The organism is Rodentibacter sp. Ppn85, from assembly GCF_001999335.1.
In the GTDB taxonomy this organism is placed as follows: Bacteria; Pseudomonadota; Gammaproteobacteria; order Enterobacterales; family Pasteurellaceae; genus Rodentibacter.
Genome location: NZ_MLHS01000062.1, coordinates 1 through 50,772, shown reverse-complemented (window position 1 = coordinate 50,772; position 50,772 = coordinate 1). Strand labels below are relative to the sequence as shown.

Here is a 50,772-nt window from a genome sequence, read left to right as displayed (position 1 = left end):
AGGCGGTGTTGAATGTAATATACCTTTTCCGGTTCTGAAAGGTAATTGAGTGTTAAAAGTTTCATAATGACGGGCTCAGGATCCAGTTTATCCGCGGTTTTGCCGTAAAATAGGGTGGCAAGCGATAAAAATCCGATGGTGTCTGTTTCATAAAAACGATATTTCAAGCCCATTTTGTAGTGGTATTGCACGACATTTTCGATCTCTTGAAGACTGTAGGTGTCCGTTAGGTAAGGGGCGTTTGTGATTAAATCTTCTATTAACCGGGCAAGTAGTTTTTTATCTTTTTTGGCAATCATTTCCTTCATTTCAAACTTATCAAACTGCTTTTTCGCCGGTTCGATTTTTGAAAAATCCACATTCGGCACATAGCTCACCGCATTTTGTTGTTTTGGCAAAATAAAGCTGTCAATCAAGCCGTTACCCCAAAAGGTCGAGAGTTTTCGTGGATAGTGTTGCAGAAAATCGAAATAATCTTCGAGCACGATCGGATCATAAAAGCGGAAATAAAGCAGGCGATCGTCATAGGTATTCATATAAATGAATTTTCTAAAATGATGTAATAAGGTGTCAAAATCTGCCGAAGAGCGGAAGAAAAAACCAAAGTTTTTATGCCAATGCTGTTCTCCGTCTTCTTGAGGTTTAACCGGTACACTACATAATTGCTCGACAAGCGAGTGATTTTCGGGCAGATGTAATAAATAGGGCGCGACCTTCTTACGCTTTTCGCCTTCTTCACCTTTGAATAAACATTCGAAACGAATGCCTTCACCCTGAAAGTGTCGAGGAAACCAAAAACTGACTGCGGCATTGATAACGGCATAACATTGGCTTTCACTATTTCCTTGCCATAAATGTAACTTTATTGAACGTGGAATAGGCTGAAACAAGAAAGAGGAATGTTCATCTTCTTCCCGCAGTAAAAATTCTTCTTTGATTAAACAAGGCGTAGGGCTTTTTTCGCTTGCTTGGTATTGGTTGGGATTAAAAATGAGCAGTGGGTTATTTTCTGAAAGCGTGGCGGAAAGTTCGGTTAAAGGAGAAATAAAATCGGAATTGGCGTGGCGTTGTAAATATAGATCAAAAGGCAGGGGAAGAAGTTGGTGTGTTAGTCTCAGCCGATGCTGTTGAGCATAAATCCGAATATGATTTTCAGCAATTTCTGCATTGTGGGCGTAAATAAGCAATACCACATTTTCTTGTTCGTTTTCGTGAATGATTGTGCCGTCTACGGCATAAGGGTGAAGAGTATGTTGCATAGAGAATCCTTTTTTTATTTTGTAGGCATTATAAAAAAACTTCATGCAAAATGAAATACAACAAATTGTTCACAATACAGCCTTGTATCGGTGATATAGTAAACGCACAAAATAAAAAATTGATACGAAACGGAGGGGCGCATTGTGTGCGCCTTAGTCGAATTAGTGTCGGACAGATGCAGTGTGTCTCTACGCTCGGATTAAAATGTCAGTTGTGTGCAACAGTGAGAAAATACCTTATTTTTAAACCGCACTTTTGCAGACTATTCTTTATTCTCTTTTGCTAAACCTACACCAACGTAACCACGTTCGCGCATGATCACTTCTTTGGATTTTCGGATCATGCTTTCAATAGTCGTACCTTGTATGAGGATAGAGAAAGTTACTACGGCATAGGTCATTCCCAAAATGAGATCACGCACATCCATATTTAATCCTTCAATGTAGGATTGTCCCATAGGAATAGAAAGTGCCATTGCCAATGCCAATCCGCCGCGTAAGGCTCCCCAAGTCAGCACTCGTAGGGTATAAGGATTATATTTGCGATAGCGTTTCATCACTTGGAAAGGAAGCCATACACTGATGTAACGGCAAACCAAGCAAATCGGAATTGCAAGAGCAATCAGAATTAAACCCTGCCATGAAACATGAATAAGTAGAATGGCTAAGCCGATTAAAATAAATAAAAGTGAATTTAGGAAGTGATCGATCATTTCCCAAAAATGATTGAAATAATGCCGACTTTGTTTTGAAAATCCGGTGTAGCGTGTCCAGTTACCGATTAAAATTCCGGAAACAACCATAGCAAGCGCTCCGGAAACATGGAGTAAATTAGCTAACATAAAACCGGCAGTCGGGATAGTCAGGGTTAATAAAATTTCTAACGAACCGTCATCGGTTGCAGAAATTAAGTAATGAGCAAGTAAGCCGATGACAAAACCAAAAACAATGCCGCCTAATGCTTCTTTGAAAAAGAGCTGCAATACACCGCCGGTAGTAGGCTCTTGCCCGCCGAAGGCAACGGCAAAAACTGTGGTAAAAATCACTAATCCGATCCCGTCATTAAATAAAGATTCTCCTTCGACTTGCATAGCTAAACGCTTTGGCGCTTTTAAGTTTTTAATAATGGCGAGTACGGCGATAGGGTCGTCGGGGGAGATTAATGCACCGAATAGAATGCAGTAGATTAAATCGATGTGCCAACCGAATAATTGACTGATACCATAAAGCATAAAACCGATAAAAAAGGTAGAAGAAAAGGTAGAAAATAGCGCAAAGGTGGTAATTTCCCATTTCTGATTTTTTAATACCGGCAGTTTAATGCCTAATGCACCGGCAAAAAGTAAGAAACCCAGAATACCGTTTAGTAAGAAATCTTTAAAATCAATTCTTTCAACGACTTTTATTGCAATTTGATCTAAATTAAACCAATTTAAATACCCTAATAAAACCAATATTAAAGAACCCAACATGGAGGTGGCGGTAATTGCAATGGTATATTGGATATTGTCATTGATTTTTTGTGTGATAAAACTGATTAGAATCGCAATAGTAGCAAGAAAGCAGAGGTAGGTGTAAATATTCATGGTTTAGTCCCAAACTAAGAAATAGTAGGCATAATTAAATTAAACGTTGTCTAGTATAAGCAAACTGCTATCATTTATAAAGTTCATATTTATTGAAATATATCAAATAATGAAAACGATTAATAAAATTTTTGCATTTTTACTCGTGCTGGGTATTGCAGTCGGAATTTATATTTTTAGCCAGTTTCGTATTTTTGAAACAATTCAAATTGATTTAAAAACGACCTCTCAATTCTCTTTTGAACCTACAAATACATTTTGTTTTTCCCGTGAGGCATCTATCCCTACCCTAGAGAAGAAACACCTTCGATTATTAAGTTGGAATATTCATAAAGGCTCGGATCAAGGTTGGCGGCAAGATTTGGCGCGTTTTTCACAGGATCAAGATTTTGTACTCTTACAAGAAGCCACCGTGGAACAAAATTTGTCTTCATTTTCGAGCGCACTTTTTATTTCAAGTTTTTCTTATAAAGCGCGACAATCCGGCGTGAAAACTTTCAGCCGTTCTGTGCCGAAAAGTTATTGCGGTATTGCTCATCCCGAACCTTGGATTCGTATTCCGAAAGTTGCCGGCGTAATGACATTCCCGTTGAATAATGGTGAGGAATTACTCGTCATTAATGCCCATTTAATCAATTTTGAGTGGGAACCCAGTGCTTACCGTGCGCAGTTGGAACGTATTTTTTCTGTTATTCCTTCTTATCAAAGTGCGGTCATTTTAGCGGGCGATTTTAATGCGTGGAATGCGGAACGAAAACAAATCCTCGATGAATTTATCGGCAAAAAGGGGTTAAATGAGGTTTCGTTTTCTCAAGATGAACGGGTACGATTTTTTGATTATCCACTGGATTATGTATTTGTAAGGGGAGTGAAAGTCCTAACTGCAACATCGAAAAAAGTTGTCTCTTCCGATCATTCTCCGATTTGGCTGGAGTTTGTTTTAGAGTAAGTGAAAGCAACTATTGAGAATATCGTTAGCGAAAAATGTTGTGAAAATCAACCGCACTTTTTTGTTTTGCTTTGTGATCCCTATCACAATATATTGTAAAAACAGTTAAAAAAATATATCTCATTTTAACTGAAAAATGATACAGTTAACGCCATCTGACTTTTTGTCATTTATCGGAAGAATGAACTTGAATTCATTCAATAAAATCATCAACCCAATCATCAAACAGAGGGAAACAGTATGTTAATTGGTGTACCAAAAGAACTGCTTGATAATGAAGCACGTGTGGCGGCAACGCCAAAAACGGTTCAACAAATCCTGAAATTGGGCTTTGAGGTTATCGTGGAACACGATGCGGGCTTTAAAGCAAGTTTTGAGGATCAGGCATTTTTAGACGCAGGTGCAAAAATTGGTGCAGCGGCTGAAATTTGGCAATCGGATATCATTTTTAAAGTGAATCCGCCGACAAATGAAGAAATCGCTCAAATGAAAGAAGGGGCAACGCTGGTCAGTTTCATTTGGCGTGCGCAAAATCCTGAGTTAATGCAAAAATTAACAGCGAAAAAAATCAATGTGCTTGCAATGGATGCCGTGCCGCGTATTTCGCGTGCGCAAGCCTTGGACGCATTAAGTTCAATGGCGAATATTTCCGGTTATCGTGCGGTGATTGAGGCGGCACACGAGTTTGGCAGTTTTTTCACCGGACAAATTACGGCCGCAGGTAAAGTTCCGCCAGCAAAAGTGTTGGTGATTGGTGCGGGGGTGGCAGGTTTAGCTGCGATTGGTGCGGCAAATAGCCTTGGTGCGATTGTACGTGCGTTTGATTCCCGTCCAGAAGTAAAAGAACAAGTTCAAAGTATGGGTGCAAGCTTCTTAGAAATTGATTTTAAAGAAGAAGGCGGCAGCGGTGATGGTTATGCGAAAGTGATGTCGGAAGAGTTTAACCGCCGAGCAATGGAACTTTACGCAGAGCAAGCCAAAGAGGTGGACATTATCATTACAACGGCTGCGATTCCGGGTAAACCTGCGCCACGTTTGATCACCAAAGAAATGGTGGATTCCATGAAAGCGGGTTCGGTGATTGTGGATTTGGCAGCGGCAACAGGCGGTAACTGCGAATATACCCAAGCGGGTAAAGTCGTGACGACTGAAAACCAAGTGAAAGTGATCGGCTATACGGATTTCCCAAGCCGCTTACCGACACAATCTTCCCAACTTTACGGCACAAACTTAGTCAATTTATTGAAACTCTTGTGTAAAGAGAAAGACGGCAACATTAACATTGATTTTGAGGATGTAGTATTACGCGGTGTGACTGTTGTGCGTGACGGGGAAGAAATTCCTCCGGCACAAATTCAAGTATCGGCTCAACCAAAACAAGATGTAAAAGCCACACCTGTGGCAGAGAAAAAAGAAGCCAAACCGACCAATCCGCGTGTGAAATACGGTGTGATGGCAGGTGTCGGCGTATTATTCCTATGGCTTGCTTCCGTTGCACCGGCTGCATTTTTATCACATTTTACGGTGTTTGTATTAGCCTGTGTGGTGGGTTATTACGTGGTTTGGAATGTTAGTCATGCACTTCACACACCATTAATGGCGGTGACGAATGCCATTTCAGGTATCATTATTGTAGGGGCGTTACTGCAAATTCGTCAGCCGTCGGGCAACCTCTTTATTGATGCGTTAGCCTTTGTGGCAATTTTGGTGGCAAGCATCAATATTTTTGGTGGATTCCGTGTAACACAACGTATGTTGGCAATGTTTAGAAAAGGTTAAGGAGAACGTAATGTCTGAAGGTTTAGTACAGGCTGCGTATATTGTTGCAGCATTACTTTTCATTATGAGCTTGGCGGGACTTTCTAAACACGAAACTGCCAAAGCGGGTTGTTGGTTTGGTATTGTCGGGATGACTATTGCGCTTGTAGCGACTATTTTCGGCCCGCATTCCGAAGGGACGTTTTGGATCATCATTGCGATGACCGCCGGCGGTGTAATCGGTATTCAACGCGCATTAAAAGTAGAAATGACGGAAATGCCGGAGCTTGTGGCAATTCTCCACAGCTTTGTGGGTTTAGCGGCCGTGCTTGTCGGTTTTAACAGCTATGGTTTACACGATATTCCAACTATGCCGAACGGTTTGGATGATGTGCAACAGGCACAATTCCTTGCTGAACAGGCAACTCTGGCGACCATTCACAATGTTGAAGTATTCCTCGGGATCTTTATCGGTGCGGTAACTTTTACGGGTTCGGTAGTGGCGTTCGGTAAGTTAAGCGGAAAAATTAACTCAAAAGCATTAATGCTACCGCACCGTCATAAATTAAACTTAGCGGCGATTGTAGTTTCTGTATTATTGATGGTGGCATTCTTAAACAACCCTGAGAATATTTTCCCTGTGTTATTAATGACCGCAATCGCACTTGCATTCGGCTGGCATTTAGTGGCATCTATCGGTGGTGCGGATATGCCGGTAGTGGTTTCTATGCTTAACTCTTACTCCGGTTGGGCTGCGGCGGCTGCAGGTTTTATGCTGAGCAATGACCTATTAATCGTAACCGGTGCATTGGTCGGTTCTTCCGGTGCGATTCTTTCTTACATTATGTGTAAAGCGATGAACCGCTCGTTTATCAGCGTGATTGCCGGTGGCTTTGGCAATGATGTGCAAGTCTCTTCCGATGAAGAGCAAGGCGAGCATCGTGAAACCACAGCGGAAGAAGTCGCGGAGTTACTGAAAAATGCAAGTTCTGTCATTATCACTCCGGGATATGGTATGGCGGTGGCACAAGCGCAATATCCGGTGGCGGATATTACTGCAAAATTACGTGAACGTGGCGTAAACGTACGTTTTGGTATTCATCCTGTTGCAGGTCGTTTACCGGGGCATATGAACGTGCTGTTAGCGGAAGCCAAAGTACCTTATGATGTTGTGCTTGAAATGGATGAAATCAATGAAGATTTCGCAGATACCGATGTAGTATTGGTTATCGGTGCAAACGATACTGTAAACCCTGCGGCAATGGAAGATCCAAACAGCCCGATTGCAGGAATGCCGGTATTGGAAGTATGGAAAGCGCAAAATGTGATCGTATTCAAACGCTCTATGGCAGTAGGTTATGCCGGTGTGCAAAATCCGTTATTCTTCAAAGAGAATACCCAAATGCTCTTTGGTGATGCGAAAGATCGCGTTGAAGATATTCTAAAAGCTCTTTAAACAAGCTGAAAATAAACCGCACTTTGGGAAACTGAAGTGCGGTATTTTTTTGCGTTAAATTTATAACCTCACAAACCTTACCCCACTATGTTGTAACAGTAGTTTTATCGGATCTTCATCATTTGAGACGATTTTTTCTTTGAGTTCGATTAATTTCATCCGCAAGTGTGCCAATTCGTGAATACGTTTAGCTGTATCTTTAATATGACGATCCAATAATTTATTCATTTCTTCAGTGCGTTGCTCGGTTTGGTTTTCAAGGGAAATTAAGGTTTTAATTTCATTGAGAGATAAATCTAAACTTCGGCAATTGCAAATAAAAGACAGACGTTTCAGATGATCTTCATTATATTGGCGAAAATTTCCATTCGAGCGTAGGGGAGAGGGGAGTAGCCCCTGTTTTTCGTAAAAACGAATGGTTTCTACGGTGCAATTTAACGCTTTGGCAAGCTGACCTATTTTCATGATTTTCCTCAAAATTTCGCTTGACTCTAAAGTTACTTCATATTCTATCATTGCTCCCGCTTTTTTAATAATAAGGAAACCAATAAATGCAATTCAAAAAAATAACAATGGGATTAGCCGCACTTTTCACACTGTCTGTGGCAAACGCGCATAATGTATGGCTTGAACCGGCTTCATCACAAGATGAATATGTGATGAAATTTGGTCATACGGAAACGGAATCTTACCCACAACACAAAATTAAATCCTTACAAATTCTAAATTCTCAAGGAAAATTGACCGCACTTGACTATCAATTTAAAAATGGCGAAGCCTACCTGATACCCAAATCCGATATGGTATTTATGACATTTGATAATGGTATATGGTCAAAATTACCAAGTGGTAAATATGTGGAAAAAACCAAACGTGAAGAACCTTCTGCGGAATTTAGCACCAATCCATTGAAATTAGGTAAAGCGATTTTGAAATGGGATGAGCAATCCTTTAAAGCCCATGATGTAGCCTATGAATTGATCCCGCAGATGAAAGCCGAGGCGGGAAAACCTCTTGCTATTCTTGTTTTACACAATGGAAAACCGATTCAAGGTACTAAGGTAGGAGTGGGGGAAGATGCTCCGTTTAATTTAACCGATGAAAAGGGCATTGCCGAATTTACGCCCGTGAGAGGTTATAACAAAGTATGGGCGGAGTTTGAAGAGAATGTGGCGGATAATCCTGATTATGATCGTAAAACCGTTGAATATATGCTGACCTTTGATGCACAATAAATAGGCGATGCCAGAATGAAAATATTGTCTTTTTTTACCGCACTTTTTCTTGCATTGTATTTACCGAATGTACAAGCTCATGCACTTCACGTATTTGCTCAATATGACGGGCAAATCCTTTCCGGTAAATCTTACTATTCCGATATGACACCGGCGGCGGAAACCTATTTAGAAGTGTTTCGCTCGGGAGCGAAAGAACCAATTTTAAATTCCAAAACAAATATGAAAGGCGAATTTCGCCTTGCTGTGCCGAATGTGGCGGGGTCGGTGTTAAAAGTCGTGGTAGAAGGCGAAGAAGGTCATCGTGCCTCTATTGTGGCGGATCGTACATCGCCTTCAAATAATCAAACGGCGGATCTGATGTTGCTACGAGCGGATATTGCCGAGTTAAAAGATAAAATTTATTGGCATGATATTTTAGGCGGAATTGGCTACATTGTCGGCGTTGCCGGACTGATTGCTTGGCGTAATTTACGAAAAACCAAATAAGGATACTAAAATGCATTTATCCGAAGGTGTTTTGCATACGCCGATTTTATTAACCGGAGCAGTTCTCGCCGTGATAGGAATTACGATCGGAATACGCCGTTTAGAGGTTGAAAATTTACCGCTCGCAGCACTTTTTGCCGCCGCTTTCTTTGTCGCCGGTACGATCCATATACCGGTCGGCATCGGCAGTGTGCATTTGATTTTAAACGGTATGGCGGGGCTTTTTCTGGGCTGGGCAGTTTTTCCCGCCTTTCTCATCGCTTTATTGTTACAAGTGTTGTTTTTCTCCTTTGGCGGCTTTGCGGTCTTGGGGGTAAACCTTTGTTTGATGGCAACGCCGGCACTTATCGCTCACTATCTTTTCCGTTCATTTTTGATGCCCCAAATGCCATTAAAAAGTCGTTTATTTGTTGGTATCGGCGCGGGGATTATCGGCGTAGGCGGTGCAGCCGCATTAGCCTCTTTGGCATTGGTGCTTGACGGGGGGAAAAGTTATAGCAGTCTGGTTGGGTTATTGCTCATTTCCCATATTCCGGTATTAGTGTTAGACAGCCTAATCAGTGTTGGTGTGATTTCACTTCTTTGTAAAATGTATCCTGAAGCATTGAATCGTACGGCAATCGTTTCATGAAAATTCATGCTTTAATTCAACCGCACTTTCGTTTGATCGGGCTTTTTCTCTGGGGACTCATAATTAGCGGTTTAAGTGATTTTTCTTGGCTTATTACACTTAATATCAGTGTTGCGACTGTTTTTATCTTGTTGGTTTTAATTCATTCCAAGCCTTTATTTCCTTATGTTAAACGTTGGTTAGGTCTATTAATTTTTATCTTTTTAATCTGGGTGACACTGGTTTGGAAGGTAGGGGAAAAAGGCATTGAAGTTAATATACAAGGAATACGACTTGCCGAAATACTTAGCCTAAGAATGAATCTAGTATTGTTTTCTCTCTGGCTTTTTTTATGGAATATCAACGATGCCATATTGATTCAAGCACTTGGCAAATTACCCTTACCGGAAAAACTCATACAATTATTTGTTTTGACGATACGTTACATTGCATTGCTTGGCGAGCTACGACAAAAGATGGATATTGCAATGCGCGCCCGTGGATATCAAGCGGCATTTAATCGTCGAACCTTTTATGTGACGGCACAAGCGGTGACATTATTATTGATTCATGCCTTATTGAAAGCGGAAACGGCACAAATAGCATTGAAATGCCGAAGTTTTCAATTTGGTAACAGGAAAGAAGATGCTGAACGTTAAAGATATTTGCATTGAACGTAGTGGCAAACCGATTATTCAAAATTTAACTTTTCACCTTGAAGAGAAAAAACGCTTATTTATTCAAGGGGAAATTGGTGCGGGTAAAACCACTTTATTACTTGCCTTACTTGGGTTTGTTCCTATTTCAAAAGGGGAAATCCGATTATTTGGAAAAAACTGTCGAAAAGAGAAAGATTTTGCCCCTTTTCGTGGTGTGGTGGGAATTTGCTTTCAGAATGCCGATGATCAACTTTTTGGCCCGACCGTGCTGGATGATGTCGCCTTTGGCCCACTTAACCAAGGCCACTCTCAAGCATACGCTTATCAACTTGCGGAACAACAACTTGACCGTCTGAGGATTAGCCATTTAAAGGATCGCACGGTGCATACGCTTTCAGGCGGCGAAAAGAATTTTACCGCTCTTGCCGGTGTGCTTGCCATGCAACCCAAAATTTTATTGTTGGACGAACCAACGAACGGATTAGATCGCAAAAATACACAAAAACTGACCGCTCTTTTGCGTGAACTTGGGTTGCCTATGCTAATTTCTTCACATTATCAGGGATTTATTGATGAATTGGCGGATGAAATTATCAATTTGTGATCTTGATAAAAATTTAAAGAACCCACCTATTTGGGAATGTACCCTAACCTAAGCTATCAGAAACAAATTCCGTTTTAGATATTTTTGAATTTACCGAATAATTACGGTATTACGTAGCAGTTGCACAAACTTGGATTTTATCTCATATGTAGGGACGCCACGCTGGCATCCGCTAAATCATTTAATTTTTTACGGACGCCAGTGTGGCGTCCCTACCTTTTCTTTATACTACATAATGACGAATAATTAGCAAAAATTGACCGCACTTTTTATTATTACAACAAAGTGCGGTCAATTTTGTTTTATTTTACTTGATTAATCAGAAATTGTGTGAGTAGCGAAACCGGGCGACCGGTTGCACCTTTATTCGCACCTTGTAACCATGCCGTGCCGGCGATATCCAAATGCGCCCAGCGGTATTTTTTTGTGAAGTTAGACAAAAACGCAGCGGCCGTGCTTGCACCGCCCCAGCGCCCGCCGATATTGGCAAGATCGGCAAATGGGGATTTCAACTGTTCTTGGTATTCTTCGCTTAACGGTAAACGCCAAGCTTTGTCCGTAGTTTGTTGAGCCGCGTTGAGTAATTCGTTTGCAAGGTTTTCATCTTCCGACATTAGTCCGCTATTGTGCTGTCCCAACGCGACAACGCATGCGCCGGTTAGGGTCGCCACATCAATGACAAGTTCAGGTTCAAAACGTTCTACATAGGTAAGTGCGTCGCAAAGTACAAGGCGACCTTCTGCATCCGTGTTTAGCACTTCTACGCTTAATCCGTTCATGGTGGTGAGAATATCGCCCGGACGATAGGCATTGCCATCCGGTAGGTTTTCACAACCTGCAAGCACGCCAATCACATTTAGCGGTAAATTAAGTTCCGCGATGGCTTTCATTGTTCCGAATACGGAAGCCGCCCCGCCCATGTCATATTTCATTTCGTCCATATCGGCTGCGGGTTTCAAGGAAATACCGCCGGCATCAAAAGTTAAGCCTTTGCCCACAAGCACAATCGGTTTGGTATTTTTATCCACTGCGTTGTTAAAATGAAGAAGAGACATATAAGCCGGGTTTGATGAACCGCGGGAAACCGCAAGATAAGCATTCATACCTAACTCGGCCATCATTTTTTCATCAATTACGTCAAGGGAAAGTGCGGTGGATTTTTCCGCTAAATTTCTCGCTTGTTCGGCAAGATAAGCCGGGTTGCACACATTAGGCGGCATATTGGCAATATCCCGTGCCGCTTTTACACCGCTTGCAATAGCTTGGGCGTGATCGATAGCGAGTTGTGCCTGTTGGCAATCAGTATTGAAAGTGAGCGTTTCTAGGCTGATTGGTTCCGCTTTTTTAGATTTGAATTGATCGAATTGATAGTTGGTATGCTCAATGGTTTCAATGGCAAAACGGATGTTCCAGTAAAGATCACGGTTGTTGATTTCAACTTCTGTCAAATAATAAACCGCTTCACGAATATTGGTATCTTTTAACGCTTTTAACATATTTTGAATAAGCTGCTTATATTGGCGTTCGCTGAGTTCGCCTTTTTTACCGCAACCAATAATTAAAACTCGTTTTGCGCTAATGCCATTGAGGTCGCGTAACAATAAAGTTTGTCCTAATTTTCCGGTGAGTTCGCCTGATTGTATTAAACTGTTGAGGTAGCCTTGAGTGGTAAGGTCGATTTCATTGAAACTTTTTGAAAATTCATTGTTCTCATACACACCTATTACAATACATTCGGTAGCTTGTGAAAGTGCGGTTAATTTTGCTTGATATTTCATTTGATTTCCTTATTTTGATTGTTTAAATCAGCGAAAATAAGGTATCATACGCGGTCGATTTTATCTAGTTTTCCCCTCAATTTTAACGATAAACAATAACGATATAAGATGATTTTAACGCGATATTTAACGAAAGAAGTCTTTAAGAGCCAAGTGGCGATTTTGTTCATTTTGCTGTTAATTTTTTTCTGCCAGCAACTTGTGCGTGTGCTTGGTTCTGCGGCAAATGGTAATGTGCCGGCGGATTTGGTTTTTTCTTTACTTGGACTGGGAATGCCGACCATGGCGCAATTAATGTTGCCGTTGTGTTTGTTTATTGCCATTTTGTTGACATTTGGGCGGTTGTATGCGGAAAGTGAAATTACCGTGATGCATGCTTGCGGTGTCGGTCAGCGGATTTTAGTGCGTGTGGCGCTCGTACTGTCTTTGTTCACTACGGGCTTAGCGGCATATAATGCGCTATGGCTTTCTCCGTGGGCGATTCAAAAGCAAAGCACTATTGTGGAAGAGGCGAAAGCGAATCCAACGATGGGAGCACTTTCTTCCGGGCAGTTTATCTCCGGTAATAATAATTTTGTGTTGTTTATTGATAATATCAAAGGCAATCGCATCAATGAGGTTTACCTATTCCAAACCGCACCAAAAGGACAAACCAAACCTTCCGTCATTACTGCGGAAAAAGGGGAATTAAAAGTCTTGCCAAACGGTGATCAAATACTGAATTTGCAAAATACACAACGGGTGGAAGGCACCGCAGCGTTGCCGGATTTCCGTATTACACATTTTGATAATTATCAAGCTTATCTGGGATTTCAAGCTACGGATAACAAATCTGATGAAGCCGCCGCACTTTCTTCCGAAGAGTTGGTGAAACAAAATAGCGAGGCGGCAAAAGCCGAATTACATTGGCGGGTTACCCTCATTTTAGCAGTGCCGTTAATGGCATTAATTGCTGTGCCGCTAAGTAGAGTGAATCCAAGAGAAGGACGTTTTGCGAAAATTCTGCCTGCATTATTGCTTTATCTTATTTATTTCTTATTACAAAGTTCATTTAAATCTGCCGGTTCGGCAGGAAAATTAGATGCGGCAATTTTTATGCCTACCGTAAATGTTATTTTTTTATTGCTTGGGATTGTATTAAATAGTTGGGATAGTGCAATGATGTATAAATTCCGCCGTCTTTTTAGCCGAAAAGGGTAAGCCAAATGATGAATACCTTAGACCGTTATATTGGTAAAAGCATTTTAGGGGCTATTTTTGCAACTTTGCTCATGCTTGTAGGGTTGTCTGCCATCATTAAATTCGTAGAGCAGTTCCGTAGTGTCGGTAAGGGAACTTATGACGTATTACAAGCGGTTAGTTTTACTTTTTTAACCGTACCAAAAGATGTGGAAACTTTTTTCCCTATGGCGGTGCTATTGGGGGCGTTGATTGCTCTTGGTAATTTGGCTAGTCGTAGTGAATTAGTGGTGATGCAATCGGCAGGTTTTTCGCGTTTTAGAATTGGATTGGCGGTGATGAAAACTGCCTTACCATTAGTGATTTTAACGATGGCGATTGGTGAATGGGGCATTCCGCAAACGGAACAATTTGCCCGTGATATGCGAGCTCGAGCAATTTCAGGCGGTTCAATGCTGTCAATAAAAAATGGCGTCTGGGCGAAAGACGGTCAGCGTTTTGTTTTTGTACGTAGTGTTACCGATAATGTCAAATTAAACGATGTTTATATTTACACCTTTGATGATAAGCAACATTTAACGCAGTTAAAACATGCCAATCAGGCGACCTATTCTTTGGAAGAAAACAAGTGGAAACTGCATCAGGTAAACGATTCGACGATCCAAAAAGAAAGTATTGTGACGACAAATCGTTTAACCGAATCTTGGGAAACCAATTTAACCCCGGATAAATTAGGGGCAGTATCATTGCGCCCGACCTCGTTGTCTATCAGCGGATTATATGAATATATCCACTTTTTAAAAGAAACCGGGCAAGACGCTCGGCGCTTTGAATTAACTTTTTGGCGTAAAGTTTTTCAGCCGATTTCTGTCGGTGTGATGATGATGCTTGCGTTATCCTTTATTTTTGGCTCTTTGCGTAGCGTGACGGCAGGCGCAAGAATTGTAACGGGAATTTGTTTTGGTTTCTTGTTTTATGTGGTCAATGAGATTTTTGGGCAAATGAGCGTTGTTTATAATATGCCGGCAGTGTTTGGCGCATTAATCCCAAGTTTGTTATTTATTGCGATTATCTGGTGGCTATTAAGTCGAAAACGGGATTAATTTTAGCAAGGTAGATAGCATAAAAAGTGTAGTGTGGTTAATTTCAAATGAATTTTAAAACTTACTTGAAGGGAATTTGTTTTGGCTTCTTGTTTTATGTTGTAAACGAGATTTTTGAAGAAATGATCGTCGTTTATAATATGTCGGTAAGATTTGGCGCATTACTTCCAAGTTTGTTATTTACTGCGGTTATCTGGTGGCTGTTAAGTCGAAAACGGGATTAATTTTAGCAAAGTAGATAGCATAGAAAAGTGCGGTCAATTTCAAATGAGTTTTAAAACTCTTATGAAATTGACCGCACTTTTGTTTTGGTTGGTTAGTCCTCTTTAAAGGCAAGCATCATTTCTTCTGCTTTTTTCACCATTTGTTCCGAGCCGACAAATAACGGTATGCGCTCGTGTAATTCTTTCGGTTCAATATCTAAAATTCGACGATAGCCGTCAGTGGCTAATCCCCCGGCTTGTTCAGCCAAAAATGCCATAGGGTTACCCTCGTAAAGTAAGCGTAGTTTCCCTTTTGGATAGTTAGTTGCACTTGGGTAAATGTAAATTCCGCCTTTTAACAAATTGCGGTGAAAATCGGCAACAAGGGAACCGATATAGCGTGAAGCATAAGGACGTTGTGTCGCTTTATCCTCTTCTTGGCAATATTTAATATATTTTTTCACGCCTTGTGGGAATTTGAGATATTGCCCTTCGTTGATGGAATAAATACGCCCGTCTTTTGGCATTTTCATATTCTCATGGGATAAACAGAATGTACCGATAGAGGGATCATACGTGAAACCGTTTACACCGTTTCCTGTGGTGTAAACCAACATGGTAGATGAACCGTACACAATATAGCCTGCCGCAACCTGTCTATTGCCGGGTTGCAGGAAATCTTCCATCGTTACCGGTGTGCCGATAGGAGAGATACGACGATAAATAGAGAAAATTGTCCCCACGGATACGTTGACATCAATATTCGAGGAACCGTCAAGGGGATCGGTTAAAATCACATATTTCGCATTACGTCCGCGTTCCGTATCAAAGGCAATAAAACTTTCTTCTTCTTCGGAGGCAAAGCCCGCGACTTCTTCACGTGCCATAAGGGCGGCTTTCATCGTATTATGAGCAAAGAGATCGAGCTTCATTTGACTTTCACCCTGCACATTTTCAATGCCGGATTGACCTAAAATACTGGTGAGCCCCGCTTTATTGATATCACGATGAATGATCTTAGCTAATAAACGGATGGACGACAAAATCCCACTTAGTTCTCCTTTTGCATTAGGGTATTCCGCTTGACGTTCTACAATAAATTCACTTAATGTTTTCATAACTTTTCCTTCTAACAACGCTTGTGGGAATTATATGTCATTTAAAATTTTCGCAAAAAAGACAATTTTCAATAATGAGATCTGGATCACAAAATTTTATATTTTCAAAGTAGGACAACCTAGTGGTAGTAGAGGCTAAGCCACTGGTTATTGGTTGAGATGTCTTGCTAAATGAATATCTACAATATCCACTAAATGTTTGAGAAAAGTAATATCTTGTCAGTTATGAAAACGTTGCGTATCACGTGAGCGAAAGAGTAACATTGCGCTGGGTTTGTGAGTATCTTTTATGCCAAGTAGGCAGCAAGCCACAGAACCGACGGGCAATTCTTGCGGTAAAAATATTAAAGATTTTTCTTTACCGCTTAATTCACCTAAATAAAATTGACGTAACCCTAAACGTTCCAAGCGAATGATTTCAAAGGCTTTACGATCAACCCAATTATGTGGGGGGATATTTTCTGTTTTTTTCCAACTATCGGTAAATAGAAGAATTTTAGCGCCTTCTAATTCATAAGATTTTGCCCATTGATCTAATTTCTTTTCGATAGAACGAAAATCTTGCGCTTGAAACAATTTCTTTTGGAGTGGCATTAAGGCGAAGAAAATATCGGCGTCATGAATCGCCAGTCGGTGCAATTTTTCAAGTTGTGAGGTGAGTGCGGTAATTTGTTGACGCTGTTGGTTTAATTGGGCATTAATGAGTGAAATCGTCCCTTTTTGTGAATGATGAAAAGTCAGTTTTCTTAAGAGTGAAGAATGTCGGGTAAAGAAATCAGGATGGCTTTCAAGGTAATGAATAATATCTTGTTCGTTCATAATATGTGATTCAAAACAGAAGAAAAAAAGACCGCACTTTTAAGTGCGGTCAAAAAATAAGAAGAAAATTATTCTACAAAGGGATCACGTAAAATCATTGTTTCTACGCGATCAGGGCCTGTTGATAGAATATCTACCGGAACCCCGGTGACTTCTTCAATACGTTTGATATAGTTACGGCAATTTTGCGGTAATTTATTCACATCGGTAACACGGAAAGTATTTTCTTTCCAACCCGGTAAGGTTTCATAAATAGGTTCAATACCTTCCCAATCTTTTGCTGAAAGTGGTGCGTATTCTACAATTTCACCATTTGGCATTTTATACGCTACACAGATTTTAATTTCATCAAAGCCGTCTAACACATCCAATTTCGTCATACAAAAACCGGAAATAGAGTTGAGCTGAACCGCCCGACGAATGGCTACGGCATCAAACCAACCACAGCGGCGCGGACGACCGGTTACCGCACCGAATTCATTTCCTTTACGGGCAATTTCAGCGCCTACATTGTCGAATAATTCGGTGGTGAACGGACCTCCGCCTACGCGGGTACAGTAGGCTTTAATAATACCCAATACATAATCAAGATTACGAGGACCAAAACCGGAACCGGTTGCAACGCCGCCCGCCGTCGTGTTTGAACTGGTTACAAACGGGTAAGTGCCGTGATCGATGTCTAGCATGGTGCCTTGCGCACCTTCAAATAGGATATTGTCCCCATTTTTGCGTGCAGTATCCAAAATTGTTGTAACATCTGCCACCATACCGGTGATAACGTCAGCTACCGCCATTACATCATCTAAGGTTTTTTGATAATCAATCGGCTCAACTTTATAGTAGTTTACTAATTGGAAATTATAATATTCAAGAATATTTTTAAGCTTTTCGGCAAAGGCTTTTTTGTCAAATAAATCGCTTACTCGCAATCCGCGACGAGCGACTTTATCCTCATAAGCAGGTCCAATACCGCGACCGGTTGTACCGATTGCTTTTTTGCCAAGTGCCGCTTCACGGGCATGATCCATGGCAACGTGATAAGGAAGAATCAAAGGGCAAGCCTCGGAAATTAATAAGCGCTCGCGGACATTGATGCCACGGTTTTCAAGCTCGCCCATTTCTTGCATTAATGCCGCAGGCGAAAGCACCACGCCATTTCCGATAAGACAGGTTACATTTTGGCGTAAAATACCGGATGGAATCAAACGCAATACGGTTTTTTCACCATTAATAATAAGCGTATGCCCGGCGTTATGGCCGCCTTGATAGCGCACAACATATTTTACGCGATCGGTTAACAAATCAACGATTTTACCTTTACCTTCGTCACCCCATTGAGCACCCAAGATAACGACACTTTTTCCCATTATTTCCACCTTTTAAATTTGGTTGATTGATAAAATGAATAACCGGATATTTTTTATTCTTTTTGATTACCCTAAAAATTAAATTCTATACTTTAATTGAGGGACGAATATTAATTTCGGAATCACGGCTCGCTATATTAAACTATTCTGCTATGACTTTCTAGTTTTGCTGCGCCTTCAATCTAACGGTGAATCAATAGTTTTTCGTTTACGACGAAATAAAAAAGCAAATAACCCGAGTAATAGGCCGATTCCGGCCCCTATGCCTCCCCAACTGTTTCGTCCTTTTGTTTCCGGCTGCTGTGGATTTTTAGTGAAATGAAATGCGGTAAAATTCTCGTCAAGCGGATTAACGGATTTCATCATATTGAGTTTTCCTTGCCAATCTTGAGGTGCCGCATTATTGCCGTAAGAGATATTACCCAAATTGAGTTCTGCTGCAGTTTTTACTTGAGTAAATAAATTTTTCCATTGGAGAATGAGATCGGCATACATCACTTTTCTTGTGATGCTATTGTTATTATCAAGAAGTGAGGAAAGCAATGCTTGTGATTCTCCCAGTTCACTTAATGTGATGGTAATTTTTCCGGTGTTATGACTAAGCGGTTGGAAATGGGTATTTTTGATTAAATCATTTAATAGTCGGGCATTTTTTACAGTGTTTTCACTGATTTTTTGCTTGTAGTAGGTTGAATTTTCCCAAAAGTCTTTTAGGTTGTTATAAGAAACCAACTGTTCGGTAAAATTTTGATAGACTAATTCGGGAACGTTACTATCCGCATTATTTTTCCCTTGCATGAGTTGGTACATAGAGAGGAGAGAATAATAATTGCCGAGTTCGGATCGGGTGGGATGAGTGATTTCCGCTTCGGTTTTCCATTCGGGATTTAGCCAATAGCTTGAGGCATAGCCGATTGCACCACAAAGTGCGGTTGAAATTACGAGTGTTTTTAGCGTCTTCAAATACGACATATTATATTTCCTATTCGTTTTTTATTGAGGTTTTATTTAAGGTTCCCCTCCTTTCCGCATTATTTACAACTTAGTAAGAATAAAGGGTAACAATATTGAAGTCACATTTTGACTGGTTCAAAAGTGACTTCATTTAGGTAACGGGTATTATTCAAATAACGATTTATGTAACGAACCGACCACCTCATCGGCGTGTTCACTCCGTACTAACATACAAATGTTATTAGTACTGGCGCCGTAGCTGATCATTCGAACATTGTAAGATTCCAGCGTTTCAAAAATACGTTTTGCTATGCCCGTTGCAATATGTAGTTCGTTTCCGATAAGTGCGACAAGAGATAAATCGGTATCTACTTTTACCGTGCAATATTGGCTTAATTCTTCCAATAGTTCGCTCGAAAGTAACTTGCTACCGGACGAGCTTGATCCTATTTTATCAAGAGTTAAGGCAACACTTATTTCCGATGTGGTAATGGTATCCACTGAAATTTTGTGTTTTGCCAAAATGTTGAATACGTTTGCCAAGAAACCTTGGGCATGTAGCATATTCAGGCTGGAAAGGGTCAATAATGTTTGATCTCGGCGCAGTGCGATAGCGCGAAAAGTCGGTCTGGGCTGCGGATTGCGGGTTACCCAAGTTCCTCCTTCTTGTGGAGCTTTACTGGAACCCACATATACAGGAATATTACTTCGAACGGCGGGTAATAATGTTGCCGGGTGAAGTACTTTTGCGCCGAAAGTCGCCATTTCTGCCGCCTCTGCAAAACTCATTGTGTCAATGCGTTGTGCTGCGGGTACAACACGGGGATCCGTGGTGTAAATGCCGGTAACATCAGTCCAAATTAACACATCTTTTGCATTTAATACCTCGGCTAATAATGCAGCGGAGTAGTCGCTGCCACCGCGCCCTAATGTGGTTGTTTTCCCGCTAGGTTCACGACCGATAAAACCTTGAGTAATGATTAATTCACCACGGTTAATCAATGGTTTTAAAATATTGTCGCTATTGTGTTGGGTTTTTTCGTCATCCGGTACGGCTTTGCCAAAATGATTATTGGTTGCCACAATGTTACGCACATCTATCCAGGTCGCACTTGTATTTTGTTCACGCAAAATTTCAATAAAAATTTGTGTTGACATCATTTCGCCGTGGCTGATTAATTCGTCTGTTAATGCGGTTGAAGTGGCGAGGCTTGCCGCTTCGGAAAGATATTCAATATTCTCAATGTAGTTTTCAATGATTGGTCGAACAAGAGAATCATCTTTCAGTTCGTTTAAGATATTCTCTTGAATTTGACGTACTTCACCAACTAATCTTCTACGTTCTTTTGCTTCCACGCCATTAGCGAGTTCCACCAAAAGATTTGTGATACCGGCGGAGGCCGAAAGCACAACAACCCGAGTATTTGGATCATTAATAATGATTTTTGCACAGGCTGTCATTGCTGCGTAGTTTGCAACGGAAGTACCGCCAAATTTAGCGACAGATAAATGAGACATACAGTATTCTCCTGTTAAATGAATGTTCTAAGTATAGTGTTTGCAGGAGTATAGAAATAACGATTTAGTAAAAAATTGTCAAATGGATTTCATAAAAAATTGGTTAGATTTTTCATTCATTATCGGGAAGCGGGAGAGGCTCCGGTTTGCCTAGAAAATAAGGTTGAATACCGATTGCCAAATCGAAGATTGCTTTCACGCGGGCAAAGGTTTCTCGAATACGTGTGCCGAAATAAACATCGGGCTGTTTTGCTGCGAAACAAATCGCATCAATATCATAATGTTTGGCGATAAACAGAGCGCGCTCGCAATGAAATTTTTGGCTAATGATAATATAAGAAGGGACTTGGAAAACTTTATTGGCCCGCACCACGGAATCTAATGTACGGAAACCGGCAAAATCCAGGAAAAGACGATCTCTCGGGATATTCATTTTCCGTAAATCCCTCAACATCGTGCGCGGCTCATTATATTGTAATGTCCGATTATCGCCGCTGAGAAGAAGATAGCTCACTTTTTGATTTTCGATGAGTGTTTTGGCGGCAGTAAGACGATTCGTGTAATAATCGTTGGTTTTGCCGGTGGTTACATATTTTGATGTGCCAAGTACGACGCCGTAGGGGCGGTAGGGCAATTTATCCACATCTTCAAATACGCTATCACGAACATAGAAACTGATAAATTGATCGATTATCAGACAAATTAAAAGAAAAGATACGCTCACGCAGCACATCCGGCGAATCATTTTTTTTAAACGAACACGATGCCAAAGGGAAAGAGCGGTCATTTTGAGAGATATTTTTGGATCAATCATATGATTAAAATAATGAAAACTTGAGGTAAGTTCAAGCTGAATTTTATGTTCACTGTCCGCTATCTTAGTTTAGCCGTTTAGACGGCTAAAATTTCTTGACAAAGATAATAAGCTGTTGATAATTGGAAACATCTTTAATTTCACGCAGTAGGTTTTCAATGTCGTCTGTCCAAAATGTGATGCTTTTTCAAGATAACCCGCTACAACTGATGCTGGGCGGTGAAATTTCGCCGATTAACGTGGCTTATCAAACTTACGGGACATTGAATGCGGATAAAAATAATATCGTGCTAATTTGCCATGCGCTAACGGGGGATGCGCAGCCTTATTTTTCGGATAAAGAAAAAAATGGCTGGTGGCAAAATTTTATGGGCGATGGTCTTGCCTTGGATACTTCCCGTTATTTCTTTATTTGCTCGAATGTATTGGGCGGCTGCAAGGGTACGACAGGACCGGCTTCCGTTAATCCTAAAACGGGCAAGCCTTATGGTAGCCAATTTCCGAATATTACTGTGCAGGATATTGTGCATGTGCAAAAAGCACTATTGGATCATTTAGGCATAACACACTTGAAAGCAGTGATTGGCGGATCTTTCGGTGGAATGCAAGCAACCCAATGGGGAATTGAATATCCGGATTTTGTCGAGAATATCGTTAATCTTTGTTCATCACTTTTTTTTAGTGCGGAAGCTATAGGATTTAATCATGTTATGCGTCAGGCCGTTATTAATGATCCCAATTTTAATGGCGGAGATTATTATGACGGCGCTCCGCCTGATCAAGGTCTATCCATTGCCCGTATGTTAGGAATGCTGACTTATCGCACGGATTTACAGCTTGCTAAAGCATTTGGACGAGCGACTAAATCGGAAGGGGATTTTTGGGGAGATTATTTCCAAGTGGAATCTTATCTGACTTACCAAGGTAAAAAATTTCTTGAACGCTTTGATGCTAACAGTTATTTGCATTTGCTTCGCGCCTTAGATATGTATGATCCGAGCTTGGGCTATTCGGATGTTAAAGCAGCGCTTTCACGCATCAAAGCACACTATACGCTGATTTCCGTAACAACCGATCAACTGTTTAAATCCATTGATTTGCATAAAACCAAACAGCTTTTAGAACAAAGTAATGTTTCCTTGGATTTTTACGAATTTCCATCGGTTTACGGGCATGATGCTTTTTTGGTAGATTACGATGGATTTGATAAGTGGATTAGTGAAGGCTTGGCAGGTAAAAATGAAAAAGTGCGGTAATTTTCACCGCACTTTTTTATAGATAGCTCACAAATTCTTCAATATTTACGTTTCGGGATTCACGTTCAAGTTTTTCCGCTGCCGTACCAAGCATCAATAACGCTACAATTTTATCTTGTTCGCGACAGCCAAGTGCGTGCCGTAATGCATTTCCATTGATCCATTTTCCCGTAATCCAAACATTATCAAAACCTTGCGCATTAGCGGCAAGTTGAATGCCGTAAGCGGCACATCCGGCGGTAAGTAATTGTTCCCAAGTCGGTACTTTCTCCACATCAGGATTAATTTTGGCTATAACCGCAATGACCATAGGCGCGCGATGAGCAAGTTTTTCGGCTTTTTTTAAGCGTTCTTCGCCAAGATTAAGTTCCAGCGCAGCTTCTTTGAGTAAATATTCTAATTTATCTAGTCCTTCATTTTCTATCACAACAAAATGATAAGGCTGCAATTTGCCATGATCCGGCGTGTGAAGCGCGGCCTGAAAAATTTGCTCAAGTTGGGCTTTACTTGGAGCGGGAGAGATAAGTTTTTTGTTTGAGCGTCGTGTTGTTAACAGGGTTAATGTATCCATTTGGTTTCACAGAATAAATAAAAGTGCGGTGGATTATAGCATAGTTTTTAGACTGAGTTTATGTTACGCTAATCACAATTTTTTCAACCTCTTAAAACCTTTATGAACCCAATTTTCCGAGTGATTAAATTTTGTTGGTATGCGCTAAATTTTATTCGTGATTTAGTGATGAATTTTTTCTTTTTAATTTTCATTTTGCTGCTGATCACAATATTCAGTATTACTGCAAATACTAAAAAAAGCGCAGTGAATTTAAATGCGGATAAAGGCGCATTATTGCTAAATTTAGACGGTTATTTGTCCGACAATCGCGATGATGCCTTCGGTTGGCAGCAGATATTGCGAGAACTAAATAGCGGGGAGCGTATCCCGACTAAAATTTCGACCTTTGATGTGGTATATGCCATTAATTTAGCAAAAAAAGATGAGAATATTCGAGGATTAGTGTTGGATCTCAATTATTTTTCAGGTGGTGATTTGCCGGCGATGAATTATATCGGTAAGGCCATTCAAGATTTTAAAACTTCAGAAAAGCCTGTTATTGCCTTTGCTAACAATTATTCTCAAGGACAATATTTCTTAGCCAGCTTTGCCGATCGGATTTATTTAAATCCGATTGGTCAAGTGTCTATTCGAGGGCTGGCGCAAGAAAATCTCTATTATAAAGATTTATTGGATAAGATCGCCGTGACACCGCATATTTTCCGTGTGGGAACTTATAAATCCGCCGTAGAGCCTTTCTTGCGTAATAATATGTCGCCGGAAGCCAAACAAAATATGAATCAATGGCTAAATGGCATGTGGAATAACTATGTGCAAATTGTGAGCGGAAACCGTCATATTTCCGCGGAAACCCTGTTACCGAGTGCCAAACAATATTTGGCGGAATTAAAGGCATTGAAAGGCGATAGTACGGCTTATACAAAACAGCGAAAATTGGTGACGGACATTGCCGACAATCTTGAATTGGATAAAAAATTGACCGCACTTTTCGGTAAAAATTTAGAAGGTGAGGTAAATATGATCGGTTTTTCGGATTATTTATCCGGTTTTGAGGATCGGATGGCTTCATCAACGGATGAAAATAAAATTGCGGTAGTCAATGTTGAAGGTACGATTATTGATGGCGAGAGTACAGAAGACGAAGTAGGCGGTGACAATGTGGTCCGTCTGTTACGTAAAGCCTACGCTGATGATCGGGTAAAAGCGGTCGTTTTGCGTGTGAACTCACCAGGAGGCAGTGCTTTTGCTTCGGAATTAATTCGTCAAGAAGTGGATAATTTACAGAAAATAGGCAAACCTGTGGTTGTGTCTATGGGATCAATGGCTGCCTCGGGCGGTTATTGGATTTCTGCAACTTCCGATTACATTATTGCGGATAAAAATACTATTACCGGTTCTATCGGTATTTTTGCGATGCTACCGACCTTTGAAAATGCAATTAAAAAAATCGGTGTGAATACGGATGGTGTCGCCACGACCGAACTGGCCGAAAGCTCCGTTTTCAGCCCGCTTTCAAAAAATACGCAAGATATTTACCAATTAGAAATTGAACACGGCTATGATAAATTTTTAGATTTAGTGAGTCGTGGTCGTCAAATGTCAAAATCTGCCGTAGATAAGATTGCACAGGGACAAGTATGGTTGGGGACGGATGCCTTTAAACATAATCTTGTGGATGAACTGGGGGATTTTGATCGGGCGGTAGAAAAAGCAGGCGAATTGATGAATCTTCATCGTGAAACCGTGATTGAGAATTTTACGGTGGAATGGATAACAGAAGAAGATAGCAGTATGATCGGCAAATTATTTCGGGATCTTAAATATAACGCCCAACAGTTTATGCTGACTTGGCTTGATTTACCAAAACCGATTCAACAGCTCAAACAGCATTTAAATCAACTGAATAAGTTTAATGATCCGAAAGGGCAGTATTTGTATTGTTTGAATTGTGGCGGAGTAAAATAATTGAATCTAAAGCAATGTTACTTTTTAAGGAAAAAGCAGGGGAGTCCCTGCTTTTTTATAAAGAGCGGTCAATTTAGCGCTTATTTTTGATTTTTCATATTTGAGAAAATATTCGCAAGTATCGGGCCGGATACATTGTGCCAAAAACTGAATAATGCACTGGGTACGGCTGCAATTGGATGAAAATGTGCCGCTGCGAGCGCTGCTCCTAAACCGGAATTTTGCATTCCTACTTCAATAGCAATCGCTTTACTATCCGCAGTATTGAGCTTGAATAGGCTTGCCGCTAAGAAACCGATTAAATAGCCTAAGCAGTTATGTAGAACGACAACGCTGAAAATTAATAAACCGGATTCAACGATTTTATCCTTACTTACCGCAACGACAGCTGCCAGAATTAAAACGATTGAAACAACGGAAATAAGAGGTGTAATTTTGCTTGCCTGTACAATAATATCTTTAAATAAGGCACGAATGACCAAACCTAAGAAAATTGGGAAAAGAACCATTTTTAATACCGACATAAACATTGCGGAGGCGTTAATATCTAACCATTGGCTTGCCAATACGAAGAAAATTGCAGGAGTAAGCAATGGGGAAAGCAATGTTGAGATTGTTGTACAAGCCACGGAAAGTGCGGTATTACCTCTTGCAAGATAAGTCATCACATTAGAAGATGTTCCGCCCGGGCAAGAGCCGACTAAAATGACTCCCACCGCTAAATCCGAAGGCAGATTAAACACTTTGGCAAGTAAGAATGCAATGGCAGGCATGATAATAAATTGCCCTGCAACCCCAATAAATACCGCCTTAGGATGTTTTACGACCTCACTAAAATCATTGAAAGTGAGAGTAATTCCCATACCAAACATAACTAAACCGAGCAAGTAAGGGATGTAGGGCGCAAAAATTTTGAATTCGGTAGGGAATAAGAAAGCAAGAATAGCGAAAACAATTGCCCATAAAGCAAAAGTTTTGCTGACAAATTGAGTGAATTTAAGCAATGTTTGCATGGATTTTCCTTGTTGTCATGTAAATAAAAGAAGGATTGATTCTAAAGATGTTTTTCTTTCAAATCAATCATCCATAGTAGGGCGAACCCATGAGCTTTCATCAAGTAATCTGCCAAAATGACTTTCTACCAAACGTTCTGTTATGGTTGTTTGGGGCTGACAAAATAGCTCCTTAGGTTTACCATACTCAACCATTTTTCCTTCATCCATCACTAATACATTATCTGCAATATGTTTAATCAAGCCTAAATCTTGTCCGACATAAATATAAGCAACCCCGAGGCGAGCTTGAAGATCGAGAGAAAGATTCATTAGTTGGGCGCGAACGGATGAATCAAGGGTACTGAAAGTATCATCTATAATAATAATTTCCGGTTCTAAAATAAACGCTCGGGCCAGCGCTACCCGTTGCTTTTGACTGACGGAGAGATTTTTAATTTTTAAATTAGTGTAATCGGGATAAAGCCCCACCATTTGGAGAGTTTCAAAAATTTTTTGATTGCGGCTTTCTTCATCCCAATCCGTTGTTAAACGAAGAGGTGTGTCTAAAGCTTGTCCGATATTTTGGCGAGGATTAAACGCAGAATTCACATCCTGGAACACCATACGAATGTGTTGGGTGCGATAGTGCGAATCCTCAAAATTAAGCGTGACGCCGTTAAACTTTATTTCACCTGAAGTTGGCTTTATCATACCTGCAATCATTTTGACCAAGGTGGATTTCCCCGAACCGTTTTTACCGATAATTGCGAGAGTTTGTTTTTGTTCAAGATTAAAATTCACTTTTTCTACGGCATTAAACACTCTTGAACCAAACCAATGGGCAGGATCATTAAAAGTTTTAGACAATTCAATTACTTCCAATAATGGCATAAATTATTCCTTACTTTGCTCGGTGGATAACGTTAGCGGTGAATTGGCTAATGTTTCTTTTAAACGTTTTTCCCTAAGATTAACTGGAAAATGGCAGGAAAACTCATGTTGTTTAATTCGATGACGGGTAGGTTTTTGCATACATTCTTTTTGTGAAAACGGACAACGAGGCCCAAAGCGGCAACCCATAGGCATTTGTTCTAAGAGCGGTACTGTACCTTCTAATGTTCCCAATTTTGTTTTAAAACCAAGAGGTTCGGTAAAATCCGGCACAAAATGAATTAATGCTTGAGTATAAGGATGATGAGGGGATTCCAACAATGTTTGAGTCGGTGCCGATTCGGCATTTTGACCACAATACAGCACAGACATTGTGTGGCAAAGATCGCTAATGCTACGAATGTCGTTGCTTGCTAGAAGAATACTTGTTCCCTGATTTTGATTCATACTGGAAAGCAAACGGAAAACTTGATTTGCAGTGATAGATTCTAAAGTATTGGTTGGTTCGTCAGCGATTAATAAGCGTGGTTGATTCGCCACGGCAATCGCGATCATCACCTTTTGCCCTTCACCTTCCGTAAGATCGTTCGGATAGCTTGCCATAATTTCTTGATGATTTTTTATTCCGACACGATGTAATAATTCGATAGCGCGGCGTTTTTTCCAACCGAACCAATTCCACCATTTTCCTCGATATGTCCAGTTTGGAATGGTTTGAATGAGTTGTTTTCCAATTTTTTGGCTGGGATCTAAACAGGTAAGCGGATCTTGAAAAACCATGGAAACTTCTTTTCCAACGAGTTTTCTACGCTGCGCCGGTGATAATTTTAAGAGTTCTACATCATTGAAGCGAAAGCGATCTGCCGTGATAATCCAATCTTCTTTTATTGAATTTGCAATGACTTTTGCAATCAAACTTTTTCCTGAACCTGATTCGCCCACTAACCCCAAAACTTCCCCTGTGTTGAGAGTTAAATTCACCCCGTCAACGATTTTAATTTTGCCGTTTGGCGTTTTAATTTCAATGTTTAGATTACGAATATCCAGTAGTACCATAATTATTGATAATATTGGTTAATGGCTTTACATAAGCCGTGGGTAAACAAAATACTTAATAAAATAGTAATAATAATTGCAAAACCCGGAAGTAATACCGTCCAAGGTGCAAGATGAAGAAGCTCCAGCGAATCTTTAATCATTGCCCCCCATTCGGGCGTTGGGCGTTGCGCGCCGAGGGAAATAAAGCTCAAAGCGGTAATGTCTAAAATGGCAGTGACAAAAGCTCGTGAAATTTCTTGAATGTAAGTCGCGGTAATATTCGGCAAAATAGTGCTGCGCAACAATTCAATCTTGGAAATACCGTCAAGTTTTAGAATAACCACGTATTCTTTTTTTAGCTCTTGTTGAACTGCTTGGTAAATGGTATGAATGAAATAAGGCAGCACCGCCAATATGGTCGATACCATTGCATTCATTAAACTGGGTTCCATAAAGGTAGAAATAATGATAGCAATTAATAAAATAGGGATTGATAGAAAAGCATCAAAAATATGTCCGAGAAAACGCGCTTTAATGCCTCCCGACATTCCGGCTAAAATGCCTAATGTACCGCCGATAATTGCCACGAGACAAACAACAATGAGTGAAGAACCAAGCGTATAACGCGTTCCCATAATAACTCGGCTCAATACGTCGCGGGCAAGATCATCCGTACCGAAAAAAAAGGCGATTTGCCCTTTTTCTACCCAAGAAGGCGGCATGAGTTCTTGCCCGACAAACTCCATACTATCGCTATAAGGAGCGATAAAAGGGGCGAAAAGAGCGGTCAAAATTAATAGAAAAAATAAGTAAAAGCTGAATAAGGCGATACGGTTTTTACGAAACTGTAACCAAATTTGATAAATTGATGTGCTTTCACGAAATTCATCAGATTCTTTATCTTGCATACCAACCTTTCTTATTAAACGGATCGAGAATAAACATCAGAGTTTTTGCCAAAGTATCAAGGCTGATAATACAAATTCCCAATGTAATTACACCGGCCGAAATACTGTTGTAGTCTTGATTGCTTACCGCATCAATAAGCCAACGCCCTATACCCGGCCAACCGAGGACGGTTTCAACCAACATACATTGTGTGATAACCAATGTGAATACGCGCGTAATTTGCGGTACCAATAAGGGAAAAGTATTTCTAAAAACATATTGTTGTAAAATTTTCCATTTTGACCAACCACGAGTTAGAGCGGCTTTTGTATAATTTTGTTGCAGGATATATTCTACACGTTGCTGAATAATGCGGATAATTTCCATAGTGGGCAAAATACATAAAATCAGTGTAGGCAACGCTAAATGTTGTAATACGCTTTGCACAATTTTTATGCGATAGGGCTTATCTACGAACCATACATCAATCACTGGAAAGCCGCTAATCGGTTTAATTTCATAAAGTAAATTATATTGTCCCGTGGCGGAGATTTCCCAGCCGTAAACCGCTGCAACATAAAGTAAAATCGGCGCAAGCCAGAAAACAGGGATAGATAAACCCACATAAGAGAGAGTTTGCAGGCTTTTTGAAAAAATACCCTGATTATTAACCGCACTTAGAATACCAAGAGGAATACTTAAAATTAAAGCAAGCAGAAGTGCGGTGAAGCAAAGTTCCAAGGTGGGCGGCAATACGGTAAAAATCAAGGATTTTAAAGATTGCCCGCCATTATAAGTAATACCAAAATCACCTTGTAACAAAGAGCTAAGATAGTGAAAGTAAGCATTATAAATACTATTTGTGACAAGAGCCGAATTAAGCGGATCACGCATTAAAATAGCAAAGCTGAGTAAGGTTAAAATACATAATAATAAACAAACCCAAAGGAGATGACGTAGCGCTGACCACAACATTATTTCTTATCCTTTGCAAAATAGAGTGTCGAAAAATGCATACTGCCAAAAGGGCTCATTTGCACACCTTTTATATTGCCGTTTGCTACTATAAAGCGTTTCGCACTGGCAATGGGCACAATCGGTAACTCTTTTAATACTAGATCTTGTGCAAGATTATAATTCTTCGCACGTTCTTGTAATTGTGTGCTGGAAAGAGCATTGTCCATAAGTCGATTAAATTTAGGATTGCACCAGTTGGATAAATTCGTGATGTCATCTTTAGTATCACAGCTTAAAATTGGGCGCATAAAACCATCGGGATCTAAATCTCCGGCAAGCCAACCGGTGAGAATCATATCGTAATCTTCCGTTTTTTTAGCAAGCTGATCGAGTAAAAATACTCGTGTAACCGACCGCACTTTTACCTTCACACCGGCTTGAGCTAAGTCCCATTTAATGAGTTCTGCCATTTTTAGAGGGGAGGGATTATACATCTGTTCTTCATTTAATACCCACATATTCAGATGAAGATTTTTGCCCGATAGTCTATTTTTCGCCGATTTGGGGGCGTAATCAAACTCAAATTCAGGCGTATTTACACTGGATGCCCAAGAAACATTAGGAATAATATTATTCGCTACAGTAGCCGTGTTGTGATAAATATTGCGTATGATGCGTGCGCGGTTAATACTTTGAGAAATTGCTTGGCGAATTTGCTCATTTTGCATAAGCGGCTTATTAAAATTAAATGCGAGATAGGAAAGATTCATCCCATCGGTCGATTGTAAATAATAACGTTCGTCATTATCGTGTAACATACCTAATTGACTTACTTCCGGATAAGCCGCAATTTGGCATTCATTATTGAAAAATTTGATCAGCCTAGTGGTTCGCTCGGTAGATAAATCAACCAAAATGTGTTTGATTTTAGCATCCTTGTTCCAATAGTTGTCGTTGCGCAATAGTCTAACGTATTGATTATACACATAGTTTTGTACCTGGTAAGGCCCTGTGCCGACAGGGTGGGTATCCAATTGTGCAAGATTATTGTCCGCATTTAATTGATAAGCATATTCTTGCGAGAAAATAATCGCATATTGGCTGGCAAGATGAGACAAAATAGAGGAGTCCGGCTCAAATAACTCAATTTTTACTTGGTAAGGATTTACCTCAGTAATAGATTTTATTTTTTTGTTTAATTTTATGCTGTCAAAATAGGGAAAGCGTACTTTTTTGGCCTGCTCATGAAATATGCGATATTGCGGATTTTTATCATACTCCAAATTATCTTGATCTAAAATCGGCAAATAGGTGTCATGTCCGAGTACGCGGTTAATGGAAAATACCACATCTTCCGCATTAAAATTACGGGTTGGAGTAAACCATGGTGTATGGTGAAATTTTACTCCTTTACGGAGATTAATTAAAATCTCTTTGCCGTCGGGTGAAACAGAATAAGATACCGCTAAAGAAGGAGTAACGGTTGCACTGTGATTTTTTATTTCAAACAGCTTATTATAAATTTGTTCCGTGACTACGTTCATACTAGTGCCGGCATCCGCAGTTTGCGGATTAAAAGAGAAACCCGATACATTGGTACAATAAATCAAACCGTTTTCCGTTAAACTTTCCGGCACACGCGGTGCGGCTTGAACTTGCGCAAACAAGCCCATATTTAGTAGAAGGCAGAAAAATATTGGATTTCTACGTAACATAATAAGTGCGTTATGGTAAATTATGGCGCAGATTGTAAGATATATTAGTAAAAATGGCTAGGCTATTGAATGTTGAACATATTCTCAAAAGAGCTCAATCAAATAATTAATCGCGGATTTGACCGCTCGTTACGCCTTGCAGTAACAGGGTTGAGTAGGAGTGGCAAAACCACATTTATCACTAGTCTGATCAATCAACTTTTATCCGTTAATCAAGTTTCACAAAACACTTTACCTTTATTTGAGGCTGCCAATGGAGCGATTATTGCGGTAAAGCGTGTGCCGCAACAAAATTTAAACGTCCCTCGTTTTGATTACGAAGCCAATTTAACCGACCTTTATCGAAAACCACCTCAATGGTGTCAATCTACAATAGGTGTGAGTGAAACACGTTTAGCCATTCGTTTTCAGCGTCAGTCAGGATTACTCCGCCACCTGAAAGAGCGTGGAACACTCTATTTGGACATCTTTGATTATCCGGGGGAGTGGCTGTTGGATTTGCCTTTGCTACATTTGGATTTTGCACAATGGTCATTAGAGCAAGCGCAAATTCATCAAGGAATGCGCGCCGAGCTTACTCAACCTTGGCTGGAAGATGTAAAAAAATTAGATTTAAGTGCGGTTGTTAATGAAGATGTTTTAGCAAAACTTGCAAAGGCTTATACGGCGTATCTTCATCAATGTAAAGCACAAGGGATGCAGTTTATTCAGCCGGGCAGATTTGTTTTACCGGGCGAATTGGATGGTGCCCCGGTATTGCAGTTTTTCCCGTTACTTCACCTCACGCAGACGCAATGGAAAACCCTTAAAAAAGAGGCAAAACCAAACAGCTATTTTGCCGTATTGAATAAACGTTATGATTATTACCGCAATAGCGTGGTGAAAGGGTTTTACGAAAATTATTTTTCAACCTTTGATCGCCAAGTTATTTTGGCGGATTGTTTAACGCCGTTGAATCATAGCCGCCAAGCGTTTTTAGATATGCAGACGGGGCTAAATCGGTTATTTCAAAATTTTCATTATGGTAAACGGAATTTTTTGAACCGTTTGTTTTCTCCGCGTATTGATAAATTAATGTTTATTGCTACGAAAGCGGATCATATCACGAGTGAGCAAATACCGAATTTAGTGAGTCTGATGCGACAATTAGTGCAAGAAGGCGGTCGTCATGTGGAGTTTGAAGGCATTGACACGGAATACACGGCAATTGCGGCAATTCGTGCTACGAAGCAAGTCATTGTGAATCAAAACGGTAAACAAATTAGAGCGATTCAAGGCATACGCAGTAAAGATAAGCGGTTAATTACCCTTTATCCCGGCAGTGTGCCGAGCAAATTACCGAACCAAGAATTTTGGCAAAAACAACCGCACTTTGCAGAAAATGCGCCGCATTTTGAATTTGACAGTTTTGACCCGCAACCGCTTGAACAAGGTGAGACAATCCCCCATTTGCGTATGGATGCCGTGTTGCAGTTTTTGTTGGGCGATCGGTTTGATTAAGTTCGCTGAAACGGCTTTGCGATCTCGCTTGTGAGGCTATCCAACATGTCATAACGTTTGCGATACATTGAGCGTTTTTTACTGGCAATGTCTTCTAACGGTTTACGTTCAATATCGAGGGGAAGTTGCCAATAAGGATCTTGATAAATTCCTTGGTTTTCTTGCCAAAATTCATCATAGTTAAATAGGATTTTACTTCGTGCGGATAGGCGATATTTACCTTGAAATTTGTGTGGAATACCGACCAAATCACATTGCCAATGTTTGGCTAGCTCGCGGAATACGTGCATCAACATAAACATCGGACGAACTCCGTGTAAATCTTTCGTTGCTTGTTTGATTAATTCTTGTGTGTTTCCGCGGCTAGGGCCTTGTATGGAGCTAATCAACAATTTATTTGGCGCTAAAAACGTGAATGACGCATCATAAATTCGTTCGTGATTTTGATTACGGATATTGATGGCAAAGTAGCCCTCAAAAGGGTCGATAAAATTTAGACTTAAATTTAGGGAAAGATCATCAGTTAACTGGCTTAATAAAATGACTTGCTCGTTAAGTAATGTTGTACAGAACGGTAACCCCCATTTTTGTTCGGCAATTTGCAGATTTTGTGTTATAGCCGTAAAACGTTGGGAAGCGGAAAAACGTTTATCGCAATAAGTGATTAAAAGCGGATTAAAACGATAATAATCTTGTGTAAAAAGAGCTTGCCATTGAGGAAAATTATTTAAAAAATCAATAAGCTGACGGCATTGTTTTTTGTAAATAAAACTATAGGCATAATAACGACATTTCTCGCGCAACTGTTTTGCTAATGGGCGATCTTTTGAATAAGGGTACATTTGAACATAAGTTGGAAAGGAAATATTAGTTGGTATTGCCATTTTGAACACGATATTAGTTAAAAAGTCACACTTATGTGACGATGGAACGGAAAAAATAGGGCTTATTTTATAATGGAAAAACAAATTTTCAACCAATATGATGAACCGACGGTAGAACGCTTTCAGCCAAAGCAAGAATTTACCAATGTAGAAACTATTTTGGACGAACCTTTAGAAGGGGAATTACTTGATGAACAATTTGATCGGGCAATGAAACCACAATCAAAAGGTTGGAAAACGGTGTTAAAATTTACCGCAGTTTTATTTGGAGTTGCAACCGTGGCGCAATCGGTACAGTGGGTTTTGACAAGTTTTCAAAATCAACAATGGATTTATTTCGCATTTTCTCTTGTCAGTTTGGTTGTTGTGTTGTTTGGTGCGAAAGAGATCGTGGGCGAATGGCGGCGTTTAATCTATCTGAAAAAACGTGAAAAATTACAGCAACAAAGTCGATTACTCCAGCAGAAAAGTGCGGTCAAAAATGCGGATGTTTTTGCAGCTGGTGGTGAGCAAGGGAAAAAACTTTGTTTAGAGATGGCAAAAGGTTTGCAATTAGATGAGCAATCGCCCGCTATTGTTCAATGGCAAAGCCGATTGAATGAGGCTTATTCTGCACAAGAGGTGGCACAATTATTTAGCCAAAATGTGCTTAAATCTTTTGATCTAAAAGCGAAAAAGTTGATTAGTAAAATGGCGGCGGAATCTGCCGTAGTAGTAGCGATTAGTCCGCTTTCTTTAGTGGATATGTTTTTTGTCGCCTGGCGAAATCTTCGATTAATCAACAAAATTGCAGATATTTACGGTATTGAACTTGGCTATTTGACCCGTATTCGTTTATTGCGTATGGTATTAATAAATATCGCATTTGCCGGTGTAACCGAAGTAGTGCAGGAGGTAGGTATGGATTGGCTTTCACAAGATATTACAGCAAAACTTTCCGCCCGTGCGGCACAGGGGGTTGGCGTAGGTTTACTTACCGCCCGTTTAGGGGTTAAGGCAATGGAGCTTTGTCGTCCGCTTGCTTTCCAGCCAAAAGAAAAACCAAAACTTTCACATATTCAAAAAGAACTTTTAGCGACAATTAAAGAAGTAGTATTGAATAAAAAAGTGAAAGAACAGGAATTCGTTTGATAAAGATAAAGGTTAATTAAAAAGCGTTTTACTTGTAAAAAATCCCAACTATGCTTGAGCATAATTGGGATTTTTATATCGTGAGTGGAATTTAACCTACCATTTATAAGTTAAATTCGCACTGAATCGGCGTCCTTCACCGTAGTAACAAGTGCTATAAAAACAACTTGCAACATATTTTTTATCAGTGAGGTTGGATAGGTTTGCTTGTAACTCCCAATTGTGGCTAATGCGATATTTCAACATTAAATCAGCTAAAGTTTTTGCCGGTGCTTTAATATTATCCGCTGTGCCGTTTGATGAGGTGCCGATATAACGAATTGCCGCACCGCCAATTAAATTATCAAGAAATTGATGGGTGACTTGCGCCGAAGCAGTATGACGGGGAATTAATGCCGGACGGATAACATCGCCGGTTTCTCGAATATCTTTTACGCGATTAAACGTATAACCTAATGTCATTGCGGTGTTTTCTGCAATGTTAAAATTTGCCGTAACTTCCACACCGTTACTTCTTAATTCCTTGGTTTGGAAAGCATTACCTGTCGCACTTGGCGTGAAGGCGTTATCCTGTTTCAAATCAAAGTATGCAACGGAGAACGTTCCATCAATAAAACTTGGTAAATATTTTATACCGATTTCATATTGTCTGCTTTCAGTCGGTTTATATTGTGCGGTTTCCGGCACAAAAGATTCGGAATAACTAAAATAAGGCGCAAGCCCGCTATCCGCTACATACATTAACCCGCCGGAATATGAGGTATGGTTAATTTTGTAACGCTTTTCCCCTTCTTCAGCCTTAGCCCGGTCATTGCGTATGCCGCCGGATAAATGCCAGTTACCGATTTTAACTTGATCTTGTAAGTAGAAGCCTAATTGTCGCTGAGTGACATCATAGTTTGGACGGGCGTTATTTGGCACTTGAATGCCATTATAAACGGGCGCAAGACTGTTGAGTGTATAACGTGGCGTATAGCTTGCCGGCACGGAATACGGCATATAGTAGCTGTTGTAGCTTCCTCTTGCCGTTAAATATTGATAATCAATGCCTAAGGTCAAACTGTTTTCTACATTATCGAATGTCCAGTTTTTCGTGAGGCGGTTATCAATAGAGTGGCTACGTGTGATCACCTCGTTAAATACCGCTCCTTGCCCGATGATTGGAAAAACCGTTACGCCGTTTGAGAAAGCGGATTGTTGCTTCACATCCTGCATATTGAATTTGTAATTTTGTGAGAAGGTTAAGCCCTCATCAAACTTATGGCTAAATTCATAACCTAGTGAATATTGTTTACGATTTAAGGTATCCGTTGTGGGATCGCCTAGGTTGGTACGGCGATCAATTTTCCCCAAATTAGTGTAAAGCGTTCCCTGCATTGGGAAAAATCCTGTCGTTGGCACGCCCACGTCTTTTTGTACGCTTGCTAATAAGGTGAGGGAAGTGCGGTTAGAAATATCCCAAGTCAGACTTGGCGCAAAATAATAGTTTTCTAACCACGTGCCGCGTAGTTCACCTTGTTTTTTGTTGTAATCGGCCACAAGGCGATAGCGCACATTTTCCGTCGCTTTATCGCTGATATCTGCGCTAATGCCACGTTCGTGACGATTGCCTAGTTTGAAATTGACCTCGCCTTTAGGTTCCGTAGTCGGGCGTTTAGTGATTAAATTGATCAAACCGCCACTTTGTGCCGAACCGTAGGTTAAAGAATCCGCCCCCTTTACCACTTCCACCGTTTCAACACCATACATATTCGGTGTCCAATGGCTGTAACCCGTGTTATAAACGGCAGAACCGTCAACAGTTAAACGGGTATCCATTCCCCGTATTTTGATCCAATCATTCGTATCCAGATCTGTGCCGTAAACTTGTGATAATGCCCCGGTTTCATAGCGAAGACTTGCATCAAGTTGAGTTAATGCCCAGTCTTTTAATGTTTCATCATTGAGCACGGCAATAGAACGTGGTGTCATATAGTCAACTTTACCGGTTTTGGCAATTGAACCGACTACGTTGATTTCATCCAATTCTTCGACTTTTTGCTCTTCGGCGTACGCAGAATTCATCGCAAAAATGACCGCACTTGCTAGTGCGCTGTAAACAAAGGTTTTCTTCATGTTGAGTCCTCTATGAAGGTGAATAAATTACGTTAAACTTTTCGCATCATCAATAAGAAATAAGTGCCGCCCACTAAGGTTGCGACTAACCCCGCGGGAATTTCGTAAGGAAATAAAAGTTGTCGCCCGATCCAGTCGGCAATGAGCATAATGGTGCTGCCAAGCAGTGCGGAAATGAGTAATTGTTGCCGTGCTTTATACACACCTAAAAAATGGCTTAAGTGTGGCACAAGCAAACCGATAAAGCTCAATGGGCCGATCATTAGGGTGGCAAGTGCAGTTAAAAAGGCACTAAAAATAATCAGTATCCATCGAGTGCGTTTGATGTTCAAACCAAGGGCTTGTGCCATTGGGGTTTGAAGTGATAATAAATCCAGCCAACGGCTAAAAATCAAACTCATCGCTAATAATACTAATGTCAATAAAATAAACGGTATGGCAAGATTCGGATCGGTATTTTGTGTCGAACCCGAAGTCCAGCTGATTAATTGATTCGCACGCGGATCACCGGTGGCGACGGCAAGACGTTGAAGCGTGTCGAACAGGGCGGAAAGGCTAATCCCTGTCAGTAACACTTTTTCCGGCAGCATTCCATTACGTTGATTAATGGCGGCTAGAATCATTAATGCAATAAAGGCACCACTGATACCGGCAAGCCAAAACCAAACTGTTGCTTGGGCGGAAAAAATAAAGAGTAGGGCGAGAACGCCCATGCTTGCACCTGACGATACGCCAAGTAATTCAGGGCTTGCCATCGGGTTTAAGGTTAAACGTTGTAATAACACGCCTGCTATGGAAAGCAAAATTCCGGCGCAAATCGCAATCAATATGCGTGGATAACGTAAAGCGAGAATCTCCAAATCAAAGGCATTATCGGGAACGAGGAATTTCCATTGTGGATGGAATGCGTCTTTACCAAGACAAAGCGCAATAAGCAAACTGAGTGCAAACAAGGCAATTATCAACAGGGTAAAGTGCGGTCGATATTGGCGGGGTTTTTGTGGGGCTGCGTCTGTCAAACGTCCGCTATGCGGGAGTGTGCGGAACATCAACCAAAGTAATAACGGCGTGCCAAGTAAAGCCGTGACTGCGCCGGTCGGCAGGCTGATTTGAGCGTAAAAATTGATGATTTGCAAGACTAAATCGGTGATCGCCAATAGCAATGCGCCGACGATAAAAGCAGAGATTAATTGCCACGTTAAGGTGCGAACGCCCAGTTGGCGTACGACGGTGGCTGCGGCTAATCCCACAAACCCGAGCATGCCTACTGCACTGACGACGGAAGCGATCAAATAAGCGCTCACCACCACGCCGATAAAACGGAGTTTTCCTACCGGAACACCAAGGCTTTTAGCGTTATTATCATTTAAGGCAAGCATCGTGAGCGGGCGGCGTAAGGTAAAAATTAAGGCAAAACTCACCGCACTTTGCACAAACAGTAATTGGCTGTCGTGCCAACTTTCCTGGACTAATGAGCCGGCGCCCCATTGTGCCAAACCGCGTGATTCTTCAGGGTAGAACAACATCATCATACTACTGAAAGAACCAAAATAGAGGTTCACCACAACCCCGGCTAAAATCAATAATAACGGAGACATTGTTTTGCGTGCTGCAAGGGTCATCACCAATAGCAGACTGAATACCGCTCCGGCGAGGGCAATAACGCTTGAACCGTATTCCAATAAAGTTGGCGCAAAAATAGCGACTAAAAATAGGCTGAATTGTGCACCGCTGTTAATGCCCAGCGTGCTGTCGGAGGCGAGCTGATTCCCCATTACTTGTTGTAATAATAGACTGGCGAAGGCGAGGCTTCCTCCGGCTAGTAGAGCAATGGCAATGCGTGGAAAGGTATAGCTTTGTATTAACAATAAATCAAGATTATTGGTGAAATAAAAAAGCGCAAAAATAGGATGATCAATAGGAAGTTGCACATTCAACAAGAAACCGGTAAGCACAATGAAAATGCCACTTAACACAAAAATGAAAGCCAGACCGCGATTTACCATGTTTCACCGCCCTGTAATAAGCCGTTTGCAAACACAGTGATAAAGCGTTCTGCGGAAGGTAAGGCGCCGAATGTCCAAACGGCAGGTAAAATCAAGGGTTCTTTCGCCATTGGTAAATGCTGCCATAAGGTATTATGCGTGAGTGCCGAGGCAATATTATTCGGATAGGGTTTAATCACCACAAATCGTGTATTTTTTGACAATTTTGCCAGCTCGGTAATCTCGATATTTTGAAAGCCCCAATAGTTCACGTTATGGGGATAGGCATTTTGAAAGCCAAGTTGCCGAATCACCGCACCGAGCAGACTGTTTTCGCCATAAATGCGCAAATGGCGTGTATCAATAAATTGTACCAACGCCACAGGGCGATCCGTAAAAGGCATTAAGTGCGGTCGATATTCGGCAATTTTTTTCTGATAATTTTCAAGTAAGGTTTGTACGGCTTGTGGTTTACCGATGATATTGCCGATTTGTTGGGTCGCCGCCACGATGTTATGCCACGCATTTCCTTCTTTATAAAACTCCGCGTTGTAGACTTTTCCATACGCAGATAATTTCTCATTCAACGCTGCATAAAAATTGCTGTGAATAAACGTCAGCGGTTGTGCATTTAGGGAATGTGACAAGGTGGAAATCAGTTCAAAATTAGGCTGTAAACGGACACCTAAATCAACTGTATTTTTAGGCAATGCTGGTTCCATCACCCAAGTTTGATAGCTTTTCACATCGCCCACGGCAAGTGGTGCTTCGCCTAGCGCAATTAAGGTTTCCGCCACCGACCAATCCACCGTCGCATAACCGGCTTGCGATTCGCCGGCCGATACTTGCAGGCAGCCGAAAAGTGCGGTCAGAATCGTGAGCGTTTTTTTAATTAGGTGCGGCATATTAATAAAAACTCACAGGACGATGGGTTTCAGGGTGTTGGATCACATTGAGTTCAATGCCGTAAATTTGTTGTAATGAGGTCGTATTGACAATATCGTGGGCATTGCCTTGTGCTAATAATTTTCCACTGTGCAAGGCGACTAAATGATCACAAAAACGGGCGGCAAGGTTGATGTCATGAATGACAATGATGATGCCAAGGTTTAGTTCACGACTCAGTTGGTGAATCAGTTGCATGACTTCTACCTGATGAGCGATATCTAAGGCAGCTAAGGGTTCGTCAAGCAATAAAAAGCGGCTTTCTTGTGCTATCAACATCGCAAGCCAAACTCTTGAACGTTCCCCACCGGAAAGGGTATCGACTAATTGAGTGGCAAATTTTTCGGTATGGGTAAGTTGTAAAGCTCGTGTAATGGCTTGTCTATCCGCCTCCGTTTCACGCCCAAACAACCCATTCCACGCGTAACGCCCCATGGCGATGAGTTCTTTTGCCATCATATTGGTGGCTTGTGGCAAATGTTGCGGTAAATAAGCCACCTGTTTGGCAAAATCCCGACTATTCCAGTGCTGAATAGAATGATTATCCAACAAAATATCGCCGCTAGAGAGACGTTGTTGTCGTGCCATTAGCTTGATTAATGTTGATTTACCGGAACCGTTATGCCCGATTAACCCATAAACCTTACCGTTTTCAAAAGAGAGGGAAGTCGGGTGGAGCAGTGTTCGCCGGGGAATTGAAAATGACGCTTGCCGAAGTTGAAACACAAATTATCCAAAAACTACAAAAATTGGTACAATTTTATTTGAAAATTATTCTTATTTCAAGTTTGGGGTGTCACTCATAGTAACGGACTGAATAAAAAGAACAAGCGTTCAATAATACGATTATAAAAGGGACGGGACAGCCATTTTTCTCGATCCAGACGATCTGAATTTGCGATATAGCCCTCATGCAGAATCGACACTTCATTAGCAAAGGCGAAATCTTCTACGGCAAGTGCCAGTTCAAAATTTAAGAAGAAACTGCGTAAATCCATGTTCATTGTACCGACTAAGACGAGCTTGTTATCAATAAGCACGCTTTTAGTGTGTAATAAACCTGCTTTAAACTCGTAGATTTTCACGCCGGCAGCAAGGAGATCGTCAAAAAAGGTACGGCTTGCCCAACTCACCATAAGGGAATCATTTTTCTTCGGTAGAATAATTGAAACTTCTACGCCCCGTAAGGCGGCGATGCGTAGAGCTTCGGCAATACTGTGGCTTGGCACGAAATAGGGAGAAGTGATGACAATGCTTTGTCTTGCGGCATAAATAGCTAAAGCTAAACTTTGCGGCGCAAGATCATCGGGGAATGCCGGGCCGGTGGCGATCACTTGAACGGAGTGTGTGTCATAATCATCAATCGGCACAAGCGGACAATTTGGTAAAAATAATGGCAATTCAACACCGGTTTCTATTTCCCAATCCCAAGCGTGTAGGCTGTTTAATACGGCTGATACCGCGCCATTAACCCGCACCATAATATCTACCCAACTTCCGACTTTGCTATCTTGTTTGAAAAAGGCAGGATCCACCATATTCATACTGCCGGTATAGGAAATTTGATTGTCAATAACAATGATTTTTCGATGTTGGCGCAAATCAATCCGACTAAAAAACATCCTAAATAAGTTAACATAAAGGGTTTCGACAATTTCGATGCCTTGCTTGCGTAACTCTCGACATTCTTTACTTTTTAGAAAAGGGCGACTTCCCACGGAATCTAATAAAATGCGGATTTCCACCCCACGTTGTTTGGCCTCCGATAAGGCTTGACTTACTTTTTCCACCATGCCTTTGTTCGACCAAATATAAAACACCATATTAATGGAATACTGCGCTTTTTGAATATCCTTGATAAGACTGTGAATAATGCTTTCAGGCGTGTCTAGAATATGCAATTCATTGTCTTTAATACAAGGAATGCCTAGGCGTTGATAATTCAGATCAAAGAGCGGTCGGTATTGTAGATTTTTGGGCGTACTGACGAGAGAAGATTGTTGTGATAAATGAGCCAGCCACTTTCTATATTTCGGGTGTAACGTTTTGAACGCCTTGGCACGTTTTGTACCTAATTTTATCTCGCCAAAAATTAGATAGGCAAAGACGCCGATAAGCGGCACTAAATAAATGATCATCAGCCAAGAAAGAGTGGCGGAAACCGCTTGTTTTTTTACGAGCAAACGCAAAGTAACAGAAATCACTGATAGCCAAACTATCATTGGGACAACATAAACCAGTATAATATGTTCAAAACTCATGAGATTTTAACCGCACTTATGGAATTCGACATTCTTTATCAACACCGTGATTTTATCATTATTTATAAACCTTGTGGCGTAAGCGTGCATAAAGATCGGGAAACCATTGGTCTAACCACGCAAGTGGCGAATCAACTTGGTATGGCAAAAGTGTGGTTGGTACATCGATTAGATAAAATTACATCGGGGCTATTAATTCTTGCCTTAAATGCGGAAAGTGCGGCTGAATTTTCGCGACTTTTTGCCGAACATAAAATACAGAAAACTTACCTTGCGTTAAGCAATCAAAAGCCGAAAAAGAAACAAGGTCGGATTATCGGCGATATGAAAAAAGCCCGTAATGGTGCCTGGAAACTTTGCCAAAGCAAAGAAAATCCCGCGATTACCCAATTTGAAAGCATTAGTTGCGAACCGAATTTACGCTTGTTTATCCTTAAGCCCCAAACCGGCAAAACCCATCAATTACGGGTTGCTATGAAAAGCCTTAGCAGCCCGATTTTAGGCGATGATCTCTATGGCAAAAACACAACTGAAGTTGACCGCACTTACTTGCACGCCGCAAGGTTGGAATTTGAATTTCACGGTGAAAAATTTGATGTGAGAGCAATGCCGAAAGAGGGGGAATGGTGGCAAAAGGAATCTGTGATAGCAAAAATAAATGAAAAGCCATTTTTCGGAAAGGGCAAAATCCCTGTATAATACTTCACAATTTTTACAAACAGGAACTTAAATGAAATTTATCTCTTTTAATATTAATGGGTTGCGTGCACGTCCTCATCAATTGGAGGCAGTGATTGAAAAATACCAACCGGATGTGATTGGTTTGCAGGAAATTAAAGTGGCTGATGAGGCTTTTCCTTATGAAATCACGGAAAATTTGGGTTATCACGTATTTCACCACGGACAAAAAGGGCATTATGGTGTGGCGTTATTGACCAAACAAGAGCCGAAAGCCGTTCGCCGTGGTTTTCCGACGGATAATGAGGATGCGCAAAAACGGATCATTATGGCGGATTTGGAAACGGATTTTGGTTTATTGACGGTAATTAACGGCTATTTCCCGCAAGGCGAGAGCCGCACCCACGAAACCAAATTTCCGGCAAAGGAAAAGTTTTATGCGGATTTACAACGTTATTTAGAACAAGATCACGATAAAGCCAATCCGATTTTAATTATGGGAGATATGAATATTAGCCCGACGGATTTAGATATTGGCATTGGTGAGGAAAATCGCAAGCGTTGGTTGCGTACCGGAAAATGTTCTTTCTTGCCTGAAGAACGCGAATGGTATCAGCGTTTATATGACTACGGCTTGGAGGACAGTTTCCGCAAATTGAATCCAACGGCAAATGATAAATTCTCGTGGTTTGATTACCGTTCAAAAGGCTTTGATGATAATCGTGGTTTACGTATTGATCATATTTTGGTGGATCAAGCATTAGCGGAACGCTGCGTTGATGCCGGCATTGCCTTGGATATTCGGGCAATGGAAAAGCCTTCCGATCACGCACCGATTTGGGCGGAATTTAAATAGGAATAAAATATGGATATGGCAAATTGGCAGAATTATCGTTCCAGTGTGAATGATATGCCTGCCGTGTTTACCGCAAACATTGAAAACATCGATCGATTTCATGGTAATAATTGCAATAAAATCGTGCAGTTCGCCATTAATTATGAGAGTGATGAGAGCGGGCTTCCGTCGGAAGAGGAGTACGATAAACTTATTAATCGTATATTCAAAATTTTGGCACAATTGACCGCACTTCCTAATGTGTTTTTTGCTGGACATTTTATTTGTAACGGACAGGCTAAAATGCATTTCTATTGTGAGCATTCGGAAATTTTAGTTGAGACTTTATCACAAATTGATTTTGTGGAAGAGGTGAGTGTTCAAGAGGATCCCAATTGGGATATTTATTTTGATTTTTTACTTGCTTCACCGCTTGAGATAAAAATGAATGCCACCGAAGAATTGTTAGGTTTATTGCAAAGTAAAGGGCGTGATTTAAGTGATACTTATCTAGTGGAACATAGTTTTCATTTCGATGAAGAACAGAAAATGTTTCCTTTTATGGATGAATTGAGCTTAGGCGATCATTCCTTTTCCGCATTGCAATATTCGGCACAACCTATTCAGTTTAATGAAGATGACGAACCTTATTATTTAGTCAAGCTTGAGCAGGAATTATCCCTTGATAATGGCGAGATTTTTGAACAAGTCGAAAAATTTGAAAAATTAGCCCAACAATTTATGGGAGATTATATTGGTTGGGAATGCGATAGTTTGATGGATGATAATAAACAGTTGAATTAATGTCCCGTTTTGACGTTTTGACCTAGGGTAAATGTTACCCTAGGTTACGTATGGATTTAACCCTTTTGAGGCTGTTTTAATAGACAACAGTTATTTTACCCAAGTGACAATTTCATCCATCGCTTTGCGGGATTTCTTCGTAATATCGCGGGCGCGGTAGCCAAATGTTGCGGCAACGGATACGCCATATTCATTCGGATCAAACAAGCCTTCTTCAGCAAGCGCCTGATTCATTAAGTCATAATGGAAACCTTCAATCGGGCAGGAATCAATTCCCATCGCCGCCGCACCGGTCAGCATATTGGCTAGGGCGATGTAAGTTTGTTTACTGCACCAGTCGAATAAAGTGCGGTCACTTTCCAGCAATTTCATATCGTTTTCTTGCAAGGTTTTGTATTTTGCTAAGGCTTGTTGTTGCTGTTCTTCCGTCAGCCCTTTACGAACCATCACGTCAACAAAAAACGGGCTATCATAGCGTGCGTTTTTCTTCGCCAGTAAAATCACCAGATGGCTACAATTGTCCAACTGATTCATCATGCCCCAGCTAAATGGCTTGATTTTATCTCTTAACGCTTTGTTTTGAATCACTAAGAGTTTCCAAGGCTCTGATCCCACAGAACTAGGGGAAAGGCGTGCACATTCCAAAATGGCATGGAAATCTTCATCACTGATTTTTTTACTCGGATCGTAATAACGGGTTGAGCTGCGTTGATTGAATAATTCAATAATTTCTTGCGCAGTAAGTTTTACCATATTTTCCTCTCTATTAAGTTTCTCTATTTATCGATTTTGATTAGCTGTGAGCTAAACATAGTCGATTTGTTTCGGAAAGCCAAGTTCAATGTCTAAAGTGCGGTCTGTTACAACAACATTTTGTCGATTGGCAATAAAAAATCTTGAGGTCATTGTTTTCTCTCCATGATTTAAGAAAATCTCTATAATCGAACGATCCAAGAAAATTTCCACTGTGCGAAGAGCGGCGATTTCACAATAACGTGTCGTACCAAATTTTTCCATTAATTCCGTTTGTTCGGATTGACTGCGATCCAAACAAATTAAGCCGTTTTGATAGGATAACTGCAAGGTTTCACCTTTTTCATTAGTAAAGAAAGACAATTTGAATGGCTGATTTTCTGCATCAAATTTCAAATAGGCACGATCCAAATATTCAATCGTAGCTTTTTCTTGCAGGGTTTGTGCAGAAAGTGCGGTTATATTTTCATAAATTTGGGCAATAGGGCGTTGATATAACCGATTATTTTCAATACGCACTTCGCGTGGCATAGTGAGAGCGGAATGCCATTTAAATTTATCTGTCGGATAAGTTAAATCCGGTAAGCCGATCCAACCAAACATAATGCCGGTTTGTGAATGATCTAAACCGCTAAAAGTTTGAGGAGCATAAAAATCAAAGCCTTGATCCAGTTCGGCAATATGCTCTGCGATTAATGTATTATCGTTTAGTTGTCCAAGCGCATAAGTAGCGTGATAGTTATTTTGGAATTGATGTGCTTCACGATCTTTACCTTGCGGCGACCAAATAAAAAGATCTTTATTAGCCAATTTCAGTAAATCCGGACACTCCCACATAAATACATTGTGGTTATTAAAGGCAGGAATAGACAGTTCACCGATTAAGCGTGGCATATCATCCAAATGATCCATTTCAAAAATAATTGCCGTACCGGTCAGATTTTCACGTTGTGCACCGCAGACAAAGCGGATTTTCCCTTCTTTTGTCAAGTAAGGTTTGGGATCGCGCACATGCTCGGTATAGCCTTTAGGGGCATTTTCAATTAATGGGCGTTTGCTAAGCAATTTACCGTCTAAATCAAAAATTGCTAGATTTTGGTAAGGCACACGTTGGTTATCGCTTGCACGACGGGTATTGCCGGTATAGAACATGGCTAATTTATTACCTACTTTTAACGCCCCTCCGGAATAGCAACCGTGTGATTCAAATAATTCGCAAGGGATCAAATCGTCGGCGGATTGATAAGATTGAAAATCCTTTGTGACGAAATGTTTCCAATGTTTCATGCCATGTATGGCATCGAAAGGAAACCATTGATAAAAAAGGTGATATTTTTCGCCGTCAAAAATAAGCCCGTTAGGATCGTTTAATAGCCCTGTGGGTGGCGCAAGATGATAAACCGGATAGAAATGCTTATCGGTTTCTACCGTTTTACGTATCGTATCGAGTTCGCCTTGTTCTGCTGCAAGAATACTTTTGTATTTGCCGTTGTTGAAGATAATCATCGTTGTCCTATTTGGGATAAGTTTCGTTTAAACAAGCATAACGAGCGTTCATTTTTTCCGCCCATGATTTTAGTGATTCCATCGCGGAATGTTTTGTGGCGTAGGTCCAATCATTGCGAAAGAGCAGAAAATCAATGACGCAAACCGTATTTAGCGTACCGATATTGAGTGCTTCACCGAATAAATCAATGGACTTTTGAATTGCTATGAGGCTTTGTTCGGTACGTTGGAAAATTTGTTGATGGCGCTCTATCCACCATTCCGACTGAGGGCGTAGGCGCTTTTCCGGTATAACGGATACTTCATTTTCTAAAATACCATCGGCTAAATAATGTAAACGGAGAATTTGCCAACGTTGTTCGCTATCGCCATAAAGCGAAGGTTGCGAACCTAAATGATCGAGATATTCTGCGATCAGCGAACTGTTATATAACCATTCGCCGTTTGCCGTTTGAAGTGCAGGTAAGCGCCCGAGAGGGGTGTCTTGATTGTGTGGGGAATGTTTATCCATTCCACTGGTCGCTTGTAATAATTCAATCTGATTTTGTAATTGGTGATAATAAATCACACTGCGTACTTTTCGAACGTAAGGGCTGGAATAGGAATACCATAGTTTCATAAAAATACCTCCATTTATGACCGCACTTAATAGGAAAGTGCGTGAAATATGAATTCACACACCTTGAGATTAATTCGCCAAGAACTCGGTTAATTGTGTTTTATTTGGTAAAGCGGACATCGCTCCTTTTGCGGTTGTGGCAAGGGCACCGCAAGCATTGGCTTGGCGTATAATTTTCACTAGTATGTCGTTTTCTTTCCAATTTTCGTATTGAGAAAGTCCGGCTAATAATCCGCCTACAAAGGCATCGCCTGCCCCTGTTGTATCAACCGGTTTCAAGGCTTTACCCACTACCACATCTTTTTTACCGGCAAGATGATATAAAGCTCCCTCTTTGCCAAGGGTGACGATAATCAGTTTTTCCGGATAAAGTGCGGTAATTTTTTCAAAGGCTTTATCAAGACCGTCGGTATTAGTTAAAAGTGTAAGCTCTTCTTCGGAGAATTTTAATACGTCAGCTAACGCCACGGCTTCCATCACAACGGTCTTCATTTCCTCTAGGGTTGCCCACAGCGATTCGCGTAAGTTGGGATCAAAAGAGAAGAAACCGCCCGCCGCTTTAATTCGGCGAATCGCTTCAAAGGTAGCCTCACGAGAGGGATTATTAATCAAGGCGATAGAGCAGCAGTGTAACCATTCACCGTTTTGAAAAGGGGGCAAATCGGTTGTTTGCAAGAATTGATCCGCACTTGGATTGACCATAAACGTGAAACTGCGTTCGCCATTATCCAATCCGACAACGACAGTTGAAGTTCGATGTTGCGGATCTAAAATCATATGGGCGGTATCCACATTTTCAGCATTCAACGTTTCTTGCATAAATTGACCTAAGGGATCATTTCCTACACGCCCGATAAAGGCGCTTTGTCCGCCTAAACGGGCTACGCCTACCGCTACATTTGCCGGTGCGCCGCCGGCACAGCGTAAATAATGATCTTTGCCGTCAGGAATTAAATCGACTACGGCATCGCCGGTTACCCAAATTTTCTGGCTCATAGTAATCTTCCTTATAAAACAGACTAGGGAGTAAATCATTTTAGAAAATAACCGCACTTTAAAAAGTACGGTTATTTCGCAGGGTATTTTATTATTCTACTGTCACACGGGCAAATTTACGTTTACCTACTTGATAAACATTTGTACCTTTTGGTGCGTTTTCTTTTACATTATCAACTTTTTCACCGTTGATTTTGACACCGCCTTGTTGTGCGGAACGAATCGCTTCGGAAGTGGAAGGTACCAAACCCGCTTGTTTTAATAACGTTGCTAAACCCATTTCACCGATAAAAGTAAATTCAGGCATTTCGTCCGGCATTGCTCCTTTTTGGAAACGATTGATGAATTCTTGTTCTGCTGCTTCTGCGGCTGCTTCATCGTGGAAACGGGCAATTAATTCTTTAGCGAGTAAAATTTTGACATCACGCGGGTTTTTACCATTTTTTACATCGACTTTTAGTTGCTCAATTTCAGCTAATGGACGAAACGAAAGAAGATTATACCAATCCCACATTAACTCATCGGAAATCGACATTACTTTACCGAACATATCATTCGGAGCATCGGTGACACCGATATAGTTGCCAAGGGATTTTGACATTTTTTTCTCGCCGTCTAAGCCCACAAGTAATGGCATGGTGATCGCCACTTGCGGTTTTTGCCCGGCTGATTTTTGTAATTCGCGACCAACCAATAAATTGAATTTTTGGTCGGTACCGCCAAGTTCGACGTCCGCATCTAATGCCACGGAATCGTGCCCTTGTAATAGAGGATAAATAAATTCGTGAATCGCAATAGGTTGATTATTGGTAAAACGTTTTTTGAAATCATCACGTTCCAGCATACGGGCAACGGTATAATTACTTGCCAGGCGAATCATTCCTTCCGTACCCAACTTACCTAACCATTCGGAATTAAAGACGATTTTGGTTTTTTGCGGATCAAGAATTTTGAAAATTTGCTCTTTATAGGTTTCTGCGTTGCGTAGTACATCTTCGCGGCTTAATGGAGGACGGGTGGTATTTTTACCGGAAGGATCGCCTACCATACCGGTAAAATCACCAATTAAGAAATAAACTTCGTGACCAAGTTGTTGAAATTGGCGTAACTTGTTTAGCACAACGGTATGCCCTAAATGAATATCCGGTGCAGTAGGATCTGCGCCTAATTTTACTTTTAATGGGCGATTTTCTTTCAATTTTTCAATTAAATCCGTTTCGGAAAGAATTTCATCGGTACCCCGCTTCAGCTCCGCGAGAACAGTGTTAATATCAGTCATTATTTATTTCCTAATTATGATTTTGAGATAGTTTATTATAGGGATTCTAAAAGATTTGTGAATAAAAAAATGATGTTTTTAGTTCGTTAAAAACTCATTTCATATCAATGCGTTATTAGTAGTAAATGTTAGGAGAGTTCCAAAATTATGAGGCGTGTTGCGAAACTAGATTTTAGTAGATGAGATAATTTTATCCTTGTGGATGTAACGTTTTGTCATTTATGGAGAGATATGCCCAAGTTATTTTTGTGTCGTTTCCGTACTAAAGGAAAGGAATTTATCAAAAGATACATAGATCACTTTTCGACGATCTTCTTGCGTCTGCCTAGTTCATTTTTGCATGATCATTAACAATCTACAGTCTTATTGTTAATAGGTTTTGTCAAGCCTACCATATCTGGGGTTATCCTATATTTTAGTAACCACGAGATAGAATGGAGCATACCATCGTTACTATCATAGTTATTAAAAACGGCGGTCAAAGGCGATTTAATACCAAAAATTACGATAAGAGAAATGCGGAAAAGCCTTACGTTATAGAACAGATATGTTTGAAGTATGATAGGGATCGCTTAATTGCGAGATAGTTTTACTATGGCAGAAATGCACTATTTTAATTATCCTCTTGAATTTGAATCTAAATAATAGTTAGCAGCTTTAACAAGCTATTGTTAAATCACACCTCTTACATTTATACTAAGCCGTATAAATCCATCTCAACTTTAAATTAAGAGGACATTTATG

The 50,772-nt window shown here is 40.7% G+C and carries 45 protein-coding genes and 1 pseudogene; 18 read left to right on the top strand and 28 right to left on the bottom strand.

Annotation, left to right across the window (positions count from 1 at the left end):
• Positions 1 to 1,259: DUF4123 domain-containing protein (locus BKL51_RS10265; protein ID WP_077466585.1), on the bottom strand; the 1,259-nt coding region annotated here is incomplete at its 3' end.
• Positions 1,260 to 1,522: 263 nt separating this feature from the next.
• Entirely contained in the window at positions 1,523 to 2,845 is a 1,323-nt protein-coding gene (locus BKL51_RS10260; protein ID WP_077466584.1) for a sodium:proton antiporter, read from the bottom strand.
• 109 nt (positions 2,846 to 2,954) lie between these two features.
• Here BKL51_RS10260 and BKL51_RS10255 point away from each other — a divergent pair, with 109 nt between their 5' ends.
• From BKL51_RS10255 to pntB, 3 genes are all read left to right on the top strand, one after another.
• Complete coding sequence (locus BKL51_RS10255) at positions 2,955 to 3,794, top strand: endonuclease/exonuclease/phosphatase family protein (protein ID WP_077466583.1); 840 nt, start codon at positions 2,955 to 2,957, stop codon at positions 3,792 to 3,794.
• Between the two features lie 240 nt (positions 3,795 to 4,034).
• Positions 4,035 to 5,573 carry a Re/Si-specific NAD(P)(+) transhydrogenase subunit alpha gene (gene pntA, locus BKL51_RS10250; RefSeq protein WP_077466582.1) on the top strand — a complete coding sequence of 513 codons (1,539 nt, stop codon included), beginning with the start codon at positions 4,035 to 4,037 and terminating at the stop codon, positions 5,571 to 5,573.
• 10 nt (positions 5,574 to 5,583) lie between these two features.
• Positions 5,584 to 7,008, top strand: coding sequence for a Re/Si-specific NAD(P)(+) transhydrogenase subunit beta (pntB, locus tag BKL51_RS10245; RefSeq protein WP_077466581.1), 1,425 nt, complete (start codon positions 5,584 to 5,586; stop codon positions 7,006 to 7,008).
• 60 nt (positions 7,009 to 7,068) lie between these two features.
• On the opposite strand, the gene BKL51_RS10240 is transcribed toward pntB, so the two are convergent.
• Positions 7,069 to 7,473 (bottom strand): MerR family transcriptional regulator, encoded by a 405-nt coding sequence (locus tag BKL51_RS10240; RefSeq protein WP_077466580.1) that lies wholly within the window; start codon positions 7,471 to 7,473, stop codon positions 7,069 to 7,071.
• Between the two features lie 86 nt (positions 7,474 to 7,559).
• Here BKL51_RS10240 and BKL51_RS10235 point away from each other — a divergent pair, with 86 nt between their 5' ends.
• Genes BKL51_RS10235 through BKL51_RS10215 form a run of 5 tightly spaced genes read left to right on the top strand, consistent with a single transcriptional unit; the run spans position 7,560 to position 10,605 of the window.
• The gene (locus BKL51_RS10235; RefSeq protein ID WP_077466579.1) at positions 7,560 to 8,243 is read left to right on the top strand and encodes a DUF4198 domain-containing protein; all 684 of its coding nucleotides are present in this window, start codon (positions 7,560 to 7,562) and stop codon (positions 8,241 to 8,243) included.
• A gap of 15 nt (positions 8,244 to 8,258) precedes the next feature.
• Positions 8,259 to 8,732 (top strand): hypothetical protein, encoded by a 474-nt coding sequence (locus BKL51_RS10230; protein WP_077466578.1) that lies wholly within the window; start codon positions 8,259 to 8,261, stop codon positions 8,730 to 8,732.
• 10 nt (positions 8,733 to 8,742) lie between these two features.
• Positions 8,743 to 9,363: a cobalt transporter CbiM gene (gene cbiM / locus BKL51_RS10225; RefSeq protein ID WP_077466577.1), complete on the top strand. Its 621-nt coding sequence runs from the start codon at positions 8,743 to 8,745 to the stop codon at positions 9,361 to 9,363.
• Complete coding sequence (locus BKL51_RS10220; protein ID WP_077466576.1) at positions 9,360 to 10,001, top strand: energy-coupling factor transporter transmembrane protein EcfT; 642 nt, start codon at positions 9,360 to 9,362, stop codon at positions 9,999 to 10,001. The genes cbiM and BKL51_RS10220 overlap by 4 nt, the downstream gene beginning before the upstream one ends.
• Entirely contained in the window at positions 9,988 to 10,605 is a 618-nt protein-coding gene (locus BKL51_RS10215) for an energy-coupling factor ABC transporter ATP-binding protein (RefSeq protein WP_077466575.1), read from the top strand. The genes BKL51_RS10220 and BKL51_RS10215 overlap by 14 nt, the downstream gene beginning before the upstream one ends.
• 302 nt (positions 10,606 to 10,907) lie before the next feature.
• On the opposite strand, the gene BKL51_RS10210 is transcribed toward BKL51_RS10215, so the two are convergent.
• Positions 10,908 to 12,383 (bottom strand): leucyl aminopeptidase, encoded by a 1,476-nt coding sequence (locus BKL51_RS10210; RefSeq protein ID WP_077466574.1) that lies wholly within the window; start codon positions 12,381 to 12,383, stop codon positions 10,908 to 10,910.
• Between the two features lie 108 nt (positions 12,384 to 12,491).
• On the opposite strand from BKL51_RS10210, the gene lptF reads away from it, so the two are divergent.
• The 3 genes from lptF to BKL51_RS10195 are packed head-to-tail and all read left to right on the top strand — an operon-like array spanning position 12,492 to position 14,889.
• Positions 12,492 to 13,583 carry an LPS export ABC transporter permease LptF gene (gene lptF, locus BKL51_RS10205; RefSeq protein ID WP_077466573.1) on the top strand — a complete coding sequence of 364 codons (1,092 nt, stop codon included), beginning with the start codon at positions 12,492 to 12,494 and terminating at the stop codon, positions 13,581 to 13,583.
• A gap of 5 nt (positions 13,584 to 13,588) precedes the next feature.
• Positions 13,589 to 14,665 carry an LPS export ABC transporter permease LptG gene (gene lptG, locus BKL51_RS10200; RefSeq protein ID WP_077466572.1) on the top strand — a complete coding sequence of 359 codons (1,077 nt, stop codon included), beginning with the start codon at positions 13,589 to 13,591 and terminating at the stop codon, positions 14,663 to 14,665.
• Positions 14,666 to 14,712: 47 nt separating this feature from the next.
• Positions 14,713 to 14,889: an LptF/LptG family permease gene (locus tag BKL51_RS10195; protein ID WP_077466571.1), complete on the top strand. Its 177-nt coding sequence runs from the start codon at positions 14,713 to 14,715 to the stop codon at positions 14,887 to 14,889.
• Between the two features lie 92 nt (positions 14,890 to 14,981).
• Here the strand turns inward: BKL51_RS10195 and fbp are convergent, their stop codons facing one another.
• From fbp to BKL51_RS10165, 6 genes and pseudogenes are all read right to left on the bottom strand, one after another.
• Positions 14,982 to 15,986 carry a class 1 fructose-bisphosphatase gene (gene fbp / locus BKL51_RS10190; protein ID WP_059365348.1) on the bottom strand — a complete coding sequence of 335 codons (1,005 nt, stop codon included), beginning with the start codon at positions 15,984 to 15,986 and terminating at the stop codon, positions 14,982 to 14,984.
• A 222-nt stretch (positions 15,987 to 16,208) separates the two neighbouring features.
• A pseudogene (locus tag BKL51_RS10185) lies at positions 16,209 to 16,805 on the bottom strand (DUF484 family protein); the annotation flags it as partial.
• A gap of 68 nt (positions 16,806 to 16,873) precedes the next feature.
• Positions 16,874 to 18,172 carry an adenylosuccinate synthase gene (purA, locus tag BKL51_RS10180; protein WP_077466569.1) on the bottom strand — a complete coding sequence of 433 codons (1,299 nt, stop codon included), beginning with the start codon at positions 18,170 to 18,172 and terminating at the stop codon, positions 16,874 to 16,876.
• 177 nt (positions 18,173 to 18,349) lie between these two features.
• Complete coding sequence (locus tag BKL51_RS10175) at positions 18,350 to 19,144, bottom strand: hypothetical protein (protein WP_077466568.1); 795 nt, start codon at positions 19,142 to 19,144, stop codon at positions 18,350 to 18,352.
• A gap of 147 nt (positions 19,145 to 19,291) precedes the next feature.
• Entirely contained in the window at positions 19,292 to 20,644 is a 1,353-nt protein-coding gene (gene lysC, locus BKL51_RS10170; protein WP_077466567.1) for a lysine-sensitive aspartokinase 3, read from the bottom strand.
• A 112-nt stretch (positions 20,645 to 20,756) separates the two neighbouring features.
• Positions 20,757 to 21,458: a vancomycin high temperature exclusion protein gene (locus tag BKL51_RS10165; protein WP_077466566.1), complete on the bottom strand. Its 702-nt coding sequence runs from the start codon at positions 21,456 to 21,458 to the stop codon at positions 20,757 to 20,759.
• Positions 21,459 to 21,616: 158 nt separating this feature from the next.
• On the opposite strand from BKL51_RS10165, the gene BKL51_RS10160 reads away from it, so the two are divergent.
• Entirely contained in the window at positions 21,617 to 22,714 is a 1,098-nt protein-coding gene (locus BKL51_RS10160; protein ID WP_077466565.1) for a homoserine O-acetyltransferase, read from the top strand.
• A gap of 16 nt (positions 22,715 to 22,730) precedes the next feature.
• On the opposite strand, the gene BKL51_RS10155 is transcribed toward BKL51_RS10160, so the two are convergent.
• Positions 22,731 to 23,285: an NAD(P)H nitroreductase gene (locus BKL51_RS10155; protein ID WP_077466564.1), complete on the bottom strand. Its 555-nt coding sequence runs from the start codon at positions 23,283 to 23,285 to the stop codon at positions 22,731 to 22,733.
• Positions 23,286 to 23,396: 111 nt separating this feature from the next.
• Between BKL51_RS10155 and sppA the strand changes: the two genes are divergently transcribed.
• Positions 23,397 to 25,253, top strand: a complete 1,857-nt coding sequence (gene sppA / locus BKL51_RS10150; protein WP_077466587.1) for a signal peptide peptidase SppA — start codon at positions 23,397 to 23,399, stop codon at positions 25,251 to 25,253.
• Positions 25,254 to 25,333: 80 nt separating this feature from the next.
• Here the strand turns inward: sppA and BKL51_RS10145 are convergent, their stop codons facing one another.
• The 6 genes from BKL51_RS10145 to BKL51_RS10120 all read right to left on the bottom strand — a co-directional run bounded on the left by BKL51_RS10145 (position 25,334) and on the right by BKL51_RS10120 (position 31,737).
• Positions 25,334 to 26,266 (bottom strand): bile acid:sodium symporter family protein, encoded by a 933-nt coding sequence (locus BKL51_RS10145; RefSeq protein WP_077466563.1) that lies wholly within the window; start codon positions 26,264 to 26,266, stop codon positions 25,334 to 25,336.
• A gap of 63 nt (positions 26,267 to 26,329) precedes the next feature.
• On the bottom strand, positions 26,330 to 27,139 hold the full coding sequence (locus BKL51_RS10140) for an ATP-binding cassette domain-containing protein (RefSeq protein ID WP_077466562.1): 810 nt from the start codon (positions 27,137 to 27,139) through the stop codon (positions 26,330 to 26,332).
• 3 nt (positions 27,140 to 27,142) lie between these two features.
• Positions 27,143 to 28,195: an oligopeptide/dipeptide ABC transporter ATP-binding protein gene (locus BKL51_RS10135; RefSeq protein WP_077466561.1), complete on the bottom strand. Its 1,053-nt coding sequence runs from the start codon at positions 28,193 to 28,195 to the stop codon at positions 27,143 to 27,145.
• 2 nt (positions 28,196 to 28,197) lie between these two features.
• Positions 28,198 to 29,085 carry an ABC transporter permease subunit gene (locus BKL51_RS10130; RefSeq protein ID WP_077466560.1) on the bottom strand — a complete coding sequence of 296 codons (888 nt, stop codon included), beginning with the start codon at positions 29,083 to 29,085 and terminating at the stop codon, positions 28,198 to 28,200.
• The gene (locus BKL51_RS10125) at positions 29,075 to 30,040 is read right to left on the bottom strand and encodes an ABC transporter permease subunit (RefSeq protein ID WP_077466559.1); all 966 of its coding nucleotides are present in this window, start codon (positions 30,038 to 30,040) and stop codon (positions 29,075 to 29,077) included. The genes BKL51_RS10130 and BKL51_RS10125 overlap by 11 nt, the downstream gene beginning before the upstream one ends.
• A complete protein-coding gene (locus BKL51_RS10120; protein WP_077466558.1) occupies positions 30,040 to 31,737 on the bottom strand; it encodes an ABC transporter substrate-binding protein in 1,698 nt (565 codons plus the stop codon). Before BKL51_RS10120 ends, BKL51_RS10125 begins: the two co-directional genes overlap by 1 nt.
• Before the next feature lie 69 nt (positions 31,738 to 31,806).
• Here BKL51_RS10120 and BKL51_RS10115 point away from each other — a divergent pair, with 69 nt between their 5' ends.
• The gene (locus tag BKL51_RS10115; protein ID WP_077466557.1) at positions 31,807 to 33,237 is read left to right on the top strand and encodes a YcjX family protein; all 1,431 of its coding nucleotides are present in this window, start codon (positions 31,807 to 31,809) and stop codon (positions 33,235 to 33,237) included.
• Here BKL51_RS10115 and BKL51_RS10110 read toward each other — a convergent pair.
• Positions 33,234 to 34,121, bottom strand: a complete 888-nt coding sequence (locus BKL51_RS10110) for a VirK/YbjX family protein (RefSeq protein ID WP_077466556.1) — start codon at positions 34,119 to 34,121, stop codon at positions 33,234 to 33,236. The two genes, BKL51_RS10115 and BKL51_RS10110, sit on opposite strands and share 4 nt — an antisense overlap.
• A gap of 72 nt (positions 34,122 to 34,193) precedes the next feature.
• Here BKL51_RS10110 and BKL51_RS10105 point away from each other — a divergent pair, with 72 nt between their 5' ends.
• A complete protein-coding gene (locus BKL51_RS10105; protein ID WP_077466555.1) occupies positions 34,194 to 35,252 on the top strand; it encodes a TIGR01620 family protein in 1,059 nt (352 codons plus the stop codon).
• A gap of 96 nt (positions 35,253 to 35,348) precedes the next feature.
• Here BKL51_RS10105 and BKL51_RS10100 read toward each other — a convergent pair whose 3' ends face one another.
• The 5 genes from BKL51_RS10100 to cls all read right to left on the bottom strand — a co-directional run bounded on the left by BKL51_RS10100 (position 35,349) and on the right by cls (position 42,558).
• On the bottom strand, positions 35,349 to 37,367 hold the full coding sequence (locus tag BKL51_RS10100) for a TonB-dependent siderophore receptor (RefSeq protein WP_077466554.1): 2,019 nt from the start codon (positions 37,365 to 37,367) through the stop codon (positions 35,349 to 35,351).
• Between the two features lie 32 nt (positions 37,368 to 37,399).
• Positions 37,400 to 39,373 (bottom strand): Fe(3+)-hydroxamate ABC transporter permease FhuB, encoded by a 1,974-nt coding sequence (gene fhuB / locus BKL51_RS10095; RefSeq protein ID WP_077466553.1) that lies wholly within the window; start codon positions 39,371 to 39,373, stop codon positions 37,400 to 37,402.
• The gene (locus tag BKL51_RS10090; protein ID WP_077466552.1) at positions 39,367 to 40,257 is read right to left on the bottom strand and encodes an iron-siderophore ABC transporter substrate-binding protein; all 891 of its coding nucleotides are present in this window, start codon (positions 40,255 to 40,257) and stop codon (positions 39,367 to 39,369) included. The genes fhuB and BKL51_RS10090 overlap by 7 nt, the downstream gene beginning before the upstream one ends.
• A 1-nt stretch (position 40,258) precedes the next feature.
• Positions 40,259 to 41,023: an ATP-binding cassette domain-containing protein gene (locus BKL51_RS10085; protein ID WP_077466551.1), complete on the bottom strand. Its 765-nt coding sequence runs from the start codon at positions 41,021 to 41,023 to the stop codon at positions 40,259 to 40,261.
• Between the two features lie 74 nt (positions 41,024 to 41,097).
• Positions 41,098 to 42,558, bottom strand: a complete 1,461-nt coding sequence (cls, locus tag BKL51_RS10080; protein ID WP_077466549.1) for a cardiolipin synthase — start codon at positions 42,556 to 42,558, stop codon at positions 41,098 to 41,100.
• Between the two features lie 18 nt (positions 42,559 to 42,576).
• Between cls and BKL51_RS10075 the strand changes: the two genes are divergently transcribed.
• Genes BKL51_RS10075 through BKL51_RS10065 form a run of 3 tightly spaced genes read left to right on the top strand, consistent with a single transcriptional unit; the run spans position 42,577 to position 44,875 of the window.
• Complete coding sequence (locus BKL51_RS10075) at positions 42,577 to 43,257, top strand: TIGR01621 family pseudouridine synthase (RefSeq protein WP_077466586.1); 681 nt, start codon at positions 42,577 to 42,579, stop codon at positions 43,255 to 43,257.
• A 31-nt stretch (positions 43,258 to 43,288) separates the two neighbouring features.
• Entirely contained in the window at positions 43,289 to 44,092 is an 804-nt protein-coding gene (xthA, locus tag BKL51_RS10070; RefSeq protein WP_077466548.1) for an exodeoxyribonuclease III, read from the top strand.
• Positions 44,093 to 44,101: 9 nt separating this feature from the next.
• A complete protein-coding gene (locus BKL51_RS10065) occupies positions 44,102 to 44,875 on the top strand; it encodes a TIGR01619 family protein (RefSeq protein ID WP_077466547.1) in 774 nt (257 codons plus the stop codon).
• A 90-nt stretch (positions 44,876 to 44,965) separates the two neighbouring features.
• Here the strand turns inward: BKL51_RS10065 and BKL51_RS10060 are convergent, their stop codons facing one another.
• From BKL51_RS10060 to tyrS, 5 genes are all read right to left on the bottom strand, one after another.
• Positions 44,966 to 45,628, bottom strand: a complete 663-nt coding sequence (locus BKL51_RS10060) for an NAD(P)H-dependent oxidoreductase (protein ID WP_077466545.1) — start codon at positions 45,626 to 45,628, stop codon at positions 44,966 to 44,968.
• Positions 45,629 to 45,679: 51 nt separating this feature from the next.
• Entirely contained in the window at positions 45,680 to 47,134 is a 1,455-nt protein-coding gene (locus BKL51_RS10055) for a glycoside hydrolase family 32 protein (RefSeq protein WP_077466544.1), read from the bottom strand.
• Between the two features lie 7 nt (positions 47,135 to 47,141).
• Positions 47,142 to 47,753: a glutathione S-transferase N-terminal domain-containing protein gene (locus tag BKL51_RS10050; RefSeq protein ID WP_077466543.1), complete on the bottom strand. Its 612-nt coding sequence runs from the start codon at positions 47,751 to 47,753 to the stop codon at positions 47,142 to 47,144.
• Positions 47,754 to 47,822: 69 nt separating this feature from the next.
• Complete coding sequence (locus BKL51_RS10045) at positions 47,823 to 48,749, bottom strand: aminoimidazole riboside kinase (protein WP_077466542.1); 927 nt, start codon at positions 48,747 to 48,749, stop codon at positions 47,823 to 47,825.
• Positions 48,750 to 48,840: 91 nt separating this feature from the next.
• The gene (tyrS, locus tag BKL51_RS10040; protein ID WP_077466541.1) at positions 48,841 to 50,028 is read right to left on the bottom strand and encodes a tyrosine--tRNA ligase; all 1,188 of its coding nucleotides are present in this window, start codon (positions 50,026 to 50,028) and stop codon (positions 48,841 to 48,843) included.
• Positions 50,029 to 50,772 lie beyond the last annotated feature (744 nt).

Bases quoted from the DNA above. Each gene is read 5' to 3' on its own strand.
- BKL51_RS10115 (WP_077466557.1), top strand. From the start codon at position 31,807: ATGTTGAACATATTCTCAAAAGAGCTCAATCAAATAATTAATCGCGGA.
- BKL51_RS10235 (WP_077466579.1), top strand. From the start codon at position 7,560: ATGCAATTCAAAAAAATAACAATGGGATTAGCCGCACTTTTCACACTG.
- BKL51_RS10220 (WP_077466576.1), top strand. From the start codon at position 9,360: ATGAAAATTCATGCTTTAATTCAACCGCACTTTCGTTTGATCGGGCTT.
- BKL51_RS10060 (WP_077466545.1), bottom strand. From the start codon at position 45,628: ATGGTAAAACTTACTGCGCAAGAAATTATTGAATTATTCAATCAACGC.
- BKL51_RS10210 (WP_077466574.1), bottom strand. From the start codon at position 12,383: ATGAAATATCAAGCAAAATTAACCGCACTTTCACAAGCTACCGAATGT.
- BKL51_RS10155 (WP_077466564.1), bottom strand. From the start codon at position 23,285: ATGGATACATTAACCCTGTTAACAACACGACGCTCAAACAAAAAACTT.
- BKL51_RS10135 (WP_077466561.1), bottom strand. From the start codon at position 28,195: ATGGTACTACTGGATATTCGTAATCTAAACATTGAAATTAAAACGCCA.
- BKL51_RS10175 (WP_077466568.1), bottom strand. From the start codon at position 19,144: ATGTCGTATTTGAAGACGCTAAAAACACTCGTAATTTCAACCGCACTT.
- BKL51_RS10125 (WP_077466559.1), bottom strand. From the start codon at position 30,040: ATGTTGTGGTCAGCGCTACGTCATCTCCTTTGGGTTTGTTTATTATTA.
- cbiM (WP_077466577.1), top strand. From the start codon at position 8,743: ATGCATTTATCCGAAGGTGTTTTGCATACGCCGATTTTATTAACCGGA.
- BKL51_RS10065 (WP_077466547.1), top strand. From the start codon at position 44,102: ATGGATATGGCAAATTGGCAGAATTATCGTTCCAGTGTGAATGATATG.
- BKL51_RS10110 (WP_077466556.1), bottom strand. From the start codon at position 34,121: ATGGCAATACCAACTAATATTTCCTTTCCAACTTATGTTCAAATGTAC.
- tyrS (WP_077466541.1), bottom strand. From the start codon at position 50,028: ATGACTGATATTAACACTGTTCTCGCGGAGCTGAAGCGGGGTACCGAT.
- BKL51_RS10100 (WP_077466554.1), bottom strand. From the start codon at position 37,367: ATGAAGAAAACCTTTGTTTACAGCGCACTAGCAAGTGCGGTCATTTTT.
- xthA (WP_077466548.1), top strand. From the start codon at position 43,289: ATGAAATTTATCTCTTTTAATATTAATGGGTTGCGTGCACGTCCTCAT.
- lysC (WP_077466567.1), bottom strand. From the start codon at position 20,644: ATGTCTCATTTATCTGTCGCTAAATTTGGCGGTACTTCCGTTGCAAAC.
- purA (WP_077466569.1), bottom strand. From the start codon at position 18,172: ATGGGAAAAAGTGTCGTTATCTTGGGTGCTCAATGGGGTGACGAAGGT.
- BKL51_RS10140 (WP_077466562.1), bottom strand. From the start codon at position 27,139: ATGCCATTATTGGAAGTAATTGAATTGTCTAAAACTTTTAATGATCCT.
- BKL51_RS10055 (WP_077466544.1), bottom strand. From the start codon at position 47,134: ATGATTATCTTCAACAACGGCAAATACAAAAGTATTCTTGCAGCAGAA.
- BKL51_RS10215 (WP_077466575.1), top strand. From the start codon at position 9,988: ATGCTGAACGTTAAAGATATTTGCATTGAACGTAGTGGCAAACCGATT.
- BKL51_RS10075 (WP_077466586.1), top strand. From the start codon at position 42,577: ATGGAATTCGACATTCTTTATCAACACCGTGATTTTATCATTATTTAT.
- BKL51_RS10090 (WP_077466552.1), bottom strand. From the start codon at position 40,257: ATGCCGCACCTAATTAAAAAAACGCTCACGATTCTGACCGCACTTTTC.
- fhuB (WP_077466553.1), bottom strand. From the start codon at position 39,373: ATGGTAAATCGCGGTCTGGCTTTCATTTTTGTGTTAAGTGGCATTTTC.
- BKL51_RS10160 (WP_077466565.1), top strand. From the start codon at position 21,617: ATGTCGTCTGTCCAAAATGTGATGCTTTTTCAAGATAACCCGCTACAA.
- BKL51_RS10195 (WP_077466571.1), top strand. From the start codon at position 14,713: ATGAATTTTAAAACTTACTTGAAGGGAATTTGTTTTGGCTTCTTGTTT.
- fbp (WP_059365348.1), bottom strand. From the start codon at position 15,986: ATGAAAACATTAAGTGAATTTATTGTAGAACGTCAAGCGGAATACCCT.
- BKL51_RS10230 (WP_077466578.1), top strand. From the start codon at position 8,259: ATGAAAATATTGTCTTTTTTTACCGCACTTTTTCTTGCATTGTATTTA.
- pntA (WP_077466582.1), top strand. From the start codon at position 4,035: ATGTTAATTGGTGTACCAAAAGAACTGCTTGATAATGAAGCACGTGTG.
- BKL51_RS10130 (WP_077466560.1), bottom strand. From the start codon at position 29,085: ATGCAAGATAAAGAATCTGATGAATTTCGTGAAAGCACATCAATTTAT.
- BKL51_RS10050 (WP_077466543.1), bottom strand. From the start codon at position 47,753: ATGAAACTATGGTATTCCTATTCCAGCCCTTACGTTCGAAAAGTACGC.
- BKL51_RS10165 (WP_077466566.1), bottom strand. From the start codon at position 21,458: ATGATTGATCCAAAAATATCTCTCAAAATGACCGCTCTTTCCCTTTGG.
- BKL51_RS10105 (WP_077466555.1), top strand. From the start codon at position 34,194: ATGGAAAAACAAATTTTCAACCAATATGATGAACCGACGGTAGAACGC.
- BKL51_RS10045 (WP_077466542.1), bottom strand. From the start codon at position 48,749: ATGAGCCAGAAAATTTGGGTAACCGGCGATGCCGTAGTCGATTTAATT.
- BKL51_RS10120 (WP_077466558.1), bottom strand. From the start codon at position 31,737: ATGTTACGTAGAAATCCAATATTTTTCTGCCTTCTACTAAATATGGGC.
- BKL51_RS10145 (WP_077466563.1), bottom strand. From the start codon at position 26,266: ATGCAAACATTGCTTAAATTCACTCAATTTGTCAGCAAAACTTTTGCT.
- pntB (WP_077466581.1), top strand. From the start codon at position 5,584: ATGTCTGAAGGTTTAGTACAGGCTGCGTATATTGTTGCAGCATTACTT.
- BKL51_RS10255 (WP_077466583.1), top strand. From the start codon at position 2,955: ATGAAAACGATTAATAAAATTTTTGCATTTTTACTCGTGCTGGGTATT.
- BKL51_RS10260 (WP_077466584.1), bottom strand. From the start codon at position 2,845: ATGAATATTTACACCTACCTCTGCTTTCTTGCTACTATTGCGATTCTA.
- cls (WP_077466549.1), bottom strand. From the start codon at position 42,558: ATGAGTTTTGAACATATTATACTGGTTTATGTTGTCCCAATGATAGTT.
- lptF (WP_077466573.1), top strand. From the start codon at position 12,492: ATGATTTTAACGCGATATTTAACGAAAGAAGTCTTTAAGAGCCAAGTG.
- BKL51_RS10240 (WP_077466580.1), bottom strand. From the start codon at position 7,473: ATGAAAATAGGTCAGCTTGCCAAAGCGTTAAATTGCACCGTAGAAACC.
- lptG (WP_077466572.1), top strand. From the start codon at position 13,589: ATGATGAATACCTTAGACCGTTATATTGGTAAAAGCATTTTAGGGGCT.